The following is a 56,035-nucleotide window of genomic DNA, read 5'->3' as shown; positions in this document are numbered from 1 at the left end:
GGACAACGAGACGTCGCCCCACAGGAAACCCAGCAGGTGCAGCCTGGCCAGCAGCACCACCAGCGCGTCGATCAGCCGCATCACCGTGTCCTGCCGGACGCCCGAGCTGAACAGACTGCGGTAGGGCAGGCTGAACTGCAGGTGGCGGGTGATCAGCACCGGGTCGAGCGGTTCGCCATCGTCGCCGATCCGGCCGGTGACCACGCCCAGCGGCTCCACCGCCGGCGTGCTCAGCCGCATCAGGTCGTGCAGCATCCGGTATTCGTGGATCGCCAGGTGCTCGATCACCTCCTTGGCGGCATAGACCTGGTCGCCCACGGTGATGAAGCGCACCACATGCCGGGAGATTCCTCGGGGCAGGGCGACGAGCTGTTCCGTCGGCCAATTCGCCAGCGGCGTCCCCCAGGGCAGGGGGATCAACCGGGCGTCGGGTTTGGCGGACAGGAAGCGAGGCACCCCTTCATAGTGCCATCACTTCTGCGGTGCGGAAGAGGCGGCGGGGGCAGTTGCGACCGCAAAGCTGGTGAAGTGCGGAATTTGTCCGGCCTGATGCGGCCGCGGTCGTCACCCCAGGGCGCGATCCAGCCCGGCCCGCAGATCCGCCACCAGGTCCCCGGCGGCCTCGATCCCGACGCTGACCCGCAGCATCGCGTCGGTGATGCCGGCGGCCCGTTGCACCTCGGGTGGCATGGCGGCGTGCGTCATCGACGCCGGGTGGCAGACCAGGCTCTCCACCCCGCCCAGGCTCTCGGCCAGCAGGAAGAGCTGCAGCCCGTCCACCAGGCGCTCCACGGCGGGGCGGCCGCCGGTCAGCTCGAAGCTCAGGAGCGAGCCGAAACCACCGGGCTGCTGCCGCGCGGCCAGCTCGTGACCCGGGTGTGCCGGCAGCGACGGGTGGTGCACCCGGGCGACGGCGGGATGTTCCTGCAGGAGCCGCAGCACGGCCTGGGTATTCTCCTCGTGCACCCGCACCCGGGCATCCAGGGTGCGCAGGCCGCGCAGCACCAGATAGGAGTCGAAGGCCCCCGCGGTAAGCCCCAGACAGTTGGCCCAGCCCGCCATCAGCTCCCCGTGGGCGGCGTCCCGGGCAACAACCACGCCGCCCACCACGTCGGAATGGCCGTTGATGAACTTGGTGGTGGAGTGCAGCACCAGGTCGGCACCCAGCTCCAGCGGCTGCTGCAGCGCGGGTGAGCAGAACGTGTTGTCCACCGCCACCAGGGCGCCCGCGGCTTGCGCGGCCTGGCTGACCGTGGCGATGTCGGTCAGCCGCAGCAGCGGATTCGACGGGCTTTCCACCAGCACCAGGTCGGCCGGCTCCGCCAGACTGGCGGCCACCACCTTCGGATCGGTCAGGTCGACGAAGTCCACTCGCAGGGCGCCCTTGTCGGACAACCACTGCAACTGGCGCCAACTGCCGCCGTAGCAGTCGTGCGGAGCGACCACCCGTCCGCCGGCCGGGACGAAGGCATTGATGCACAGCGTGAGCGCGGCCATGCCGCTGTTGGTGACCACCGCGGCGGCCCCGTGCTCCAGCGTCACCAGGGCCTCCGCCAACAGGGCCCGGGTGGGATTGGCGGTGCGCGAGTAGTCGTACTCGCCCCGGCCCTCCAGCCCGCGGAAGGCGTAGTTGGTGGACAGGTGGATCGGCGGCACCACGGCCTGCCGGGCGGGATCGCTGTCCAGCCCGGTGCGCAACCCGCGGGTCAGCCGACTGATCTGGAATTCGGCAGCCTGGCTCTCGGGGCTGGGGGTCTTGTTGCTCTGGGTCACGACGGCCTCCTGGGTGGGATTGCACCGACACTAGGTGCTTTGCGCGGTGGGTGCCGACCGCGTCCAGATCTAGACAGCGGTCGGGCAAACCCAGATGTGTCGGCCCACTTGTGTCCGCTGGCGCTTCGGCTCCACACTGATCGCCATGACCGGCGAACCGATCCTCAGGCCCTGGCAGCTCTCCGACGCCCCGGCGCTGCTGCGTCATCGACGCGCCGCAGCCGACCTGTCGCGGGAACTGCCGGAGATGGCCGACGTGGCCGCCGCCCGGGCCGCGATCGAGTCGTGGAAGGCCGATCGGCGCTTCGCGATCGTGCACAACGGCGTCGCCATCGGCGGGGTGGGGATCACCCACATGGACCGGAAGAACTCGATCGGCTGGGTCAGCTACTGGATGTCACGCCAGGGGCGCGGCAAGGGCTGGACCAAGCGCGCGGTGTGCACCATCGCCGACCACGCCCTGTTCCTGTCGCCCAATCCGCTGTACCGGCTGGAACTGGGGCACAGGCTGAACAACCCGGCCTCAGCCCGGGTGGCCGAGGCCGCCGGTTTCATCCAGGAGGGGATCGAGCGGCAGAAACTCAGCTACGACGGCCAGCGCTTCGACACCCGCAGCATGGCCCGCCTGCGCACCGATCCGGTGCCGTCCTACGAACCGCTGGAACTGCAGGCCTGACCCCAGACGTTACAGGCGAAGGGCCCCCGCCGCGGCGGGGGCCCTTCGTTGCTTGCTGGGTGATCCGGTGTGGATCAGACGCGCCAGGTGTTGGTGCCGCCGGAGATGCGCAGCTGCGACTCATTGCTGAAGACGTGCACATCGTCGGGGGAGACCGCCAGGCGCACGGTCTCGCCGCGCTTGGGCTGCACGCGGCCGCTGACGCGAGCCACGATCTGCGGGGCGGTGAGCTTCTCGTCGTCGGGCAGGCCGGCCAGGGTGCCGTAGATGTAACCGTCGGCGCCCAGTTCCTCGACGACGGCGACGTCGACGCCGATGCCGTTGTTGTCGGGAGCAACCGAGAAGGTCTCCGGGCGGATGCCCAAGGTGACATTGGTCTCGCCGGGGGCCTTCGCGAGCACCTCGCGGGGCACGGGCACGACGTAGTCACCCACCTGCACGCCACCGTCGACGACCTTGCCGCCGATCAGGTTCATGGCGGGGGAGCCGATGAAGCCGGCCACGAAGAGGTTGGCGGGGGTGTCGTACAGTGCCAGCGGGGTGTCGACCTGCTGCAGCACGCCGTCCTTCATCACCGCGACGCGGTCGCCCATGGTCATGGCCTCAACCTGGTCGTGCGTGACGTAGACGGTGGTGACGCCCAGCCGGCTCTGCAGGGCCGCGATCTGGGTACGGGTCTGCACACGCAGCTTGGCGTCCAGGTTGGACAGCGGCTCGTCCATCAGGAAGACCTGCGGGTTGCGCACGATCGCGCGGCCCATGGCGACGCGCTGACGCTGACCACCGGAGAGCGCCTTCGGCTTGCGGGACAGGAAGTCCTCCAGGCCGAGCAGCTTGGCGGCCTCCAGGACGCGCTGCTGGCGCTCCTCCTTGGCCACATTCTGCATCTTCAGCGCGAAGCCCATGTTGTCCGCGACGGTCATGTGCGGGTACAGCGCGTAGTTCTGGAAGACCATGGCGATGTCACGGTCCTTGGGGGGAAGATCGGTGACGTCGCGGTCACCGATGTGGATGCTGCCGGCGTTGACCTCTTCCAGGCCAGCCAGCATGCGCAGGCTCGTGGACTTGCCACAACCGGACGGGCCAACGAGCACCATGAACTCGCCGTCCTCGATCTCGAGGTTGAGCTTGTTGACGGCGGGGCGGTCGGCTCCGGGGTAGACGCGAGAGGCGTCATTGAAACTGACGGTGGCCATGGCCACACTTCCTTTCCACGGGCAGGTACGTGCCCGACGATCCGTAGTGGAATCAGTGGACATGCTTTGTCCACTTCGCCCAGACTCTCACATCACACCTCTGACGTGAAGGGTGACCCCCGGATTTAACCCTATGGATTTCTGATGACAAGGGGCGACATCGGCCAATGTGACGAAAGGGTGAACGACTGGTCGAGATTCGGCGGGATGCAGCATGCTGGAAGGTGACGGCGCCGGTGACCATTCGGCGTCCCGACCCAAGGAAGAGAGAACCATGCTGATCGTCCACTGCAATGTGCACACCACCCCCGACGGCGTCGAGGCCTTCAAAGAGGCCTCGTTGACCAATGCCCAGGCCAGTCGGCTCGAGCCCGGCGTCGAACTCTTCGAGCTGATCCAGTCCGACGAGGATCCGACCATCTTCTGCCTGGTGGAGCACTACACCGCTCCCGAGGACCTGGACTTCCACAAGACCCAGGCGCACTACCTGACCTGGCGCGAGCAGGTGGCCGAGCTGATGGCCGAGCCCCGTCGCACGGTCAAGTACCACCGGGTCTGAGGCGAGCCCTCTGGGCCAGGCCCCCCGACAAGCTCGGGGATCGTGGTTGCGTGGGGCGACGAGCCCGGTCAGCACTCGACGATGTTGACCGCCAGGCCGCCGCGGGCCGTCTCCTTGTACTTGGTCTTCATGTCCGCACCGGTCTGCATCATCGTCCTGATCACCTGGTCCAGGCTCACGATCTGCTGACCGTCGCCCTGCAGCGCCAGCCGGGCGGCGGTGATCGCCTGCACGCTGGCCACCGCATTGCGCTCGATGCACGGGATCTGCACCAGGCCCCCGACGGGATCGCAGGTCAGCCCCAGATGGTGCTCCAGGCCGATCTCGGCGGCATTGCAGACCTGCTGCGGGCTGCCGCCCAGCACCTGGCACAGACCCGCCGAGGCCATCGAGCCGGCCACCCCCACCTCGCCCTGACAGCCCACCTCGGCGCCGGAGATGGAGGCGCTCTGCTGGTAGATCGAGCCGATCGCGCCGGCGGTCAGCAGGAAGTCGACCACCGTCTGGTCGCCCGCGCCCGGCATGTAGGTGTGGGCGTACTTCAGCACCGACGGAATGATCCCCGCCGCACCATTGGTGGGGGCGGTCACCACCCGGCCACCCGAGGCATTCTCCTCATTGACCGCCAGCGCCCACAGCGTCAGCCAGTCCATCGTCGCCAGCGGATCGACCGGGCCGGCCGGCTGGCGCTCCCGGGCGGTCAGGTCCAGGTGCAGCCGATGGGCCCGGCGTCGCACCTTCAACCCGCCGGGCAGCACTCCCGACGTCGCACAGCCCGCCGCGATGCAGTCGTCCATCACCCGCCAGATCCGCAGCAGGCCGTCGCGCACCTCCTGCTCGCTGTGACCCAGCGCCACCTCATTGGCCAACTGCACCTCGGGGATGCTCAGCCGATGATCCCGGCAGTGCTCCAGCAACTGGGCGCCGGTGCGGAAGTCGAACGGAACGGGTGTGGAATCGAGTCTCACCTGCGGATGCCCGCTCCCGTCGTCCTCCAGCACGAAGCCGCCACCGATCGAGTAGAAGGTGCGACGGACCAGGTGCTCATCCCCGGCGAAGGCGGTGAAGACCATGCCATTGGAATGGAAATCCAGCCGGCGGGTGCGGTGCAGCACCAGATCCCGATCCGGGTCGAAGCGGATCTCGGGCCCGTCCGGCGAGGCCAGCCGCAGCCGTCGGGAGGCCTCGATCTGTGCGGTGCGCTCCGGGGCGCGACGGGTGTCGACGCTCTCCGGCTGCTCGCCCTCCAGGCCGAGCAGCACGGCGGGCCGGGAGCCGTGACCGTGCCCGGTGGCCCCCAAGGAGCCGAAGAGCTCGGCTTTCACCCGGGTCACCCGCGGCAGGTCCGGCCCGGCCGCCAGATCCGCGGCAAAGCGCGCCGCGGCGCGCATCGGGCCCACGGTGTGCGAACTGGACGGCCCGATGCCGATCTTGAACATGTCGAAGGAGCTGATCGCCACGCAGTAAGTCTGCCCGCTCGGGCTTGTGTGGGGAAGGCCGGTCAAGGGCCAGGTTGCCTTGGAGGCGCGGCCCTGGCACGAGTATTTTCGGTGTCACAGTGGCGTGAGGAGAAATGATGAAGGCGCTGGTCAAGGTTGCCCCCGAGCCGGGGCTGCAGTTGCTGGACGTTCCCGAGCCGGTTCCCGGGCCCAATGAGGTGTTGATCAAGGTGCTGCGCACCGGGATCTGCGGCACGGACCTGCACATCGACAGCTGGGATCCATGGGCACAGCGGGTGGTGCCCACTCCGCTGACCATCGGCCACGAATTCTGTGGCGAGATCGTCGGGCTGGGGTCGGCCGTCGAGGATCTCACGATCGGGCAGTTCGTCAGCGGGGAGGGGCACTATGTGTGTGGCCGATGCCGCGCCTGCCTGGCTGGCAAGCGGCACCTGTGCCGCAACACCCAGGGGATCGGGTACATGGTCACCGGCTGCTTCAGCGAGTACTTCACCATGCCCGCCGGCAATGTCTGGGTGCATCACCGGCCGATCGATCCCGACGTCGCCGCCATCTTCGACCCCTTCGGCAATGCCGTCCACACCGCCCTGCAGTTCCCCAGCCTGGGTGAGGACGTGTTGGTCAGCGGTGCCGGCCCGATCGGCATCATGGCCGCCCTGGTGGCCCAGCACGCCGGCGCCCGGCACGTCGTCGTCAGTGACCTCTCCGACGAGCGGCTGGAGCTGGCCCGCACGCTGGGACTAAAGGACACGATCAATGTCGGCAGGGAGAGCCTCGACGTGGTCTTCGAGCGCGCCCAGATGAAGGAGGGCTTCGACATCGGCCTGGAGATGTCCGGCTCCGGGATCGCGCTGGCCAGCATGATCGACCACATGACCCACGGCGGGCGGATCGCGCTGCTGGGCACCCCCAGCAGGCCCACCGAGATCGACTTCAGCAAGATCATCTTCAACATGTTGACCTTGCAGGGGGTGACCGGCCGGCAGATCTTCGAGACCTGGTACGCCATGAGCGTGCTGCTGGAATCCGGCCTGGACATCTCCGGCGTGATCACCGACCGCTTCCCGTACACCGAATTCGATGAGGCCTTCGCGACCGCCGGCAATGGCCGGGGTGGCAAGGTCGTGATGGATTGGAGCTGACCATGTACACCACCCTCAAGGATGATCTTGCTGCCCAGCTGGAGCAGCTCAAGGCCGACGGACTGTACAAGGTGGAGGTGCCGCTCAGCTCCGCGCAGAGCGCCCACATCCAGGTGCAGGGACGCGAGGTGGTCAACCTGTGCGCCAACAACTACCTGGGCCTGGCCGACTCCCCGGTGCTGATCGACGCCGCCAAGGCCGCCCTGGACCGGTGGGGCTTCGGGATGGCGTCGGTGCGTTTCATCTGCGGCACCCAGGATCAGCACACCCAGCTGGAGGGCAGGATCACCAGCTTCCTGCATCCCCTCGTCCAGGACGAGGGGGGACGACCCCCCTTCGAACCCCCCGCGCTCGCAGGCTCGCAGGTCCAGGACGAGGAGGGTGAGTGGGACACCATCCTGTACAGCTCCTGCTTCGATGCCAATGGCGGCCTGTTCGAGGTGCTCTGCGGTGAGCAGGACGCGATCATCTCCGACGAGCTGAACCACGCGTCGATCATCGACGGGGTGCGATTGAGCAAGGCCAGGCGCTTGCGCTACAAGAACCGCGACATGGCCGATCTGGAGGCCCAGCTCATTGCCGCCAAGGACTGCCGCTACCGGCTGATCGCCACCGACGGCGTCTTCTCGATGGACGGCTACCTGGCGCCGCTGGACCAGATCTGCGACCTGGCGGAGAAGTACGACGCACTGGTGATGGTGGACGACTCGCACGCCGTCGGCTTCGTCGGCGAGCACGGCGCCGGTACCCCGGAGAAGTACGGTGTGCAGGATCGCGTCGACATCATCACCGGCACCCTGGGCAAGGCCCTGGGTGGCGCCTCGGGCGGCTACACCTGCGCCCGCTCCGAGATCGTCGAGATGCTGCGCCAGAAGAGCCGCCCCTACCTGTTCAGCAATTCGCTGGCGCCGGCGATCACCGCCGCGTCGATGGCCACCATCGAGGTGCTGGAGCGCTCCGGCGACCTGCGGGCCCGGCTGAACGAGAACACCGCCTGGTTCCGGGCAGAGATGGGCAAGCGGGGCTTCGAGATTCCCGAGAGTGACCACGCCATCGTGCCGGTCATGATCGGCGACGCGGTCAAGGCCGCGCAGATGGCCGACATCATCCTGGCCGAGGGAATCTACGTGCGCGCCTTCAGCTACCCGGTGGTGCCCAAGGGCAAGGCGCGAATCCGCACCCAGATGTCGGCCAACCTCACCCGGGAAGACCTTGAGGCGGCCGTTGCCGCCTTTGAGAAGGCCCGCGAGCAGGTGGGCTGACGCAGACCGCCAGCGGTGGCCGCGGTTCTCCGGCTGCCAGTCGGAGGGCTGGGCCACCGGCGGAGCGGGCTGGCGGGGGCGCTCCCGACGCCGGGTAGATTGGGCGCCATGAACCAGAGCCCCCAGGCGTCCACCGCCGTTGACGACGAGGCGGAGAAGCCGTGGTGGGATCAGCCCGGTATGCCGTGGAAGCACCAGCCCGGCAAGGCCGACAAGCAGTGCATGGGCTGGATCATGTTCATGGGGTTGTTCGGGTTGGCGATGCTGCCGCTGCGCGGCTGGCTGCTCGGCCTCAACCCGCCGTTGCTGGTGGGCCTGACAGGTTCCCGCTCCGGCACCGCCGCCATGGGTGCCCTGGCCAGTCAGGGGTTAGCCCCGAACTGGTGGTTCTACCTGATGGCCGGATCCTTGATGTCGATCAAGTTCGACTGGGTCTTCTGGTGGGCCGGCAAGCTCTGGGGCCGCGGGATGATCGAGGTCTGGGCCGGGCAGTCCAAGCGTGCCGCCAAGAACTACGCCCGAGCCGAGCGCTGGGCGCACAAGCTGGGGTGGCTGGGCATGTTCGTCGCCTATGTCCCGATCCCGTTGCCGCTGATGCAGGTGATCTTCGTCCTGGCCGGCTCGACGGGGATGAGCTGGAAGAAGTTCATGGCGCTGGACTTCCTGGCCAGCACCGTCTGGATGCTGGGCTACTTCTGGTTCGGCTGGCAGGTGGGCGAGCCCGCCGTCGTGCTGCTCAAGCAGTACGCCAGGATCGCCAACTACGTCGCGATCGGCCTGGTGGTCTTCATCGTCGGCTCCACCATGCTCAAGTCCGGCAAGAAGCAGGCGTGAGCCACGACGTCCGAGCCCTCGTCACGCTCCCAGCGCCTGCCGATAACCCGTCTCGGCGGCCTCGTTGAAGGCGACGAAGACCACCCGCTGCACCGATGTGGGGGTCTGCTGCACCGTCTGCACGGCAATCCTGGTGGCGTCGTCCATCGGCCAGCCGTAGACGCCGGCGGAGATGGTGGGGAAGGCCACCGCGGTGGCGCCCAGCTCGTCGGCCACCCGCAGGCACTCCCGGTAGCAGGAGGCCAGCGTGGCCGACTTGTCGATGGTCTTGGCCCAGACCGGCCCGACGGTGTGGATCACCCAGCGGGCATCCAGGTTCCCGGCGGTGGTGGCCACCGCCTGCCCGGCCGGCAGCCCGTCGGGCAGGCTGGTGCGGCGCAGTTCCCGGCACTCGGCCAGGATCTGTGGCCCGCCGCGACGGTGGATGGCGCCGTCCACTCCGCCGCCTCCCAGCAGGCCGGAGTTGGCGGCATTGACGACGGCGTCGACCGGCTCGGCCAGGGTGGTGATGTCGCCGCGGACGATCTCGATGGTGGGGCTCATGCCCCCAGCCTAGGCGGGCGGCTCAGGCGCGGGTGAAGACCGCCACCAGGAAGTCCGAGCCCTCCTGGAAGGGCTTCAGATCCCAGGTGGACAGGCCCAGCTGCAGCACCAGGCCGCTGGCCTCGGCATCGGCCAGGAAGTCGCCGAAGTCGTAGCCGCGGCCCGCGCCGAAGCCGATCACGGCTCGACCCTCCGGGTTCAGGTGCCGGGCCAGATTGGCCAGGATCCGACGACGGCTGGAGGGCGCGGGGAAGGCGATCACATTGCCGGCGCACAGGATCGCGTCGAAGCCCTCGTCGACGCCCTGACCGGGCAGGTCCAGCACGGCCAGGTCCTGCACGAAGTAGTCCGGGCCGGGCGCCTCACGTCGGGCGATCTCGATCAAGGTCGGGTCAAGATCAACACCGACCACCCGGTGGCCGCGCTCGGCCAGCCAGGTGGCATGCCGGCCCGGCCCACAGCCCGCGTCCAGGATGTGCGCATTGCGGGCGGCCATCGCGTCGATGAAGCGGGCCTCGCCCAGCAGGTCGGCGCCATTGGCTGCCATCGTGCGGAAGCGCTGGGCGTAGTTGTGCGGGTGCTCCGGGTTGGCCGCCACCATCTTCTCCCATGTGCCGGGTTCGATCGGGGCCATCTGTTTGTCGTTCACCGGGCCATCCTGTCATGACCCGGAGAAGGCCGGGAAAAAAGAGTGTGGATGGTTACCACCGTCGACGGTGGTAACCATCCACATTTTCTTTCTGGTCAGATGAACAGCGTGGTCTGGGAGTCGCTGGCCTCGTCCAGGAAGGTCGCCACGCCGCCGAACTCGACGCCCGGCAGCAGATCTTCCTTGGTGATCCCCAGCAGGTCCATCGTCATGGTGCAGGCGATCAGCCGGGCGCCGCCGTCCAGCGCGGACTGGATCATCTCGCTCACCGACGCCACGTGGTGCTGCTTCATGGTGTTCTTGATCATCGCCGTGCCGGCGCCGCCCATGTTCATCTGCGAGAGCGTCAGGGCCTCCGCGCTGGAGGGCATCATCGCCTTCATCATCTTGTCCATCGGCTTCATCTCCCGCTTGGGCGCCCTCGGGTCACGCAGCGAGTTCAGCCCCCAGAAGGTGAAGAACATGCTCACCTGATTGCCCATCGAGAGCGCACCGTTGGCGATGATGAAGGCCGCGATCACCTTGTCCAGGTCTGCGGAGAAGACCACGAAGGAGTTCTTGTTTTTCGACGCGACGGGTGCCTGCGCGGAGGCCTGGGCAGTCTCCCCGGTGTGCCGGAAGGTGGCCTTGAGCCCGGAGCCGTCGGGCTCCAGGCCCACCAGCTCATGGCCATTGCGCTTGGCCCAGGCCGGGCCGTCGCTGGCAAAGCCCATGTCCGAGACGTGTGCCACGATCTCGTCGCCCGGGCGCAGGCCCTTCATGGTCTCCGAGAGCTTCATGATCGGGCCAGGGCAGGCCAGGCCGGTGCAGTCCAGGTCAATGGTCTGCGCGCCCATCAGGGCGGTGGTGAAGGCAGTGGGCGCCTGTGGCTGGCTCGGCTGGCTGGCGGTGGGCTGGGTGAAGACGCTCAGATCCACCGGCGCGTCCTGCTCCCCGCGCTCCGGTGTGGACCACGCGCGGTAGGTGGTGCTGCCGCCGGACAGGAAGGCGACATCGGTGAAGCCGCGCTGCACCAGGATCCGGTGCGCCAGATAACTGCGGAAACCGACCGCGCACAGCAGCCGGACGGGCTGGTTGCGGTCCCAACCGTCCAGTTCCTCGCGGATCCGGCCGAGCGGAATGTTCTGGGAGCCGTCGAGGTGCCAGACGTCGAATTCGGTGGGTTCGCGGACGTCGACCACCCGGCACCCGGTCAGGTCCGCGTCCGGGTACCAGAGCTTGGCGTCGCCCCGGATCACATTGCTGGCCAGGAATCCGGCCATGTTCACCGGATCCTTCGCGGAGCCATAGGGCGGGGCATAGCTGAGTTCCAGCTTCTCCAGGTCGAAGACGGTGCCGCCGAAGCGCAGGGCGGTGGCGATCACGTCGATCCGCTTCTCGACGCCGTCGAAGCCGGCGCACTGCGCGCCCAGCAGCTTGCCGTCGGTGGGGGAGAAGAGCAGCTTGAGGTGCATCGGCGAGGTGCCGGGGTAGTAACCGGCGTGCCCGGTGGGGTGCGCATGCACCGTCCAGAAGGGGATCCCGGCCTGGGCGAGCTGGCGGCTGTTGGCACCGGTGGCCGCCACCGTCATGGCGAAGAGCTTGACCACCGAAGTGCCTTGGGTGGAGTCATAGCTGGTCTCGCGGCCGCAGATGTTCTCCGCCGCGACGCGACCCTGCCGATTGGCGGGCCCGGCCAGGGCGATCACGTGACTGTCGGGCAGCACGGTGTGCCGGCTCTCCACCACGTCACCCGCGGCCCAGACATGCTCGACGGTGGTGCGCTGGTGCTCGTCGACGACGATGCCACCCCGCGGGCCGATCTGGGCGCCGGCGGCGACAGCCAGCTCGGTCAGCGGCTTCACCCCGATGGCCAGCACCACCAGGTCCGCCTCCAGGGTGGAGCCGTCGCCCAGGCTGGCGACGATCCGCTGGCCCTGTTGCGCGAAGCCGGTGACGGCGGTGCCAAGGTGCAGCTTGATGCCGTGGGTGCGCAGGACCTGCTCTGCATTGGCGGCGATCTCGTGGTCCACCGGCGGCAGGATCTGCGGCGCCATCTCCACCACGTGCACCTCGGCGCCCCGCTCGCGCAGATTCTCCGCGGCCTCCAGACCGATGAAGCCGGCGCCCACCACCAGGGCGCGCAGGCCCGCGGGGTCACGATCCACCCGCTGCTTGATCCGGTCCATGTCGCCGAGGCTGCGCAGCACGTGGATGCCCGGCAGGTCGGCGCCGGGAACCGGCGGAATGACCGCCCGAGCGCCCATGCACAGCCCCAGCTCGTCGTAGTTCTCCTGGTACTCCCGGCCGGAATCCAGGTCCCGGACGGTCACGGTGCGGTTCGGGGCGTCGACGTCGACCACTTCCTGGCGAAGGCGAACGTCCAGGTTGAGGCTCTCCCGCAGGCTCTCGGGGGTCTGCAGCAGCAGCCGATCGCGATCGGTGATCACCTCGCCGATGTGGTAGGGCAGGCCGCAGTTGGCGAAGGACACATGGTGGGAGCGTTCGAGGACGACGATCTCGGCATGCTCGTCGAGCCTGCGGGCCCGGGCTGCCAGGGACATTCCGGCGGCGACGCCACCGACGACGACGAGTTTCATGGGCTTTCCTTCCACGTGGGAGTGCAGCTCCCACGATACCCAGTGGGGTATGTGAATGCCACTTGGCCCGACCGGCACAATGGAGGCATGGACGAAACCCTGCCGCAGACCACGCCCGACGAGCTGGCCGACGACGCCGTGATCCTGGACGTGCGTGCCCAGGCCCAGTGGGCCGAGGGGCACGCCCCCGGCGCGGTCCACATTCCGCTCGACCAGCTGGTGGCCCGGCTGATCGACCTGCCCGTCACCGAGGGGCCGTTGCCGGTCACCTGCGGTGGTGGCAGCAAGGCGAAGAAGGCCACGACCCTGCTGCGCGAGCATGGCATCGATGCCGTGGAACTGGCTGGTGGGATGCGTGGCTGGAAGGCGGCCGGGCGCCCGCTGGTGCAGGACTGACCCCGGTGATGGAGCCCCAGACAGGAGTCGAACCCGCGACATCCTCTTTACAAGAGAGGCGCTCTACCTACTGAGCTACTGGGGCGTGTCGCCCCAGGATCGTGCTGATGCTGGGCCGACCGGTCAATTGTGCCGGTGGGGCGCTGCTTGGACAAGCCGCGCCCAGCTTTGGGGGCGTCAGATGCCGGGGGCCGCCAGGAAGGCCGTCGCCTGGCCGCTGACCGTGGCGTGCTCGCCGGCCGGCAGGAAGGCGGCCTTGCCCTTGCCCAGCTCCATCCCGTTGGCGTCGCGCAAGCTGCCGTCGATCACCAGCAGGATGCGGCCGGTGTCGCTGGCGGGCAGCGAGACCTCGAGGTCGCCGGTCAACTCCAGCTGCCACAGGGCGAATTCCGGGGCAGGGGTGGGGTAGCGCAGCAGCCCGGGGGCCTCCTCGACGGCGCGCACCAACTCCACGGGGGCGGCGTCGAAGTCCACCACGGAGACCAGCGCGTCGACATCGATGTGCTTGGGGGTCAGTCCCCCGCGCAGCACATTGTCCGAATTGGCCATGATCTCGATGCCGGTGCCCTTGAGGTAGGCGTGCAGGTTGCCAGCGGGCAGGAAGACGCCTTCGCCGGGCTGCATGGTGAAGCGGTTCATCATCAGCGCGGCCAGGATCGAGGCGTCGCCCGGGTAGAACTCGTCGAGCATCACCGCGGTGCGGCAGAAATCGCCAAAGGGGCCCTCGTCGTCCACGTGCTGCACGCACTTGGCGGCCACCGCATTGACCAGGTCGCGACGCTCGTCGCTCTGGCCCAGGGCATCCAGGAAGACCTCGGCCAGGCCGGCCGAGCCGCCCCGCAGCCGCAGCGGTGCCACCATCTGGTCCACCTCGGGGATCTCCAGCGCCTCGAACAGGTCGGCGGTCTGCTGGGGGTCGCGGAAACCGCACAGCGCGTCGAAGGGGGTCAGCGCGAGCATCAGCTCCGGCTTGGGCCAGTCGTCCTTGTAGGTCCGGGTCGGGTCGTCGAGCGGGACGCCGTCGGCATTCTCCTGCGCGAAGCCCACCTCGGCCTGCTCGCGTGACGGGTGCACCTGCAGCGAGAGCGGGCGGTTGGCGGCCAGCACCTTGAGCAGGTAGGGCAGTCGGGGGCCGAACTGCCGCACGCTGGCCTCGCCCACGATCTGTGGCTGGCGCTCGATCAGCTCCGCCAGGTTGTCATCGCCCACCGTCGACGGTGCGCTGGCGTGCGCTCCCAGCCAGTACTCGGCCTGCGGCTCGCCGGTCTGGGGGAAGCCAAGGGTCTCCGGGATCGAGGTGGTCGATCCCCACGCATAGTTCTGGATGGCTCCCGACATCGGCTGCATTGTCTGGTTCCCCTTGGCTCGACGGTTGGAGTGCGCACCCCAGTCTGTCAGGTTTCGGGTCACTCGATCGACGCGCCTCCCCGATCGGTGGGGCGGCCGTACCTAGAATCGAGCGCATGTCTGAAGCCGTGCGTCACGATGACCTGCCCGCACTGGGGGAGAGCCAGGCCGCCATCCTGGACTTCGAACGCAGCTGGACGGGCAGCCGCAGCCTGCGCGAGCAGGAGATCCGGGCCCGCTTCGACCTCTCGATGCCGCGTTACTACCAGCTGTTGAACCAGATCATCGACGAGCCGGCGGCGCTGCAGCACGACCCGTTGCTGGTCAGGCGACTGCGTCGGTTGCGGGAGAATCGCCAGCAGGCGCGCTCCGCGGCTCGGCTGCCGCGCTGATCCGTCGTTCGCTGGGGGCGGAAGTGCTGGTCTGGGGTGCTGCGGGGGTCTAGCGTCGAGAGCACCATCCCGGGAGCTGCCGGGGTCCAAATCAAGGAGTGTGCCCATGGGAATCGCGGACAAGTTCGAGAACGCCAAGGACCAGGTCGTCGGCAAGGTCAAGGAGACCGCTGGCGACGCCACCGACAACGAGCAGCTCCAGACTGAGGGCGCAGCCCAGCAGTTCGACGGTGAGGTTGGCCAGAAGGTTGAGCAGGGCAAGGACAAGTTCAACGATGCGGTCAACGACCTGAAGAACTGATCAGGTCCCAGCTGTTCCGGACGCCCGTCGCCTCGCGCGGCGGGCGTTCTGCATGCTCGGGCGCAGTCGGGAGCGGGGTCATTCCCGATCGCGATAGCCGCCGTCCACCAGGTCGGCCTGGCATTCGAAGAAGTTGCCCGTCGCCAGATCCCGGTGTCGCACCAGGGACCAAGCGGCCATCACGCCATAGAGCGGCAGGAAGGGCAGCCCGGCGCACATCGTCCACTGCCAGGCGTGGCTCTCCTCGTGCTCCAGCAGCCCGGGGCGACGCGCGAAGAGCGCGTCGATGTCCTCATGGTGGGTGGCGATCACGTTGCCGATGGTGAAGGCGCCGCCATTGGGGTAGCTCGGGCGATAGCCGTCGGCAAACCACAGGCCGCGTGGGCCGCGGCGCACCCGCGCCCGGCCGGCCACCGCGACGGCCAGGCCCAGCGGGGTGCTCAGGTTCAACCAGTTCCCGGCATTGCGCACCAGAATCATGCGACGCGAGGCGGGCAGCCGCGCGGGGGAGGGCTTGGTCATGAGTTCATTGTGCCTCCGAGGGGTGCCGGGGCTTTGCACTCGCTTGTGTCGAGTGCTAAACATGGACTTGGCACTCGGCCTGATCGAGTGCCAAACAGTGAGGTTCAGGTGAGGCTCGAAGGAGCCGTCCGTCGCGGGCATCGAGAACCTCCACCCAGACACCTGACAGAACCGGGGCTCCAAGCCCCCGACGCGGGAGGACTCCCGAAAGACCATGGCAAAGCTGATCGAATTCAACATCGAGGCCCGCCGCGGGCTCGAGCGTGGCATGAACACGCTGGCGGACGCGGTCAAGGTCACCCTCGGCCCCAAGGGCCGCAATGTCGTCCTGGAGAAGAAGTGGGGCGCCCCCACCATCACCAATGACGGCGTGTCCATCGCCAAGGAGATCGAGCTCGAGGATCCCTTCGAGAAGATCGGTGCGGAGCTCGTCAAGGAGGTCGCCAAGAAGACCGACGACGTCGCGGGCGACGGCACCACCACCGCCACCGTGCTGGCCCAGGCAATGGTCCGTGAGGGCCTGCGCAATGTCACCGCCGGCGCCAACCCGATGAGCCTGAAGAAGGGCATCGAGGCCGCCGTCAAGGCCATCAGCGAAGAGCTGGGCACCATGGCGATCGACGTCGAGACCAAGGAGCAGATTGCCGCCACCGCGTCGATCTCCGCCGCTGACACCACCGTCGGCGAGATCATCGCCGAGGCGATGGACAAGGTCGGCAAGGAAGGCGTCATCACCGTCGAGGAGTCCAACACCTTCGGGCTCGACCTCGAGCTGACCGAGGGCATGCGCTTCGACAAGGGCTACATCAGCCCCTACTTCGTCACCGACACCGAGGCGATGGTGGCGGAGCTGGAGAACCCCTACGTCCTGCTGGTCGACGGCAAGGTCTCCTCGCTCAAGGAGCTGCTGCCGGTGCTGGAGAAGGTGATGCAGTCCAGCCGTCCGCTGCTGGTCATCGCCGAGGACACCGACGGCGAGGCCCTGGCCGGCCTGATCGTCAACAAGATCCGTGGCACCTTCAAGTCGGTTGCCGTCAAGGCCCCCGGCTTCGGTGACCGTCGCAAGGCCATGCTGGCCGACATCGCCATCCTCACCGGTGGCACCGTCATCAGCCAGGAGGTCGGCCTCTCGCTGGAGGCCGCCACCCTGGAGCTGCTGGGCCAGGCCCGCAGCGTCCGCATCACCAAGGACGAGACGATCATCGTCGACGGCGCCGGCGATGCCGACCAGATCGCCGGTCGGGTCTCGCAGATCCGCAAGGAGATCGAGAACTCGGACTCCGACTACGACCGCGAGAAGCTGCAGGAGCGCCTCGCCAAGCTGGCCGGCGGCGTTGCCGTGATCAAGGTCGGCGCGGCCACCGAGGTGGAGCTCAAGGAGCGCAAGCACCGCATCGAGGACGCCGTCCGCAATGCCAAGGCCGCGGTCGAGGAGGGCATCGTCCCAGGCGGTGGCGTGGCGCTGATCCAGGCCGCCAAGAACGTCAAGCTCGACGGCTTGGAAGGCGACGAGCTCACCGGCGCCCAGATCGTGCTGCAGGCCGCCCAGGCCCCGCTGCGCCAGATCGCGCTGAACGCCGGCCTCGAGGGTGGCGTCATCGCGGAGAAGGTGGCCAACCTGCCCGTCGGTGAGGGCCTGAACGCCGCCACCGGCGAGTACGTGAAGATGGTTGAGTCGGGCATCATCGACCCGGCCAAGGTGACCCGCTCTGCCCTGCAGAACGCGGCCTCCATCGCGGCCCTCTTCCTCACCACCGAGGCCGTCATCGCCGACAAGCCGGAGAAGGCTCCCGCCATGCCCGGCGGCGCCGACGGCGGCATGGGTGGCATGGACTTCTGATCCATCCACCACGACGAATCACCACGAGGGCGGTTCCCCACCGGGGAGCCGCCCTCGTGCGGCGTTGACACAGGGTAGGTTGTCGTGCCGGAGCCCCCGCCCACAACCCTCGGAGCCACCATGACGTCTGTCCCCCGGGACACCCGGGTCGCCTACCTGGATCTGCTGCGTTGCGCGGCGGCGGTGGCCGTCGTCCTGCTGCACGCGGCGGCGCTCTGCTGGGCCAAGGTGCCGCTGCGCGGCGCCTCCTGGGTGGGGTTGGCCCTGCTGGACTCGGCGGTGCGATGGAGTGTGCCCGTCTTCTTCATGATCACTGGCGCCCTCTTCCTCACCCGGTCCGCACCCGTGACCCCCAGAGCGATGCTGAGGGGGTCGTTGCCCCGGCTAGCCAGCGCCTTCATCTTCTGGGCCATGGTCTACCGGCTCTTCGCTGCGTTCGAGAAGGGGCGGGAGCCCACCGTGCTGACCGTCATCAGGGAAATGCCTCGTGGCTACTACCACCTGTGGTTCCTGCCCGTGATGATGGGCATCTACCTGCTGATGCCCGTGCTCTGGCACATCTTCCAGAACCGTGTGCTGGCCCGGTATCTGGTGGTGCTGTGGCTGGTGATGGTCCTGTTGAAGGCGACGGAGAAGTTCGATCCGACGCTGGTCCTCTCCGGGATGGCGGATCGGGTTCTCGGCCCGGAGCTGGCGGGTTACGCACCCTTCGTCCTGCTGGGGGCGCTGGTCGCCAGCTCGTCACGGCGCGTTCCCCGGTGGCTGCTGCCGATGGCTCTGGTCGGATCCATCAGCATCGTCTTCCTGCTCACCGTGCGCCTGTCCTGGGCAAGAGGAGTGCCCGACGGCTACTGGTTTGCCTACCTCACCCCGGCGGTGGTCATCAGCGGGGTCGCGGTCTTCGCCCTTGCCCGCAGCCAGGAGCAGCGCTTGCAGCGTCGACAACGCCTCCAGGCCGCATTGGCCTGGTTCGGGGCCCGCACCCTCGGGATCTACCTGGTGCATCCCCTGGTGCTCGGCCTGGCCACCAAGTACTCGATTATCCCGATCGAGCCCATGGTCCCCCGAGTGCTGGCGCTGTGGCTGATGGCGCTGGCGGTCTCGTTGCTGGCGACGATCCTGATCCGGCAGATTCCCTGGCTCGGCGCGCGGTTGGTCTAGGGTTCGCACATGTCCGAACGCAGAACCCAGTGGTATGTCAGGGCGACCTTCCTGACCGTCTGGTGCTACTGGCTCATCCTCTGGCGGGTTCCGGTCTGGTCGCAGGATGACCTGCACTTTGCCAACCGCTCCCGGCTGCCCTTGGGTGGCTTGGTCTGGCAGCGCCTTCCGGTGCAGGCCTGGCAGGACCTGGACCATCGAAATGGTCGGCTCGCGGACATGGGCGTCCAACTCGTGATGTCGCTGCGGGACTGGATCGGTCCGACGGTTTCCCTGGTCTGCCTGGCGCAGGTGCTGGCCCTGTACTTCCTGCTGCGGCCGCTGTCCGATGTGCTCCAGCAACGGGTCGCCAACCCCTGGCCACGGGTAGTGGTTGCCGTGCTGGCGACGCTGCTGCCGTTCGCGACCTTTGCGCAGGATCCGACGATTGCAGGCTCGACGGTGATGTTCCTGTCCGCCTGCGTCGGCTATGTCGGTGGCAGCGCGCTGCTCTTCGTCTGCCTACGGCAGCTGTGGGAGACCTCCCGGCGACCCTCACCTCGGTTGGCGGGGGTGACCGTCCTGCTCTGCTGGTGGGCCTGCCTGCACCACGAACTCCTGGCCCTGGCCCTGGTGGGCGCCTGCGTGGCCCTGCTGCTGGTGTCCAAGCGGTCCGCCACCCTGTGGGCGACCGCCATTCCGGTCTGTCTGGTGGGGCTGGGGCGTTTTGCCGCCCGTGGGCTGTGGGCCCGACGCGCCTACCGTCGCAGCCCTTTTCCGCAGGACGGCTATCCGGGCTGGCAACAGTCGCTGGGCAACGCCGTGCACTCCAGCACCCAGCTGGTGGTGCACCATCCGCTGATCCTGGGCTGTGGCCTGGTTGGCGTGCTTGCCCTGCTGGTGGCCGCCAGCCGCACCGAGGGGCTAGCAACCCGTCGGTTCGCCGTGGCATTGGCCGCTGACGGTGCGGTGCTGACGTTGTTGGCCCACCGGGTGAATTCCCGGGCCTGGCGCGACGGGCTCTTCCAGCCTCGGATGCAGACCTACCAGTCAATCTCGGCGGCCGCGGTGCTCCTGGCGCTGGCCGTGCTGGTTGCGCTGCTGGTGCTGGCTGCCTGGCAGCTGCGTTCCGTCCCGGGCGGGGCCGTGGTCGGCATGCTGCTGGGAGCCGCGCTGGGAGCCGTGGCCATGCCCACCGCGATGGGCGCCCCGGGCGGTCGGATGATGTACTTCGGCCTCACCCTGGTGCTGGTCGTGGCCGCGGCCAGCTCCCTGGCGGCGGTCGCGCTGACGTGGGGATGCGGGGTCGAGACCTCGGCGCTGGCAACTGCCGCCCTGGTGGTCATCTGCGGCAGCGGCGTGCAGAGCGCAACCTCCCTGGCCCCTGCCGTCGAGCGGAACATCCAGGCCTGGCGACCCACCCTGGTGGAAATCCAGCGGGTGAAGGAGGGCAAGGCGAGTCGCGTGCATGTGCTGCGAGACCTGCCCTATCCGCAGTATTCGGAGAACTACATCGTGCTGCACCCCAAGACCTTGCAGCCCCGACTGATGTTCTACTACGGCCTGGACGAGGCCACGCCGGTGATCGTGCGGTGAGCTGCCCGGCCGGGTCCATCGGGCGGGCTACCATTCCGAGGTGACCACCACCCTGTCCATTGTCGTCCCGTGCTACCGGGAGGCTGACAACCTCGCGCGCCTGCACGAGGAGCTGAGTGCCCTGGATGGGCGACTGGATGCCGAACTGGAGATCATCATCGTCGACGACGGCAGCCCCGACGACACCTTCGACGTCGCCCGCGAGATGGCCAGTCGCGACCCCCGGATTCGGGTGCTCTCCTTCTCCCGGAACTTCGGCAAGGAGGCAGCGATGCTTGCCGGGCTGCGGGCGGCCACCGGGGATGTCGTGGTGGTGATGGATGCGGACCTGCAGCATCCACCGGAACTGCTGGTCCAGATGTGGGAACGAATCCGGTCCGGTGACGTTGGTCAGGTGGTGGCACGGCGCACCCGCGACGGAGATCCGGCCGTGCGCACCTTCTTCAGCCGGCTCTACTACCGGACGGTGAACTCGCTGATCGACGTGGAGCTGACCGACGGGGTGGGCGACTTCCGGATGCTCTCCCGGCCAGCCGTCGACGCCCTGCTGCTGCTCAGCGAGCGCAATCGCTTCAGCAAGGGCCTGTTCGCCTGGATTGGTTTTCCGGTGGAGACCATCGACTACCGCAATGTGGGGCGGGCGGCCGGTGAGTCCTCCTGGACCTTTCGACAGCTGGTGAACTACGGGCTGGACGGGGTGATCAGCTTCAACGACCGCCCATTGCGCAAACTGACCGGCCTGGGGGTGCTGGCCACAGCCGTGGGGCTGCTCTACCTGGTCTACCTGCTCTTCGATTGGGCGGTGGACGGGGTGGACGCCCCGGGCTACATCACCACCATCGCCGTGGTGACCGTCCTCGGCGGAATCCAGCTGCTGGGGCTGGCGCTGGTGGGGGAGTACATCGGGCGGATCTATGCCGAGGTGAAGGCCCGGCCGCACTACATCGTCGCCCACGACAGCGCCCGGCAGGATTCCGGCCCGGACGGGCCCCAATGCCGTTGACATGGCACGATGTGTCCATGCCCGGCCTGCTTGAGATCATCTGTCTGCACGACGCCGATGCCCGGCGCGCCGAGGAGGGTGGTGCCGACCGGATCGAGCTGCTCGGCAGCCTCGATGACGGCGGCATGTCGCCGGAACCCGCGCTGGTGGAGAAGGTGCGTGCCGCCACCGGCCTTCAGCTGCGGGTGATGGTGCGGCTGCGGGCCGGCTTTGGTACCGACGGCGGTGAGTTCGTCCGGCTGCAGGGCCTGGTCAACGCCTATCGCGACGCCGGAGCCGACGGCGTCGTCTTCGGCTTCCTGAACGGCTACGACGAGGTGGACACCGAGGTCTGCGCCGCCCTGGCCACCACAGCTGACTGCCCCTGGACCTTTCACCGGGCGATTGACCAGGTGCTGGACCTGGACAAGGCGTGGCGGGTGCTGCCGCGGCTGCCGAAGCTGGACCAGGTGCTCACCGCCGGATCCGCGCGCGGCGTCGAGCACGGGCTGGACGACCTGCTGGCCCGGTGCAAGGCCAAACCGGAGGTGGCGGCGCTGGTGATGGCCGGTGGTGGTCTGCAGCCCGAGCACGTCCCGTGGCTGGCCCGCGCCGGGGTTCGCGCCTTCCACATCGGCCGCGCCGCCCGGCCGCTGGGCCAGTACAAGGCCTATGTGGATGCGCCGCTGGTCCGCAGTTGGCGGGAACTCATCGACGAGGAAGTGGCCAACGTCACGGCTCGGCCCAGCTGATCGGCACGCTGTCGTCGATGCCGTAGAGCACTCGGAATCGGGGCAGGGCGGCCTCCCTGACACCGGGCCAGTCACTGGTGTAGTCCCGCCGGGGCATTCGACGGGGGAGCACCACCTCGTCGAGCTGGCCGTCGCTGGCCAGCAGCAGGTCCTGCTGGGCCCGCGACCAGACGTCGTGGTTTTCCCGCAGCCCGCCCCAGGCCCGCTGCCAGGTGACGGCGCCGGGGCAGAGCAGGACGCCCGCCACCAGCACCGCGCCGGCGCCGGCCGCCTGCGATCCCAGGGCGCCTGTCCCGCTGCCCAGCACCCAGACGGCGACTCCCAGCACGGAGATCAGGACCATGGCATACAGGAAGAACAGCGAACGGTCGTAGTAGGCGCGCAGGGAGAAGGGGATCGGTGCGGCCAGGAAGATCCCGGTGAAGGGGACCAGCAGCAGGGCGCCGGCATCGTCCAGCAGCGCGCGCGGCGTCCGGCAGGCGCCCAGCACCGTCAGCACCCCGCCCAGCCAGAGCGTGGCGGCGAACAGGACCAGCGGCCAGCCGGTGGGCATCACGAACCAGCCGTGCCAGTCGCGCTGGTCCAGGGCCACCAGGGTGCGGTCGCCCAGCCAGCACCAGCCGATGCTGGACAGTGCGACGGCCGTCATCGCCGCCGGGGTGGCGATCCGGCCGGCCGTCCCGCGGGCGAGCCCCGCGAAGCCGACCAGCAGCAGCGAGACGGTGAGCGTGAGCAGGTAGGGCCAGTGGCGCTCCTGGAAATGGGCCAGCGCGCTGACCGACTTCTCCAGGTAGAGCGGCTCGAAGCGTCGCCCGCGTGCCATCAGCAACTGGCGGGCTCGCAACCCGGGCGTGGTGAGCCGCAACAACCCGACGGCGACGAAGGCCCCCAGGGTCAGCCCCGCCGACACGGGCCAGCGGCGGGCGGGCCAGCAGGCCAGCAGGGTCACCCCGAATCCGGCGATCAGCAGGCCGAGGATCTCGTGGTGGTAACAGGTGACCACCATCAGCGGCAGACTTGCCCAGCGGTACCAGCGGCTGGTCCGGCGGCCCTTCAATTCCCGCAGCCAGGGCAGGGTGGCGGCCAGGAAGAGGACCAGGCCGCCCACATAGCCCACGGTGGCCGACATGAAGTAGAGCGTGGTGGCATCCAGCCGTCGGTCCCAGAAGGAGGTGGCGGTGGGTAGCAACAGCGCCCCGGTCATCGCGACCGCGTCGGCCAGCCGCCCCCGCCGGGTCTTGCGCACCCGATCCGGGATGAACTCACGGACCCACAACCAGACCATCAAGGACAGGCCCCAACACAGGCCCGCCATCACCAACCGGGTGACCAGCGGGCCGCGGTCGAAGACCAACTGCGCCAACACGTCGGCCGTCCGGCCATTGCGGTGCAACAGATCGGTCCACAGGTTCTGCCACCACAGGGACGCGGTCAGTTGGCCAGGTGGGACGTTGTTGCGCACCATGAAGTAGAGGTCGTCATTGGCCATGGTGGGGTAGACCCACAAGCGTTCCCAGAGGATCGCCGCCACCAGCCACACCAGACAACGCCCGGGGACCCGACGGATCCTCCCCCAAGGGTCGGTCACGAATGTGGGAATCCTCATGGAAGGCCTTGCAGATCGGGGGCAGGGACGGATGGGCGTCCCACAGGGTAGCGCACCGGCCCGGCTAGGCTGAGGTCATGCCTTCTGCCCACCGCTTCGGCGCGCCCGCCGCGCTGCGGCGACTGGTGCGTTTTGGTCTGGTGGGCGTGGCCAATACCGCCGTCTACTACCTGTGTTATCGCCTGTTGCTGCTCTTGCTGCCCTATCTGGTGGCGCACCTTGTCGCGTGGGCACTGTCCGTGATCTTCAGTTTCTTCATGAACTGCTGGTTCACCTACCGGGTGCGGCCCACCTGGCGACGCTTCCTGGGCTTCCCGCTCTCCACCGTGGTCAATCTGGCCTTCACCACCTTCGGTTCAGTGATCCTGGTGGAGGTTCTGGACTTTGACCGGCGCTACGCCACCCTGCTGATGGGGATCCTCGCGATCCCCTTCACCTTCGCGGTGACCACCGTGGTGTTGACCAAGGGTGTCAACGATCCGCGACGGGAGCAGGGCGGCGCAGCCTGAGCATCAGGCGAGCAGTCGGTAACCGCTGATGGTGGTTCCCGAGGATCGCGGCGTCATGAAGGTGCCGCCGGCTCGGACCGGGTAGGTCTGCAGGCTGCGGCCCACCTGGTAGATCACGTCACCGGTGCCATTGCCGTCCAGGTCGCCGGGGCCGCTGAGCAGCGCCGTGCCGCGGGTCGACCAGCCACGGCCCACCTGGGCCCCATCCCCCAGTGCGGTGCCCTGGGAGGTGTAGCGGAAGAGCCGGCCGTCCTCGCGCAGGGCGAGCACGTCGGCCCGGCCGTCGCCATTGGTGGAGGTGGGCATCAGCCGCACCATCCGCCACCAGCTGGAGCCGAAGTCATTCTTGGCGACGGCACCGCCGGAGCGGGGCAGCGCATAGCGCGCCAGTCGCCCGGTGCTGGTGCGGGCCAGCAGATCGGGCGTGCCATTGCCGTCGATGTCCCCGACGGCGGTCAGCAGCGACACGCCATTCCAGTTCTTGCCGATCTGACGGCCGTCGCCCAGCCCGGAGCCGGTGCTGGGGTAGAGCCACAGCGTCCCGTCCGTGCGGCGCGCCACCAGATCCGAACGGCCGTCACCGGTGACGTCCCCGGGCACACCGATCCAGGTCATCCGATCCCAGCCGTTGCGGCCGATCCGGGCGGGGGTCGCCAGCCGGCCGGAGCCCAGACCGCGCAGCAGGTAGAGGGAAGGGCCGTTGATCGCCACGGCATCCGCCTTCCGGTCCCCCGTGAGATCGCCGCGGACGGGACGGCTGGTCGGCTTGTCGACCACCCCATCGCCGCGGTGTGCGTACATGATCCGGGAGGCGCCGGCGATGGTGGCCTTCTGGGTCTCCAGGCTGCCCGACGCGGAGTGGGTGAGCACGGCGGCGCTGTAGGCGGGGGAATGGTGGTTGTAGCCCACCGAGTTCACGTGCCAGCCGTCGGTGCGGGGCAGCCAGCCGTTCTTGACCGCGATGTCGGTGCCCGGGCCCTGGTTCACGCCCCAGGAGGAGGCACCGCGCATCAGGGAGAGGCCATAGTCACGCATTCCGTCGCTCAGGACCGGGTTCTTGCGGGCGAAGTGGTCCACCAGCACCACCTGGTCGGGGGCGGTGGTGACCGTCAGGCCCCAGTAGCCGCCGGGGCCGAGCGTGGTCTCGCGCAGACCCATCCGGTTGACCACCGACTGCACCGCGTCGCGGCCGCCGACGTGCTGGTAGAGATTGGTGGCCGCCGCATTGTCGGAAACCCGGATCATCGGCACCAGCTGGGACTTCTCCCAGGAGGTGAGCCCACGCCCCTTCTGCTGGGCCTGGTACATCACCGTCGCCATGATCTGCATCTTCACGATGCTGGCCGTCACATTGGACTTGCGGCCCTTGTAGTAGCTGTAGATGGTGCTGGTGCCCGCCTTGCGGAAGGCCACCCCGACATTGCCCGACCGGCCGGCGAGGTAGTTGGCCAGCTGGCTCTGGTAGGGGAAGGCGGTGACATTGCCGTAGCCGGCCGGATCGGACTGGGCGGCGCCCTGGACGCGGCTGCCCTTGGCCCGCTGCGCGGCGATGCTGCGATCGGCGCTGGCCAGCACCGTCTCGGTGTCGACGGCGACGTGCAGCACGGGCTCCCCGGAGCTCTTCAGATGACCGGCGGAGTTGGTGGTGACGGCCCGGCAGGGCAGGCCGGTGGCCGCCACGGACAGCGGGGCGTCGCCGACGATCTTCCAGCTGCCGCCGGCCTTGTCCACCTGTACCTGACCGATGTCATCGCAGAGCACGGTGCGGGGGGTGTTGGGATCCGGGGCGGCATGGGAGTTGAGGGGAAGGGCGGTGGCGGTGCCTGCGACTGCCAGCAGCGTTGCCAGGCCGACGCGAGCGACGGGGGTGCCGTTCTTGGGCATCTGAAGACCTCCAGGTCAGGTGGTTCGGGGAATTGCCGACACTGTCACTACGACCCTGCCACGGAATTGGTTGCACCTGAACCCGGTATTTCCTGACGACTGGCGCAGTCACGTGCGCTTTGCCGGTGTCTCAGCCCAGTTGGGGCGGCAGCGGCGCGGCATGCAGCACCACCAGGGAGGTGACCGCTCGGGTCAGACAGACGTACAGCCGGCGCAGACCGGTGACCTCGTCGGCCTCACCGGCCACCAGCGCGGCGGGTTCCAGCAGCAGCACATGGTCGAACTCCAGACCCTTGGCCAGGCTGGCGGGCACCAGGTCGAGCCGGCTGCCGTCCTGCTCGCCGACGGCCGACCAGGTGATCCCGGCGGCGTCCAGCGCCTCGGCGGCCCGGGCCAGCTGGACGTCGGCGACGATCAGTCCGACGGTACCCGGACGCCCCAGCAGGCGTCGGGCCTGGGCCGGGGCGGCCTCGATCGCGTCCGCCACCCGATCAACCAGCAAGTCTCCGCGGTTGTGCCGGATCGAGCTGGGGCGGCTCAGCTGCGGGGCGATGCTGGGCAGCAGCCGGGCGGCGTAGTCGATCACCTCACCGGGCACCCGGAAACCCTCGGTCAGTTCGCTGATGGTGGCCTCCGGCTGCCCCAGATGGGCCAATGACTCGCGCCACGACCGGCTGGCCCACGGCGTGGTGGCCTGGGCCAGATCGCCCAGCAGCGTGACCGATCCGGTGCTGGCCCGGCGCCCCGCGGCCCGCAACTGCATCGCGGAGAGGTCTTGGGCCTCGTCGATGATCACATGCCCCAGGCTGGGGGTACGGGTCAGCAGGTCTGCGACCTCGTCGGCCAGCACGATCTCCGCGGCGCTCCACCGGTGCGATCCGGGCGCCTTGGTGCGCCTGGGCGCCAGCACCAGGGCCTGTTCCCCGGCGGTCAGGATGCCGTCGGCGCAGGAGGCCAGGAAGTCGGCGTCGGTCAGCAGCCGGTGGGTGAGTTTGGCGACGGTCAGTGCCGGCCAAACCTGGTTGACCATCTCCTTGACCGACTTCATCCTGGCCACCCGGTTCTGCACCCGGTCATCGGTGGTGGCACCGGAGACCTCCATCCGCAACAGCACCTGGTGGGCCAGTCGCTGCGGCAGCATCTCCCGCCCCGCCAGGTAGCGCACGCCGCGGCTGCGCAGGCTGGCCACCGCATCGGTGAGGTAGTAGGGGGCGATCCGCCACACCCGGGTGCCCATCGGCACCTCCAGGGTCGTCTCCGGTTCCCGGACATGGCCCCAGACGGCACGGTGGGCCACCTCCGCCAGCCGTGCATCGCCCAGCAGCGTGGCCCGGGGCGGGCCGTCGACGGCCTTGACCGCCAGCCCGGTGGCCTGCGAGGTCAGGCTGTCGATGGTCTCCTGCCGGGCATCGATCTCGCCCAGGGCCGGCAGCACGTCGCCGATGTAGCGCAGGAAGTTGGCATTGGGGCCGACCACCAGCACGCCCTGGCGGCTCAGCGTCTCCCGGTAGGCGTAGAGCAGGTAGGCGGCGCGGTGCAGCCCGACGGCGGTCTTGCCCGTGCCCGGCGCCCCCTGAATGGCCAGCGACGTGGCCAGATCGGTGCGCACCAGCACGTCCTGGTCGGGCTGGATGGTGGCGACGATGTCCCGCATCGGGCCGGTGCGGGGGCGTTCGATCTCGGCCTCCAGCAGCGCCGAGACCCCGGCGCTGTCCGTGGCCGGTTGGGTGAGCTGTTCGTCCTCGAAAGCGGTCAGCTCACCGTGGCTGAAGCCGAACCGGCGTCGCAGCGAGCACCCCATCGGCTCGCCCGGGCGCGCCCGGTAGAAGGGCAGGCTCATCGGGGCCCGCCAGTCGATCACCAGCGGGTCGCCGCCCACCTCACCGGTGACGTGCCGCCGGCCGATGTGGGCGACCTCGTCCAGTTCCGCTCCGAGCTGGCGGGAGTAGTCCAGCCGACCGAAGAACAGGGGAGTCTCGGGATCATTCTCCAGGCTCTCCATTCGGCGGTAGAGCATCTGCTTCAGGTAGGCGGTACTGACCGCGTCGCCACCGATCGCGGTGGTCCAGTCCGCTGCCTGGGCCCGCATCCGACGCAGCGCGGCGTGCGAGGCCATCAGGTGGGCCCGTTCCTGGGCAATGACGTCGAGCGTTTCGGGCATGGCTGGTCTCCTGGGGCAGGCCTTCCAGACTACCCCAGCGGGTTCAGCGCGGACGCACCTGGATCTCCACCCGGCGGTTGCGCGCCCGGCCCTGTTCCGATTCATTTGGAACGAGCGGTTGCTCCTCGCCCCTGCCCAGCACCGTGACCCGATGCTTGCCCAGACCCGGCTTCAGTGCCTCGCTGACCCGCTGGGCGCGACGCCGGGAGAGGTCCAGCCCATGCTCGGCACTTCCCAGGTCATCGGTGTGGCCGGTGATGGTCACCGCCGACGGACGGCTGGTACGCAGTTCCCCGGCAATCTGCTCCAGCCGGGCGATCGCCTGGGGGCGCAGCACGTCGGAATCCCTGCCGAACAACACATTGGCATCCAGCCGCAGATCCAGCCGGCCAGTCTGCTCACGCCGCTCGACGGTGCCCGCCAGATCCGAACTCACCGCCACGATCCGGCTGCTGGGGTAGGCATCCGGCCGCGGCAAGGGTTCGGGGAAGAAGGTCCGGCCCGCGGTGGGACTGTCGTCGGCCGGTGGTGGCTCGTCGGTATTGGCGACGCTGACACTGGCGCCCCCGCCCAGCCAGCACAGCGCCGACAGCAGCATCACGAGCAGCGCCAGCAGACGCCACCCGGGCCGACCCCACCGTTGCGCTCGTGACGTCATCGGACCGGCACCCGGTCAAAGCTGCCGAAGGTTGCCGCCCGCACCGTGATCTGGCTGGTGGCCTGGTGCGGTGCCCCGAAGATGCAGCTCACCCAGTAGACGTCGCCCTTCTGCCAACCGCCGTGGAAGGTGGGCTCGCACAACTCGGCGCCGTCGGCGGTCGCCGGTCTGAGCAGCACCTTGCGCGGAGCGTCCACCAGGCTGAAGCCATTGGTCCGGCCCTGGATGCCGTCGACGAAGCCGCCGCCGGACAGCACGTCGTCGGCATTGACCAGCTCGTCGGCGGGACGTTCGAGCACCCGCAAGCGGGCGGTCAGCAGCGCGCTCTCCCCAGCTCGCCGAAGGGGATACAGATCGAGCGCCAGCCGGAAGCCGTTCTTGGAGACCTCCCGGGTGGCGACCGGTGGATCGGTGGTCGGTGGCGTGCCGCTGGCGGAAGCGGCCGGGCTGGCGGCTGTCTCCTGCGGGGTGGCCGGGCCTGACGTCGTCGTCGCTGGGCTCTCGGCCGGTGTCGGGGCGACGCAACCCGCGCACACCAGGGCCAGGAACAGGGCACTGATTCTTCGCATGACGTCAGCCAAGCCCACGGGAACAGTCCGGGCGAGCGTCCAGTGGCCCTCAGGTGTTGTCCGGTTGTTGTCCGTGTGTTGTCCGGAGCCAGGCAATAGGTTTGGGGCATGAGCACTCCACATCCAGGTGACCGTCGTCGAAAGTCCCGTCGGGGTGCCCGGGTTCTGGTGCGCGACGGCGACGCGGTGCTGCTGATGAGCGATTCCGACCACGGGGTGCCGGGCTCAGGTTGGTGGGTCCTGCCCGGGGGCGGACTGGACGGCGACGAGGACACCCGGCTCGCCGCGGCCCGGGAACTGGCCGAGGAGACGGGCCATGCGGTTGATCCGGCCATGCTGCGCGGGCCGATCGCGCGTCGCGTGGTGACCCACGGCTATTCCGACCGGATCCTGGTGCAGTCGGAGGAGATCTTCCTGCTGGAAACCGCGCGCTTTGACGTCGACACCTCCGCCTTCACCGCCGCCGAGCAGAGCCGGATGGGGCGCTGGGGCTGGTTCACGCCCGACCAGATGGCGACGATGACCATTTGGCCGGCCGAGACCCCCGACCTGGCGCGCTGGAACGGTGGCCCCTGCCGTGACCTGGGTGAGGTGGAGGAGTCCACCGTCCCGGTCTGAGCCCGTCCGGGGCATGGCAAGGGCCCGCCTTCCCCGCTCGAAGCAGGGCAGACGGGCCCTCGATGTTATTGAGGATCAGGCCTCGACGCGGCCCTCGGACTGCTCGTGGTGGGAGACACCCTCGTCGGTGAGCGTCTTGTACAGCGCGCCGGCGATCACGGCACCGATGATCGGGGCAACCCAGAACAGCCAGACCTGGCCCAGTGCCCAGCCGCCCTGGAAGACGGCGGTGGCCAGCGAGCGGGCCGGGTTCACCGAGGTGTTGGTGACGGGGATGGAGATCAGGTGGATCAGGGTCAGGCCCAGGCCGATGGCGATCGGGGCGAAGCCCTTGGGGGCGCGGTCGTCGGTGGAGCCCAGGATGATGAACAGGAACATCGCGGTCAGCACCACCTCGGCCAGCAGGCAGGCCATCAGCGAGTAGCCGGCGGGGGAGTGGGCGCCGTAGCCGTTGGAGGCGAAGCCGGAGGCCTTGGCGTCGAATCCATCCTTGCCGGAAGCGATCACGAACAGCAGGCCGGCACCGACGATGCCGCCGATCACCTGGGTGATGATGTAGGGCAGCACGGCCTTGGCCTCGATCCGCTTGGCAGCGAACAGGCCCAGGGTGACGGCCGGGTTGAAGTGGCCACCGGACAGGTGGCCGAAGGCATAGGCGGCACTCATCACGGTCAGGCCGAAGGCCAGAGCGACGCCGACGAAACCGATGCCCATGTTGACGGGGGTGGGATCGGTGGACAGGACCTTGGCGGCCAGCACGGCGGAACCGGCGCCGCCGAAAACCAGCCAGAGGGTGCCGAGGAATTCGGCGACCAGACGGGACTTCATGGAAATGCGCATTGCAACTACTCCTTGTACGACCCACGGGGAGGTGGGCCAGCAAACTGCCCGCGGAGCTTCATCGACCCGCAAAATTCCTTGAGGTCAAGAAATCAGGCAGTTGACACACTAGTCGCAATTCCCGCGCCCGACGCATCCTCGCCGGGTGCTTGGCAAACATTCAGCCAGACTTCGAATGGCGGGGGCCGGCGGTTCACCTCGAGCCGATGTCCGCCGCGTCGATGATCCGGTAGGCATAGCCCTGCTCCGCCAGGAATCGCTGCCGGTGCTGGGCGAATTCGGCATCCGAGGTGTCCCGGCTGACCACCGCGTAGAAGCGTGCGGTGCGGCCATCCTTGGGGCGCAGCAGCCGACCCAGCCGCTGGGCCTCCTCCTGGCGGGAGCCGAAGGCGCCGGAAACCTGGATCGCCGCCTCCGCGCTGGGCAGGTCGATCGAGAAGTTGGCCACCTTGCTGACCACGATCAGGTCGATCTCGCCCGTGCGGAAGCGCCGGTAGATGTCCTCGCGCTGCTTGTTGGTGGTGGCGCCGGTGATCAGCTCCGCGTCCAGCTTCTGGGCCAGCTCCTCCAACTGGTCGACGTACTGGCCGATCACCAGGGTGGGTTGCCCCCGATGCAGGTCCACCAGGTCCAGCACCACCGGGGTCTTGCTCTCGGCGGTGGCGGCCAGCCGGTAACGGACGTCGGGTTCCGCGGTGGCAACGGCCATCCGCTCGGAGTCGTCCAGCGTCACCCGCACCTCGACGCAGTCCGCCGGGGCAATGTAGCCCTGCGCCTCGATCTCCTTCCACGGGGCGTCGAAGCGCTTCGGGCCGATCAGGCTGAACACGTCGCCCTCCCGGCCGTCCTCCCGCACCAGGGTGGCGGTCAGGCCCAACCGGCGCCGGGCCTGCAGGTCGGCGGTCATCCGGAAGACCGGGGCGGGCAACAGGTGTACCTCGTCATAGATCACCAGGCCCCAGTCGCGGGCGTCGAAGAGTTCCAGGTGCGGGTGGATGCCCTTCCGCTTGGAGGTAATCACCTGGTAGGTGGCGATGGTGACCGGGCGCACCTCCTTCTTGCTGCCGGAGTACTCGCCGATCTCGTCCTCGGTGAGGCTGGTGCGGCGCAGCAGCTCGTCGCGCCACTGCCGGGCGCTGACGGTATTGGTCACCAGGATCAACGTGGTGGCCTTGGCCAGCGCCATTGCGTCGGCCCCGACGATGGTCTTGCCGGCGCCGCAGGGCAGCACCACGACGCCGGATCCGCCGTGCCAGAAGGACTCGGCGGCCTGGTGCTGGTACGGACGGAGCTGCCAGCCGTCGGTGACCAGCTCGATCTCGTGGTGCTCGCCGTTGACATAGCCCGCCAGGTCCTCCGCCGGCCAGCCCAGTTTCAGCAGCTGCTGCTTCAGGTTGCCGCGCTCCGACGGATGCACGATCACCGTGTCGTCGTCGATCCGGGCACCGACCAGGCCCTTGATCTTCGCGGAGCGCAGCACCTCGGTGAGCACGGCCTGATCGGTGCTGACCAGAACCAGCCCGTGGGTGGGGTGTTTCTCGATCCGCAGCCGCCCGTAGCGGCCCATCGTCTCGGAGATGTCCACCAGCAGCGAGCTCGCGACGGGATAGCGGGAAAAGCGCAGCAACACGTCCACCACCTGCTCCGCATCATGCCCGGCGGCGCGGGCATTCCACAGCCCCAGCGGGGTCAGCCGGTAGGTGTGCACGTGCTCCGGGGCGCGCTCCAGCTCCGCGAAGGGCGCGATCTGGATCCGGCACTCCGCAGCGTCGGGGTGGTCCACCTCCAGCAGCAGGGTGCGGTCGGACTGGACGATCAGGGGGCCTGGGGTGTTCATCGCCTGCCAGTATGCCCCCGGATGCCAATGCTGGGTGAACCCCCTCGGGAGTAGCTTCGCCATCTTGGAAAACCCCGTGTGGGGTCAGGGAATCTGGTGACACTCCAGCAACCCCACGGCACCGGGCCCGCCGGCTTTGGAAGTGACGGGCCCGGTGCTCTATCCTTGCTGGGTTGCCTGGCGAGGGAACCGGAATGCTCCGGGGTCCGTTATCGACGTGGTGTGAGCGCAAGCTCGTCTCCTCCCTCGTGGGCGTGTACGTGATCTGGATGCCCCAGAGACGAAGGTTGAGGAGACCACAATGGCCACCAATGAGTTGAAGATTATCGCCGAGAAGCGCACCGAATTCGGCAAGGGCGCTGCCCGCCGCATCCGTCGCGCCGACAAGGTGCCCGCCGTGCTCTACGGCCATGGCATGGAGCCGGTGCACGTGACCCTGCCCGGCCACGAGATCCTGCTGGCGCTGCGCACCGCCAACGTGCTGCTGAGCCTCGAGATCGCGGGCGAGGGCGAGCAGCTCTGCCTGCCCAAGCAGGTGCAGCGTGACCCGATCAAGGGCTTCGTCGAGCACGTCGACCTGCTGCTGGTGAAGCGTGGCGAGAAGGTCACCGTCGAGGTCCCCGTGCTGCTGGTGGGCGAGGCCGCCGCCGACACCACGGTCAACCAGGACATCACCGTGCTGCCGCTGGAGGTCTCCGCCATGGCGATCCCGACCGAGATCGAGGTGTCGATCGAGGGTCTGGAGGCCGGTGCGCAGGTCACCGTCGCCGACATCACCCTGCCCGAGGGCGCCACCTTCCACGGTGAGGCCGCCGAGACGCTGATCGTCGGCATCAACCAGGCCGAGGAGCTGCAGGTCGAGTCCGAGGACGCCGAGGGCGAGACCGACGAGGCCGCTGAGGGCGAGACCGACGAGGCCGCTGAGGGCGAGTCCGAGGGCGAGTGACCACCTGGCTGGTGGTGGGGCTGGGAAATCCCGGCCCCACCTACTCCAACACCCGGCACAATGTCGGGTTCATGGTCGTCGACGAGCTGGCCCGCCGCGCGCGGGCCAGCTGGTCGGCCCCCCGCGGGATGCGCGCCGACGTCGTCGAGACCCGGATCAGCACCGCGGGGATCGGTGCACCCGGCATCGACGCCCACAAGGTGGTGCTGGTCAAGCCGCGCACCTTCATGAACGAGTCCGGCCAGGCGGTCGGCAAACTGGCCACCTTCCACAAGGTGGCCCCCGGCCAGGTGATCGCCGTCCACGACGAGCTGGATCTTGACCTGGGCCAGCTGCGGCTCAAGCTGGGCGGCGGTGACAATGGCCACAACGGGTTGAAGAGCATGCGCCGCCACCTGACCACTGGTGACTTCCACCGGATCCGCTTCGGCATCGGTCGTCCCCCCGGCCGGCAGCAGCCAGCCGACTATGTGCTGGCCCCCATTCCGGCCGCGCTGCGCACCGACTTCGAGCTGGAGACCCGCCGCGCCGCCGAAGCGGTGGAGAAGCTGGTCCTGGACGGCCTGGAGGCCGCCCAGAACCGCTTCAACAATTGATCACATCCAGGAGTTCGGGCCCGACGATCCGGCCCGATACTCGTCCATTGGCACCCTGTTCTCCGCCCAGGCCTGCAGCACCGGGCTGATGATCCGCCAGCACTCCTCGGCGATGTCACCGCGGACGCTCAGCAGCGGGTCACCGTCCAGGATGCCCTCCAGGATTTCGCCATAGGGCCGCACCGCGCTGCTGCCGAGCTCGGTGAACAGCACCGAATCCTCCAGGTCCAGCACGTCGCCCTCCGCATTGGTGGTGATCCCGACGGCGATGTTCTCCGGCTTCATCCCGATGCTGATCACATTCGGCACCGGCTCGTTCTTGAAGCCCTCGGGCAGGTGCCCGACCGGCTTGAGCATCACGGTGATGCCATTGCGGGCATCGCCCAGCGCCTTGCCGGAACGCAGTGTGATCGGCACTCCCGCCCAGCGGGAGGTCTTCACCTGCACCTTCAGCTCGGCCAGCGTCTCGGTGTTGTTCTCCGGCTTGACGCCCTCCTCGTCGACATAGTTGGGCACCTCCCGGTCACCGATCTTGCCGGCGGTGTACCGAGCGCGTCGGGAATCCGCGGCGGGATCGCCGGTGAGCAGTTCCGTGGCGCGCAGCACGTGCGCCATCAGGTCGCGCAGTTCCAGTTCGTCGATCCGCGCCGGTTCCTCCATCGCGAACATCGCCATCACCAGCAGCAGGTGGCTCTGGATCATGTCCTTCATCGCGCCGGCGCCGTCGTAGTAGCCGGCCCGCCCCTCGAGGGCGAGGGTCTCGTCGGTGGCGATCACCACATGATCGATGTTCTGCGCATTCCAGACGGGTTCGAAGAGCCGGTTGGCGAAGCGCAGGCCGAGCAGGTTGAGCACCGTGGACTTGCCCAGGAAGTGGTCGACGCGGAAGATCTGCCGCTCGGGGACGATCCGGGTCAGCAGGCTGTTGAGCTGGCGGGCGCTCTCGGCGTCGTGGCCGAAGGGCTTCTCCAGCCCCAGCCGCATCGTGGGCGGTACCTCCAGGGTGCTGAGCGCCTCGCAGGCCTTCATCGTGATGGCGGGCGGCAGCGCGAAGTAGAGCACCGGGTCGCTGGGGCAGGAGTCCAGCAGCGCCTTCAGCTCCTCGGGGTTGGTGACGTCGATCTTGACGTAGCGGGTGCTGGCCAGCAGCTGGTCGATCCGGCCCTGCGGGCAACCGCTCTCGGCCAGTGCCGTCTGCACCACCTCCGTCCACTGCTCGTCGGCCATCTCATCGAAGGCCGCCCCGATCAGCGTCAGGTCCGGTCGGGAGTGCTGCTTCAGCAGGGTGCCCAGCCCGGGCAGCAGCAGGCGGTGGGTCAGGTCGCCGGAGGCGCCCAGGATGACAAGGGTTGCGGGATTGCTCACGGCGACGACTCTAGGCGAGTGGTCGGAATGCTGTCAGCGCCTGACTGGCCATGCCGCTCTCGGCTGAATTCATCGAAGGGTCACGGTCTTGGATCGGACGGGTAGATTTGTCGGGTGACTTTGACCGGCCTGACCCGCCTGCTCGCCTCCGATCCCGTCCTGTCCCGGGTGGCCGGGCAGGCCTCGGCCACCTCGACGCTGGACCTGACCGCTCCGGGCGCGGCCCGGGCCGCGCTGGCCGACAACCTAAATGGGGCCGTCGGGTGGCCGATCCTACGCTGGTCACCTCCACCTATCGCGAGGCCGAGCAGCTCACCGCCGAGCTGACCAGCTGGGTGGGGGAGCAGGCCGTCGCCTACTACCCGGCCTGGGAGACCCTGCCGCACGAGCGGCTCAGCCCGCGCTCGGACACCGTCGGGCGACGGCTGGCCGTGCTGCGTCGTCTGGCCGGCAATGACCCCGCCGGGCCGCCGCGGATCGTCGTCGCCCCGGTGCGCTCCGTGCTGCAACCCCAGGTCAAGGGGCTGGCCGAGCTGAAGCCGGTGCGGATCGTCGCCGGTGAGGACTTCGACGTCGACGAGCTGGCCACCGCCCTGGTGGATGCCGCCTACCACCGGGTGGATCTGGTGGAGCGACGCGGCGAGTTCGCCGTCCGCGGCGGCATCGTCGACATCTTCCCGCCCACCGAGGAACATCCGGTGCGGATCGACTTCTTCGGCGACGAGGTGGAGGAGATCCGGCACTTCACCGTCGCCGACCAGCGCTCCATGCCCAGCACCCTGGGCGAGATCATCGCCTCCCCCTGCCGGGAACTCCTGCTGGATGCCACCGTGCGCGGCCGCGCCAGGGCGTTGATCCCGGACCACCCGGAACTGGTGGAGATGCTGGACAAGATCGCGGAGGGCCACGCCGTCGAGGGGATGGAGGCGCTCACCCCTGCCCTGGTCGACGGCCTGGAACTGCTGTTGGATGTGCTGCCGGCACAGACGATCGTGCTGGTCAGCGATCCGGAACTGGTGCGCAGCCGCGCGCATGACCTGGTGGCGACCAGCCAGGAATTCCTGCACGCCTCCTGGGCGGCCGCGGCGGCGGGTGGGAAGGCCCCGATCGACCTGGGCGCCACCGCCTACTGGCAGCTGGCCGATGTGCGGGCCCACGCACTGCAGCGCGGCCAGTCCTGGTGGAGCCTGTCCAGCTTCACCGCCGCCCCGGCCGAGGCCGGCCCCACCTACGCCGAGGACGGCGAGTTGGTGGATCTCTCCCACCTGTCGGTCGACGGTGTCGAGTCCCGCAGTCTGGCCTGGCGGGCCGCCGAGACCTGGAAGGGTGACACGGAGGGTGCGGTCGGCGAGATCGGCGACGCGGTCCGGGCCGGCGACGCCGTCGTGCTCAGCGTCGAGGGCAAGGGCCTGGCCAGCCGAATGGCGGAGGTGCTGACCGACCACGAGATCGGCTCGCACGTCGTCGACGCCATCATCGACGCGCCGGAGAGGGGCACCGTCACCATCGTCCCGGCCGGCCAGCGGCACGGCTTCCGCGCGCCCGGGCTGGGCTTCAGCCTGTTCACCACCGGTGACCTGGCGGGCAACAAGCCCGCCGACAAGTCCGAACGCAAGATGCCCAGCCGGCGCAAGAACCAGATCAGTCCGCTGGAGCTCAAGGCCGGTGACCCGGTGGTGCACGAGCAGCACGGCGTCGGCCGCTATGTGGAGATGGTGCAGCGCACCGTCGCCGGCTCCACCCGCGAATACCTGGTGATTGAATATGCCGCCAGCAAGAAGGGCCAGCCCGGGGACCGGCTCTTCGTGCCGATGGACCAGCTGGACCAGGTGACCCGCTATGTGGGTGGCGAGGCCCCCTCGCTGGACAAGATGGGCGGCGCCGACTGGAACAAGCGCAAGTCCCGCGCCCGCAAGGCCGTCAAGCAGATCGCCGCGGAGCTGATCAAGCTCTATGCCGCCCGGCAGGCCACCCGCGGGCACGCCTTCAGCCCGGACACCGCCTGGCAGCGGGAGTTGGAGGACGCCTTCAACTACGTCGAGACGCCCGACCAGCTTGCCTGCATCCAGGAGGTCAAGCAGGACATGGAGCAGGTGGTCCCGATGGACCGGCTGATCTGCGGCGACGTGGGCTATGGCAAGACCGAGATCGCCGTCCGCGCCGCCTTCAAGGCCGTACAGGACGGCAAGCAGGTGGCGATCCTGGTGCCCACCACGCTGCTGGTCACCCAGCACCACGCCACCTTCGCCGAACGCTATGCCGGTTTCCCGGTGCACGTCGCCCAGCTCTCCCGCTTCCAGACCGATGCCGAGGCGAAGGCGGTCAAGGAGGGGATCGCGTCGGGCAAGGTGGACGTCGTGGTCGGCACCCACCGGCTGTTCAGCGGCGAGGTGCAGTTCAAGGACCTCGGCCTGGTGATCATCGACGAGGAGCAGCGCTTCGGCGTGGAGCACAAGGAGTCGCTGAAGAAGCTGCGGCTCAATGTGGACGTGCTGGCGATGTCCGCCACCCCGATTCCGCGCACCCTGGAGATGGCGATCACCGGCATCCGGGAGATGAGCGTGATTGCCACCCCGCCGGAGGAGCGCCACCCGGTGCTGACCTTTGCCGGGCCCTATGACGAGGCCCAGGTGGTGGCCGCGGTGCGCCGCGAACTGGCCCGCGAAGGCCAGGTCTTCTACGTGCACAACCGGGTGCAGTCGATCGAGAAGACCGCCGCGCGGCTGCGGGAACTGGTGCCGGAGGCGCGGGTGGTCACCGCCCACGGCCAGATGAACGAGCACCAGCTGGAAGAGGTGATGCAGGACTTCTGGGAGCGCCGCGCCGACGTGCTGGTCTCCACCACCATCGTCGAGGCCGGCCTGGACATCTCCACCGCCAACACCCTGCTGATCGAACGGGCCGACCTGATGGGTCTCAGCCAGCTGCACCAGCTGCGCGGCCGGGTGGGCCGTGGCCGGGAACGCGGCTATGCCTACTTCCTGTACCCGCCGGAGAAGCCGCTCACCGAGACCGCGCATGACCGACTGGCGACGATGGCCGCGCACACCGATCTGGGTGCCGGCATGCAGATCGCGATGAAGGACCTGGAGATCCGCGGCGCCGGCAACCTGCTGGGCGGCGAACAGTCCGGGCACATCGCCGACGTCGGTTTCGACCTCTACATCCGGCTGGTGGGGGAGGCCGTCGCCGACTTCCGCGGTGATCCCGACGCCGAACCGGAGCCGGAGATGCGGATCGAGCTGCCGGTGGATGCCAACCTGCCCAATGACTACGTGGAATCGGAGCGGCTGCGGCTGGAGATGTACAAGCGGCTGGCCGAGGTGCGCAGCGAGGACGACATTGCGGAGGTGCGGGCGGAGCTCGAGGACCGCTACGGCCCGCTGCCCGGCCCCACCGAGGTACTGCTGGCCGTCGCCCGCTTCCGGCTGCTGTGCCGCAGCGTCGGCCTGACCGAGGTGGTGGGACAGGGCAACAACATTCGCTTTGCCCCGGCCAACCTGCCCGAATCCCGCGAGCTTCGGCTGGGCAGGCTGCACCCCGGCAGCGTGATCAAGCGACAGGCCGGTTTCGCGCTGATCCCACGCCCCACGACCGCACCGGTGCTGGGCAAGCCGGTGATCGGCGTCGACCTGCTGGAGTGGGCCACCCAGGTGGTGGTCGACATCTTCGACGGCAAGCCGCCGACGCCCGCGCCCGCGTCCTGAGCGGACGGCTACAATCACCCTCGACAGCCCGTGGTCTCCAAGCACCGGGGCATCCCGGAAGGACAACAGATGAAGTCAGCTCGTGTGGCAGTTCCCCTGATGGCTCTGGCGCTGTTCGCCGGATGCAGCACCCCGACCGGCGGTACCGCCTTCGAGGTGAACGGTCAGGCCACCAGGATGAGCCAGGTGACCGACTCCGCCAAGGGCTGCGCCGGGATCATCCAGCAGGATGCCGCCATGATCAAGACCGAGGTGGCCAAGATGCTGTTGATGGGTGACCTGGCCACCGAGATCTCCAAGGCGACCAAGGTGGAGCTGACCCCCGCCATGCGCGGCGCTGCGCTCACCAAGCTGCAGGGCGACGCGCTGACGGCTGATCCGCAGTGCGCCACGGCGGTGCGCGGCTTCGCCGACTATGCCGCGCTGGCGGAGAAGCTGGGCCAGGACAAGCTGGCTGCGGCGATGAGCGGCCTGGACGTCAAGGTGAACCCGGTCTTCGGCACCTGGGACGCCAAGAAGGGTACCTTCACCAGCGACTCCGGCTCCCTGTCCACCGAGGACCTGGGCCAGGGCAAGGTCTTCGGCGGGCAGTGAGCTCCCCGTCGGCGCCCGACTGCGGGCAGGTGGCCCGGCTGGCCCAGGTGATGCACCAGCTGCGCACCGGCTGCCCGTGGGATGCCGAACAGACTCATCGCAGCCTGGCCACCTACCTGGTGGAGGAGACCGGCGAGGTGCTGGATGCGATCGAGTCCGGTGACGACGCCGACCTGCGCGAGGAACTGGGTGACCTGCTGCTGCAGGTGGTCTTCCACTGTGAGATCGCCGCTCGGGAGGGGCGTTACGATCTGGACGACGTCGCGCATGACATTGCCGACAAGCTGGTGCGCCGGCACCCCTATGTCTTCACCGACGCCGACATGCCCGAGGACCTGATGGGATCGTGGGAGCAGCGCAAGGGCGCCGAGAAGGGCCGCACCTCATCCCTGGAGGGGATCGCCGAGCGGCTGTCGGCGCTGGCCCGGGCCACCAAGGTCACCTCCCGGGCCCGCAACCACGGCGTCGCGGTGCCCACCGCGGACCAGCCGATCACCGCCGAGGAGGTCGGCCGCCAGGTGCTGGAGCTGGTGCAGCGCGCCCAGGCCAGTGGCGTCGACGCCGACCAGGCCACCCGGGACGCGTTGCGCGCCTTCGAGGCCCAGGTGCGGGCCGTCGAGCACGCGGGCTGAGCCCCTCGCGGTCGCGGCTGGGCCCCGCGGATTGCGCTGGCGGATGAATGCCGCGTGACCTGCAGGCGAACCCCGCGGATGATTCTGGCACCTCCACGTCCGGCCCCGGGATCGGGCCGCTAGGCTGGCGATGGAACATTTTCCATCTTGCGAAAGGCAGATCAGATGGCAACCATCGAATTCATTGACGCCCGGGAAATCCTGGACTCCCGCGGTAACCCCACGGTCGAGGTCCAGGTCATCCTGGACGACGGCGCCGAAGGCCGCGCCGCGGTTCCCTCGGGTGCCTCCACCGGCGCCTTCGAGGCCGTCGAGCTGCGTGACGGTGACAAGGAGCGCTACGACGGCAAGGGCGTGCTGAAGGCCGTCGAGAATGTCGTCGAGACCATCGGCGAAGAGGTGCTGGGCTTTGAGGCCTCCGAGCAGCGTCTGCTCGACCAGGCCATGCTGGAGCTGGACGGCACCGACAACAAGGCCAAGCTGGGCGCCAACGCCATCCTGGGCGTCTCCCTGGCCGTCGCGCACGCCGCCGCCGAGTCGGCCGGCCTGCCGCTGTACCGCTACCTGGGCGGCCCCACCGCCAACATGCTGCCCGTGCCCATGATGAACATCCTCAACGGTGGTTCGCATGCCGACAGCAATGTCGACATCCAGGAGTTCATGATCGCCCCGATCGGCGCCGAGAGCTTCAAGGAGGCCCTGCAGCAGGGCGCGCAGGTCTACCACGCCCTGAAGTCCGTGCTGAAGGAGAAGGGCCTGGCCACCGGTCTGGGTGACGAGGGCGGCTTCGCCCCCAACCTGGAGAGCAACCGCGCCGCGCTGGAGCTGATCGTCGAGGCCATCAAGAAGGCCGGCTTCGAGCCCGGCAAGGAGATCGCCCTGGCCCTGGACGTCGCCGCCAGCGAGTTCTACAACGAGGACGGCAGCTACAACTTCGAAGGTGGCAAGAAGTCGGCCGACGAGATGGTCGAGTACTACGCCAAGCTGGTCGAGGACTTCCCGCTGGTCTCCATCGAGGATCCGCTGAACGAGGATGACTGGGACGGCTGGAAGAAGATGACCGAGCAGATGGGCGACAAGGTGCAGCTGGTCGGCGACGACCTGTTCGTCACCAATGTCGAGCGTCTGCAGAAGGGCATCGACGAGGGTGCCGCCAACGCGCTGCTGGTGAAGGTGAACCAGATCGGCTCGCTGACCGAGACCATCGATGCCGTCACCATGGCCCACCGCGCCGGCTTCCGCTCGATGATGTCGCACCGTTCCGGTGAGACGGAGGACGTCACCATCGCCGACCTCGCCGTGGCCCTGGGCTGCGGCCAGATCAAGTCGGGCGCCCCGGCTCGCTCGGAGCGCGTTGCCAAGTACAACCAGCTGCTGCGCATCGAGGAGGACCTCGACGACGCCGCGGTGTACGCCGGCGCTGCCGCCTTCCCGCGTTTCAAGGCCTGAGCACTGCTCGGAACCTGTAACACTGGGTAGATGGTCAACAAGCCCACACACAACGGTCCGGGTCGCGGTACGCCGCGTACCCGGGCCGTTGCGTCTGCCCGGAACCGCACCCGCACCCCGCGCCAGACCCAACGGGTGGAGGCACCGGACGGTGTCTCGCCACTGGCTGCCGCCGGTGCGCTGCCGCGCCGGATCCGCGGGGTGGGCTTCACCCGTCGGGCCATCGCCCTGCTGGTGGTCTGCGCCGTGCTGCTGCTCAGCGTCGCCTCCAGCCTGCGGGTCTACCTGCGCCAGGAGCGGGAACTGGCCACCGCACAGCAGCAGATCGCCGAACGAACCCAGGCCAATGCCCAGCTGGCCGACGAGATCGAACGCTGGCAGAATCCCGACTTCGTCAAGGCGCAGGCCCGCGAACGACTCGGCTGGGTGGTGCCCGGCGAGGTCGGCTACCGAGTCATCGACGCCAACGGTCAGCCGGTGGGCGGGGGAGTGAGCATCGGTTCGGTCCGCAGTCTGCCCGAGGGTGAGCATGCCACCGCCTGGTGGGATCGGATGGCGGGCTCCCTCGCGGCCGCCGACGAACCGCTGGTGGCCCCGGGCAGTTCCGAGCCCGTCGTGACCGCCTCCCCCGAGCCGAGCAGCACCCTCACCCCGACGAAGAAGCGATAGATGGCACACCTGGAACCGATGAGCCCCGCCGACGAGCAGGCCATCCACGAACAACTCGGCCGGATGCCCCGCGGCGTTGCTGGCGTCGCCTGGCGCTGCCCCTGCGGCAAGCCCGGTGTGGTCGCCACCGAGCCGAGGCTGCCCGACGGCACCCCCTTCCCGACCACCTACTACCTCACCTGCCCGCGCGCCACCTCGGCCTGCTCCACCCTGGAGGCCTCCGGCCTGATGGCCGAGATGACCCAGCGCCTGCAGGACGACGAGGAACTGGCCGCCTCCTACCGCGCCGCGCACGAGGCATACCTGGCCGATCGCGCCGCACTGGGCGAGGTTCCCGAGATCGAGGGGATCAGCGCCGGCGGCATGCCCACCCGGGTGAAGTGCCTGCACGTGCTGGTCGGCCATGCGCTGGCCGCCGGCCCCGGCGTGAACCCGCTGGGGGACGAGGCCGTCGCCAGGCTGGGGGACTTCTGGGCCCGCCCCTGCCTGCAGGAAGCCGAGTGAGCCCGGTTGCCGCGATCGACTGCGGCACCAATTCCATCCGTCTGCTGATCGCCGAAGCCGGACCCGACGGCCAGATGGTGGAGCTCGACCGTCGGCTCGAACTGGTCAGACTGGGGCAGGGCGTCGACGCCACCGGCGAATTCCACCCCGAGGCGCTGGTCCGCACTTTCGCCGCCATCGATGACTATGCCGAGGTGATCCGCCGTTTCGACTGCCAGCGGGTCCGTTTCGTCGCCACCTCCGCGGCGCGGGACGCCCACAACCGGGAGACCTTCTTCGCCGGGGTACGGGATCGGCTTGGCGTCGAGGTGGAGATCATCCCCGGAGACGAGGAGGCCGCCCTCAGCTTCGCCGGCGCCCTGGCCGGGGTCCGTCCCCAGAGCGAACCGGTGCTGGTGATCGACATCGGCGGCGGCTCCACCGAACTGATCCAAGGCGGCTGCGATGCCACCATCAGCCACGCGATCAGCCTGGACATGGGTTCGGTCAGGCTCCGGGAACGCTTCCTGCACAGTGATCCGCCCACCGACGACGAGGTTGGTACCGCCCGGGGATTCGTCGACGCTCTGCTGGAGCGCAGCGGGATCGAATTCGCCTCGGTCAAGAGCTTCATCGGCGTGGCCGGCACCACCACCAGCATGTCGGCCATCCACCAGGGGCTGATGAACTACCAGCGCGAGCTGGTGCACGGTTCGTCGCTCACTCCCGACGAGATCTACCGGCTCGCGGAACGGCTGATGGCCACGCCCGTCGACGAGCTGACCCGGAGCACCTGCCTGCCCGCGAAGCGCGCCGAGGTGATCTGCGCCGGTGCCCTGATCCTCAGCCGGATCGCCCAGCGGGTCTCGGAACCGATGGTGGTCAGCGAGTCCGACATCCTGGACGCCCTGGCGATGGGGTTGCTTGCATAGACTGCGATGTCGGGCCCCCGTAGCCCAACGGCAGAGGCAGGCGGCTTAAACCCGCCACAGTGTGGGTTCGAATCCCATCGGGGGCACCACGGTCCGCGAGGCTGTCGAGGGGCGGTCAGGGGCTTCTCAGGGTCGGGCGCGGAATTCCGGGAGCGGGCGGGGCGTTGCATACACTGAAGGCACCTCCCTGACCAGAAGGAACCAGCCACCATGGCAAACCCGATTCTTTCCCGCCCCGACGCGTTCACCGCGCGCTCCCCGCAGACCTACGCCCAGCAGCCCTATGGCCAGCAGGGTTACGGCCAGCCCGGCTACGCACCGCAGGGCTACGGCCAGCAGGGCTATGACCCGAACTTCGGCCAGATGCCGCAGCAGTTCCAGGCGCCGCAGGGCACCGTCGAGCCGCCGATGACTCTGGACGACGTGGTCAACAAGACCGGCGTCACGATGCTGACGCTGATGGCCTCCGCCGTCGTCGCCTTCCTCTTCCTGCCGCCGGCCCTGCTGATGCCCGCCCTGGTGCTCAGCGGCCTGGTGGGCTTCGTCACCGTCCTGCTGGTGGCCGCCCGCAAGAAGATCAACCCGGGCCTGGTGCTGGCCTACTCGGTGATCGAAGGCATCTTCATCGGCGCCTTCAGCTTCATGTTCGAGTCGATGTACCCGGGCATCGTCACCCAGGCGGTGCTGGGCACCTTCGCCGCCGCCGGTGCCACCCTGGCCGCGTACAAGTTCTTCAACATCCGGGTCAGCAGCAAGGTCCGGCGGATGGTCTTCATCGGTACCGCCGCCTTCGCCGGCGTGATGCTGATCAACTTCGTGCTGTCGCTGTTCGGCATCGACATGGGGATGCGCTCCGGCGTGATCGGCCTCGTCGCCGCCCTGCTGGGCGCCGGCCTGGCGGTCTTCAACCTGGTGATCGACTTCGACGACATCGAGCGCGGCATCGCCGCCAACGCCCCGCGGTCCGAGGCCTGGCGCGCCGCCTTCGGCATCACGGTCACGATGGTCTGGCTCTACACCGAGATCCTGCGGCTGCTCAGCTACTTCCGTCGCTGACCGCCACCTGATCCGACCCGATCGGCCCGCATCCTCATCGAGGGTGCGGGCCGATTCGCATCACCAGGTGGGGACGCCGTCCAGGTGCTTGTCCAGCAGGGAGCGGGCACCCGACGTCCAGGGCAACGACCGCCAGCTGCGCAGTGGGATCCACGCGGCCTGGGCGGTGGTTCCGTCGATGTCGATCACGCTGGGCGTGGTGGGCTCCAGACAGGTCGCGGTGTAGATGATCCGCAGGGCGTGGAAGTCCTCCAGCACCCCATTGGGTGCGCGGCCCACCCAGTGATCGCTCTGCAGGTCGATCAGGCGGTTGATCCGCACCTCCTGGCCCGTCTCCTCGGCCACCTCACGGATGAGTGCTTCCGACGGCGACTCCCCGGGGTTGAGGCCGCCGCCGGGCAATTGCCACAGGCCCGGCACCGCCGTCTTGTCGCTGCACTCGGTGCCCAGCACGCCGCGGCTGGAGCGCACCACCGCGTAGGCGGCGATCCGCTGGTTGTCGATCGGTACCTCGTCGGGACGCAGGTGCAGGTCGGGGTCGATGCCGCGGTGCTTGATCCGGGGCGGTCGCGACGCCGAGTGCCGCGGCTGCACCCGGACGGTCAGCACCACCTCGTCGTCCTCCAGCCGGGCACTGAGCAGGTCGGTCATCACCAGACCGCGTCGCCACAACTGCTGGTGCGGGTGGGCACCATGGTCGATCCGAAAGCGCACCAGTTCCCCGGTTCCGGGTGAACCGACTCCAACGATGCGCATTGATCAATCATGTCACCTTCCGGGCGGGCCCCCGACCTGCCATGCCGGGCTTCGCCGTCAGCGAGAGTGCTCGTGCCAGACGCACCCCATGGGTCCGGTTGGGTACTCTGGGTGTGCATGACGGTCCCGGGCCGTCGGGTCGGCCAAGGAAGGGCAACGATGCAGTTCAATGAGAATGCGACGCTGGACGCCTCGCAAGTGCAGTCCGCCGGCGGCGGTGGCGGCGGCGGGGCCGCGATCGGTGGCGGTCTTGGTCTGATCATCATGATCCTTGGCCTGATCTTCGGCTTCAACCCCGGCGATCTGCTGGGCTCCGCGACGCAGGACTCGGCCACCCAGAATGGTCCGGCCGCCAACCAGTACGCCGAGTGCAAGACCGGCGCCGACGTGAACAGCAACCGGGAATGCCGCTGGGTTGCCTACGTGAACTCCATCCAGGGTTACTGGGAGACGCAGTTCCAGCAGGGCCAGTACGTCAAGGCCCCGACGGTGGCCTTCAGCGGCCGGGTGAACACCGCCTGCGGCGCCGCCACTTCCCAGGTGGGTCCCTTCTACTGCCCCGGTGACAAGAAGGTCTACATCGACACCGAATTCGCCGACCAGCTGCTGCAGCAGCTCGGCGCCAAGGGTGGCGACGGGGCCGAGGCGTACATCTTGGCCCACGAATACGGCCACCACATCTCCAACATCACCGGTCAGCTCGCCAAGTCCCAGTCAGGCGGGTCCGGTCCGGACTCGATGGCCGTGCGCGCCGAGCTGCAGGCTGACTGCTACGCCGGCGCCTGGTTCAAGAATGCCGCCAGCTCCGACCAGAGCGGCATCATCTCCGGCGTGGACCAGGAGGACCTCAACGCGATCGTCGATGCCGCCGCGGCGGTCGGCGACGACCGGATCCAGGCCAGCACCACCGGGCAGGTGAACCCGGAGAGCTGGACCCACGGTTCGGCCAAGATGCGCCAGAACTGGGTCGGCAAGGGCTTCACCTCCGGCGACCCGCAGGTCTGCTCCACGGCCTTCACCGCCAAGAACCTCGAGGCCTGAACCAAGGTTCCCTGAGCCTGTCGAAGGGCCGCTCGCCACACCGGCGAGCGGCCCTTCGTCGCGTTCTCGGCAGGTCAGCCGCCGGCGACGTCGGTGATGTCGGTGCCGCCCAGGGTGGTGATCACCTGCTCACCGCCCACGTCGAAGGTGATCACCGGCAGTGCCATCTGGTAGCGGCGCGAGATCTCGAAGCTGACCGCCTCGCCGGGGTGCCCGGTACTGTCCGGCAGCGTGCGGACCAGCCGGGTCAGCACCTCCGGATCCACCGCCGTTGGTGGGAAGGTCGGCCCGGTGGAGCTTGCCTTGCGCGAGGATTCCCAGGCCGGCACCTTGGCCTGTCGGGTGCGCCGGTCCACCACCCCCGGCTCCTTGCTGGCCGTGTCCGCCCAGAATCCGCCGGACTGGTCCCATCCCATGGCCAGTACCCGTTTGTCCGTGCCGACGGCATCTCGGATGGCCTCCGCGAAGCCCTGCTGGGTGGCGAAGTCGAGCCGGTTGATCGGTGAGCCGTCACGTCGGAAGAAGACCGGCATGGATTCCGGCCGGGTGGTGACGGTCATCAGCACCTCGCCGTGGTCGTACTCGACGATCTGCAGTTCCTGGTTCGCGCTGGAGCCGGAGATCTTGGCGGCCTGGGCGAACAGCGCCCCCAGATCGTCCACGTTGTAATCGGCCGGGGTGAAGGCGGCCTGCTTGATGTACTCGATGTCGCTCTCGACCGGGGTGACCTCGCCATCCGCCCAGCCCCAGGCCACCACCTTGCCGTCCTTGAGGGCACTCAGGGTGGCGCTCTGACTGGTCACGTCCACCTTGATCACCGGCAGCCCACCAGCGGCCTCGACCAGCTGGTCCACGGCCTTGCGGGCCGTCTTGGGGCGGGTCAGGTCCACCCTCGGCGTGGCGCTCGCGCTGGGGGAGGCGGACGGGCTGGGCGAGCCGCTGCCCGGATTGCAGGCCGTCGGGGCGAGGGCGAGCGTCAGGGCGGCGATGCCGGCCCCGAGCCGCTGTCGTCCCCGCTCTCCAAGCACCGGGCAAGACTACCCGCCGGCCGTGTCGCCAGCCGGGCCCTACACGCCCGCGGCGCGAACCGGCTTGCGCAGCCACCGCCCCCAACCGGTGGGGGCCGCTGCCGCGTCGCAGAGCCCTCGGTGAGCGCCTGTTCCCGAAGCCCGCGGGCACCCCGTTTTGCCTTGTGAAGTGGTGATCAAGCCGTGCCGGTGACATTGATCACTCGGCTTGCCGGATTCCTTCCGAAGCACCGCCGGGAGGGCTAGGCTCTCGTTACACCGGTTCCCAAACCGGGGCCGGTGGATTCTCGACGTTGCTATGACAGCAAGAAAGAGGTCCCGACATGTCCGAACAGATTCCTGGCGAGGCGCCCGGCGCGACCAAGGACACCGCCGTTCGCGTGAGCCGGCAGGTGTCCCACCCGATCAAGGACGTTTGGAAAGTGCTGCTGACCGATGAGGGCACCGAAGCCCTGCTCGGAGCCGGCGGCAAACTCGGTGACAAGGGCCATACCTGGCAGGCCGACGACGGCACCCATGGCGTCACCCGGAGTTTCCACGCGATGGAACAGATCCGATTCAGCTGGCACCGGGACGAGGATGCCCCGGCCACGATCGTCGATCTGGAACTGCGCGAACTGGATGACGAGCACACCGAGCTGGAGATCGTGCACGACAAGCTGCCCGACGACGCCGATCACGAATGGCTGACCGAACACTGGACCAAGGCACTCGAGCGGATCGCCGCCGACGCCCTGTGAGACAGCTCGACAGAGCATTGGGAGGGTCGCCCACCGCACGATGGTGGGCGGCCCTTCGTCGTCCGGGTGGCTGACGCTCTGGGCGAAACCAGCCGTGCTCGGCGGCCGCAGGGCCCACAAGGGCGGTGGACGCCGTTACGCTTCAGACATGAAGTTTCTCAAATGGCTGTTCCTCCTCCTGGGCCTCGCTGGCCTGATCGCTGGCGGCATCCTGCTCGCCAATGTGTGGATCGACCTCGGACGGCTGTGGGCCGCCGTGCGCGGCTACAACACCGGCGTTGGCGACCCGACCAAGAAGATCATGATGACCGTGGGTCTGGGCACGCTCGGTGGCCTGCTGCTGGGCATCGGTCTTGGCCTGCCCGGCCGCACCAGCCGGTCGGTGCGCAACCAGTACAAGAATGACCTCGAGGCGCGTGGCGTCGTGGTCGACACCGAGAAGCAGAACTGAGGTAGCTGATGGGTATCTTCGACATCCTTCGTGGCCAGAAGCACGACGTCAGCGTCACCCGCAGCGCCCTGGACCAGGCCAATGACCCCGGCGGTGATGACAATGCGATCACCAAGCTGATCGAGAACATCCTGCAGATCGGCATCGATGGGCGCCGTCCCTTCGACTCGGCCACCATGGTGGCCGATGACGCCCTGGAGTCGGCGGGTGGTGACGTGGAGAAGGCCGTCAACAAGGTGGTTCGCAGCCATGTCACCTCCGGTGCCGCCGGCGGCCTGCTGACCAGCCTGGGCGGCTTCGTCACCATGCCGGTGGCCATCCCCGCCAACCTGCTGGAGTTCTACGTTCAGGCCACTCGGATGACCGCGGCCGTCGCCAAGCTGCGCGGCTATGACATCCACCAGCCCAACATCCGCACCGCGATCCTGCTCACCTTGGTGGGCTCGAATGCGGAGGACGTGATGGCCAAGGCGGGCGTCGTCACCGGTACGGGCCGACTGACCACCATGGCGCTGCGCAACCTGCCGCGCCCGGCGATGATGATGGTCAACAAGGCCGTCGGATTCCGGCTGCTGCGCAGCGTGGGGGAGAGCACCTTGGCCAAGCTGGGCAAGGGCGTGCCGGTCCTCGGTGGTGCCGTGGGCGGCGTCGTCGACGGCTACATGATGAACAAGATCGCCGAGCAGGCGCTCAAGGAGTTCCCCACCTACGCGGCCGCTGCCGCCAATGAGGGTCCCTCGCAGACCGTCTGACCCGACGGGTCCACGGCCGCCGTCCCAGTCCTGGGGCGGCGGCCGTCGCCATTGACGATGGTTCTGCGGCGCACCGCTCAGCCGGCCGGGGTGGCCCAGTCGAAGCCGGGGACGGCGGCCGCATAGCTCGCCAGGAAGCTCTGGCTGGCCTCCATGGCGCTGGTCCGGCCGGTGCGCACGTCCTTCTCCAGCCGGGCGCGCAGCTCCCGCAGGTCGGCGGTGGCGCGCATCGAGTCCAGCAGGGTGGATTCGGTCTGCGAGCGCATCCACACCACCTGCTGCTCGGCCCGGTGCTGCGCCAGACCGCGATTCTCGTCCAGCCAGGCGCGGTGGTCCAGCACCGCCTGCCAGACCTCGTCGAGGCTGATCCGCTGCAGCGCGGAGCAGGTCATCACCGGCACCCGACGGTCGCCGGACTGCTGCACCAGCTTCATCGCGATGCTCAGTTCGCGCGCGGTCACCCGGGCCTCGCCGGCATTGTCGCCGTCGGCCTTGTTCACCGCGATCACATCGGTGATCTCCAGGATGCCGCGCTTGATGCCCTGCAACTGGTCACCGGAACGGGCCAGGGCCAGCATCAGGAAGGTGTCCACCATGCCGGCCACCGCCACCTCGGACTGGCCGACGCCGACGGTCTCGACGATGATCACGTCGTAGCCGGCGGCCTCCACCACCAGCATCGCCTCGCGGGTGGCACGGGCGACGCCGCCCAGATGGTTGCCGCTGGGGGAGGGGCGGACGAAGGCATTGGGGCTCTGGGTCAGCTCGCCCATTCGGGTGCGGTCACCCAGCACGGAGCCGCCGGTGCGGGTGCTGGAGGGGTCGACGGCCAGCACCGCCACCTTGTGCCCCTGCTCGATCAGCCGCTGGCCCATGGAGTTGATGAAGGTCGACTTTCCGGCGCCGGGCACGCCGGAGATGCCCACCCGGACGGCATTGCTCGGGGTGGCGGTCAGCTCCGTCAACAGCTGGCGGGCCAGCGGACGGTGGGCGGGCAGCTTGGACTCGACGAGGGTGATGGCCTGGGCCACGGCGGCGCGATCGGATTCGCGCACTCCCCGGGCCAGCGTCGGGACGTCGAACTTGCGGGGCATCGTTGCTTCCTTCGATCTGTTTGTCTACTGGATGCTATTGGTTTCGGGTGGAAAGCGCCTCGGGCGGTCCGAGCGAGCTCGAACCGCCCGAGGCGATCAATCATGTGCCTGGTCAGGCATCCATGGCCTGACGCATCTTGTCGATCAGGCTGACCACACACGACGGGATGTTGGTGCCCGGCGGGTAGATGTCAACCGCACCGGCCTTGCGCAGATCCTCGAAGTCCTGCTCGGGGATCACGCCGCCGACGACGATCAGGATGTCCTGACGGCCGAGCTTGTCCAGCTCGGCGCGCAGCGCGGGCACCAGCGTGAGGTGACCGGCTGCCAGCGAGGAGACACCGACGACGTGCACGTCGGCCTCGACGGCCTGCGCCGCCGCCTCCTCGGGGGTCTGGAAGAGCGGGCCCACGTCGACGTCGAAACCGAGATCGGCGAAGGCCGTGGCGATCACCTTCTGGCCTCGGTCGTGACCGTCCTGGCCCATCTTGGCGATCATGATGCGCGGGCGACGGCCCTCGGCCTCCTCGAAGGCCTCAACCGCCTTGCGAGCCTCTTCCATGGCAGACGATCCTTCCGCTTCCTTGGAGTACACGCCGCTGATCGTGCGGATCTGCGCGGTGTAACGGCCGAAGACCTCCTCGAGCGCGTCCGACAGCTCGCCGAGGCTGGCCTGGGCGCGCATGGCGTCGATGGCCACCTTGAGCAGGTTGCGCTCCGGATCGGTCGGGTCGGGATTGGCGGCGGCCCAGGTGACCTTCTCCAGGGCGGCCTTGCAGGCAGCCTCGTCCCGCTCGGCGCGCAGCTTCTCCAGCTTGGCGATCTGCTCGGCGCGCACCTTGGCGTTGTCCACCTTGAGAACCTCGAGCGGCTCCGGGTTGTCCAACAGGTATTTGTTGACGCCGATCACCGGCTGGCGACCGGAGTCGATCCGCGCCTGGGTCCGGGCCGCGGCCTCCTCGATGCGCATCTTCGGGATGCCCTGCTCGATGGCCTTGGCCATGCCGCCGGCCTCCTCGACCTCCTGGATGAGGCTCCAGGCCTTCTCCGCGAGGTCGTGGGTGAGCTGCTCGACGTAGGTGGAACCGGCCCACGGATCGATGACGCGGCAGTTGCCCGACTCCTGCTGGATGAACAGCTGGGTGTTGCGGGCGATCCGGGCGCTGAAGTCCGTCGGCAGGGCGATGGCCTCGTCGAGTGCATTGGTGTGCAGCGACTGGGTCTGGCCCTGGGTGGAGGCCATGGCCTCGATGCAGGTACGCACCACGTTGTTGTAGACGTCCTGGGCGGTCAGCGACCAGCCGGAGGTCTGCGAGTGGGTGCGCAGGCTCATCGACTTCGGGTTCTTCGGGTCGAACTGCTTCACCAGACGTGCCCAGAGCATGCGCGCCGCACGCATCTTGGCAACCTCCATGAAGAAGTTGGTGCCGATGGCCCAGAAGAAGCTCAACCGCGGGGCGAAGGCGTCGACGTTCAGGCCCACGGACTCGCCGGCGCGGATGTACTCCACGCCGTCGGCCAAGGTGTAGGCCATCTCGATGTCGGCCGTCGCGCCGGCTTCCTGCATGTGGTAGCCGGAGATGGAGATCGAGTTGAACTTGGGCATGTTCGCGCTGGTGAAGGCGAAGATGTCCGCGATGATCCGCATCGACGGCAGCGGCGGGTAGATGTAGGTGTTACGAACCATGAACTCCTTGAGGATGTCGTTCTGGATCGTGCCGGCCAGCTGCTCCGGCTTCACCCCCTGCTCCTCGGCCGCCACGATGTAGAGGGCGAGGACGGGCAGAACGGCACCATTCATGGTCATCGACACGCTCATCCGGTCCAGCGGGATGCCGTCGAAGAGCTGGCGCATGTCCAGGATGGAGTCGACGGCCACGCCGGCCATGCCCACGTCACCGGTCACCCGCGGGTGGTCGGAGTCGTAGCCGCGGTGGGTGGCGAGGTCGAAGGCGATCGACAGACCCTTCTGGCCCGCCGCCAGGTTGCGACGGTAGAAGGCATTCGACTCGGCAGCCGTCGAGAAGCCGGCGTACTGACGAATCGTCCACGGCTGGTTGGTGTACATGGTGGCGTACGGGCCGCGGAGGAAGGGCGGGAGACCGGGCATGGTCTCCAGGAAGTCCAGGTTCTCGTAGACGTCCTTGCCGTAGATGTGCTCGACCGGGATCTGCTCGGGGGTCACCCACTGCTCGACAGCGGGGGCCTGGGCGAGCAGCTGCTCGAACTGGGCCTGGGCGTCGGCCGGGACGGCCTGGTCACCCAGCGGGATGGAATCGAAACGTACCTCGGTGCTCACTTGGAGACTCCCAACGTGTCGAGGGTGGTGCCGAGGAGTTCGACGACATTGGCGCCCATGGCGACGGTGCCGTCAATCACTCCCTCGGCCTCGGATGCGCCCTCGCCCAGCTCCTTCAGGTTGCCGGCCAGGTACACGACCTTGGCGCCGGCCTCCTTCAGGGCCTTGGCGACGGGCAGTGCCTGCTCGGCATAGACCTTGGCATTCGAGCACAGGCAGGCAACCGGGGTGGCAGCCTGCTTGAAGGCCTCGACGATCTCCTCGGTCGAGCCGCCCTCGGCCTTCGGCGTGGGCAGGCCCGCGACGTGGAAGAGGTTGCCGGCGAAGCCCTCGCGGGCGCCGAAGTCGCGGCGCTCGCCCAGGCAGGCCAGGAAGACCGTGGCATTGGGCTGGGCCTTGACGGCGTCGCGCATGGCCTCGAAGACCTCGGAGTCGCGGTGCCATTCCAGACCCGCGAACTTCGGGGCCTCGGGACGCGGCCGGGCGGTGGTGACGTCCAGCTCCTCGGGGTTCGGGAACTCCGAGACACCGGTGATCGGCTTCTTGCGGGTGGCCAGACGCTTGGCGCGCTCGGCGATCACGGGCTCCAGCTCGGCCTTGGGCAGGCCATCGGCCAGCGCCTTGACCATGCCGCCGGCGGCCTCGATCTTGCCGAAGACGCCCCAGGCGGCCTCGGCGAGCTTCTTGGTCAGCGCCTCGACGTACCAGGAGCCACCAGCCGGATCGTTCACCCGGACGATGTTGGACTCCTCCGCCAGGATCACCTGCGTGTTGCGGGCGATGCGACGGCTGAAGTCACCGGGCAGGCCCCAAGCGGTGTCGAAGGGCAGGACGGTGATCGCCTCGGCCCCACCGATACCGGCACCGAAGGTGCTGATGGTGGCGCGCAGCATGTTGACATAGGCGTCGTCGCGGGTGATCTCGCGCCAGGAGGTGACGGCGTGCTGACGAGCACCCCGCTTGGCCTCGGTGACGCCGAAGACCTCGCCAACCTTGGACCAGGCGGTGCGCAGCGCGCGCAGCTTGGCGATGGTGGCGAACTGGTCGACGGTGGCGGTGACCCGGAAGTCGATGGTGTCGAAGGCTTGATCGGGGGTGAGCCCCTGCTCGACGAGGGCCCGGACATACTCCGCACCGGTGGCCAGCGCAAAGGCCAGCTCGTGCACGTCGCCGGCGCCGGCATTGTGCCAGATGGTGGCATCCACCACGATGGCGCGGGAGGCCCGCATGCCGTCCAGCTTCTTGACCCATTCGGCCAGGGATCCGAGTTCCGGGGAGCTGCCGTTCAGGGCGGCCAGACCGATCGGGTCCAGGCCCAGCACCGCGGACTTGTGGTTGCGCGGCTTGTCGCTGGCATCCATCACGGACAGCAGCGCCTCGGCAGCGGCCTCCTGATCGGTGCGGCTCGACACCTCGACGGTGATCAGTTCGAGCAGCACACCCTCAAGGTTGCGGGCCAGATCCTCGGCCTTGACGGCGTCGGGATCGATCCGGAACCACAGGCTGCTGGCACCGCGCTCCAGGTCGGTGAGCACCGCCTGGCTGGTGAAGGCGGCATCGGGATCCTCGTGCAGGGCACGCACATCCCAGGCATCCGCCTCACCGTTGTGCACCGTGGTGCCACGAGTGAAGGGGGCGACGCCGGGAACACCGAGGTTCTCCGGGGCGTCTTCCAGGGTGTAGATCGGCGCGATCTCGATGCCGTCCACGGTGGTCGTGACCAGTCGGGCAACCGCCTGGTCGCCGGTCAGTAGCTTGTCTTCGGGACGTCCGCGGTTCAGGACTTTGGCCGCTGCTTCGCGCCACTTGTCCATCCCCGGCTTCGCGAAGTCGCTGGCGAGCGTGAACTCTCCAGCACCCCCGCGGGCGTCCGGCTCGGTCGTTGTCATGGGACTCCTGCTCCGATGAGGTTGTCGTCGGCCCCCGGTAAGAGCGGCCGACCTGACGTGTGGGCTCCTCGGTTCCGTTCTGGTGGCGACGTTGTGTACCCGGGAACACCCTGCAGGACTGATCCCGGCCGCACGCCGCCCACGCGCACACCTGGCTGGCGTGGCGCCGCTGGCAGGTATTCGGACTCGTGGGCACTTCGCCGTCAGGCGTCTTCCTCGACCACCGCTTCCCAGGCCCAGACCCAGTGCTTTCATCCGGTGGGGCAGTCGCCTGCTCCACGTATGGCGTGCGATCCCTCGCATGCCGGATGGGTGGTGTTGTTCCCATTCACCGCTGCGGGACAGTTCCGGAGTCACACCGGATTCCCTCTTGCGCCGGCCCGTGTGCACAGGCCGAACCAGCACTTCAACCCTAGCGGGGAGGCACCCGCCGTGGGGCAGGCGGGGTGAGAAATTGGGATGTGTGGTCTGACCGTATGAAGTGGCCGCTCACTTGGGCGGCGAGTCGTAGCGTCGCCCATAGTCAGGGAGTGGACGGTGGTGCGGGTGATGGGTCTCTGCCACGTGAGTGGACGGCGGCCTCGCAAGTGGCTATAGTTCTTTCTCGCGCCTCATGGCCCGGAGCGATCCGGGGCATGGTGACGCCAGATCGGCTGGAGACAGTGGATTTGCAACGGAAAGTTCGATGAACTAAAGTTGAACGAGTTGCCGCAAGGCAGCACAGCAGTGAGCCAGGCATCGTTTCGGCGGTGTGAAACTCACAGCTCGAAGAACTCAGAGTTGACACTCCAGGGTGAAGCGAGTAAGCTTGATCGAGTTGCCCCAAGCGGAAGACCGGATGGTTGGATGTGCGGGTTGTGCCCGAAACTTGAGAACTCAACAGCGTGTCTAAAGTCAATGCCAAGTTTTACCCGTGGCTATTGCAGTGGATCC

The 56,035-nt window shown here is 68.5% G+C and carries 50 protein-coding genes, 2 tRNA genes, 1 pseudogene and 1 riboswitch (1 of these 54 cut by a window edge); of the genes and pseudogenes, 30 read left to right on the top strand and 23 right to left on the bottom strand.

The window, feature by feature from the left end:
* Together AAEX57_RS10770 and metB are read right to left on the bottom strand one after the other, a co-directional pair.
* A protein-coding gene (locus tag AAEX57_RS10770; RefSeq protein WP_342092182.1) for a DUF4032 domain-containing protein crosses the window boundary here: on the bottom strand, nt 1-456 show its 5' end (the start). The gene continues 933 nt to the left of window position 1, outside the view; only the first 456 of its 1,389 coding nucleotides appear in the window; its start codon is at nt 454-456; its stop codon lies beyond the left edge, outside the window.
* A gap of 108 nt (nt 457-564) precedes the next feature.
* Nucleotides 565-1,773 carry a cystathionine gamma-synthase gene (metB, locus tag AAEX57_RS10765; RefSeq protein WP_342092183.1) on the bottom strand — a complete coding sequence of 403 codons (1,209 nt, stop codon included), beginning with the start codon at nt 1,771-1,773 and terminating at the stop codon, nt 565-567.
* A 145-nt stretch (nt 1,774-1,918) separates the two neighbouring features.
* On the opposite strand from metB, the gene AAEX57_RS10760 reads away from it, so the two are divergent.
* Nucleotides 1,919-2,449, top strand: a complete 531-nt coding sequence (locus tag AAEX57_RS10760) for a GNAT family N-acetyltransferase (RefSeq protein WP_342092184.1) — start codon at nt 1,919-1,921, stop codon at nt 2,447-2,449.
* A 74-nt stretch (nt 2,450-2,523) separates the two neighbouring features.
* Here AAEX57_RS10760 and AAEX57_RS10755 read toward each other — a convergent pair whose 3' ends face one another.
* Entirely contained in the window at nt 2,524-3,645 is a 1,122-nt protein-coding gene (locus AAEX57_RS10755) for an ABC transporter ATP-binding protein (RefSeq protein WP_342092185.1), read from the bottom strand.
* 274 nt (nt 3,646-3,919) lie between these two features.
* Here AAEX57_RS10755 and AAEX57_RS10750 point away from each other — a divergent pair, with 274 nt between their 5' ends.
* A complete protein-coding gene (locus AAEX57_RS10750; protein ID WP_342097782.1) occupies nt 3,920-4,204 on the top strand; it encodes a putative quinol monooxygenase in 285 nt (94 codons plus the stop codon).
* Nucleotides 4,205-4,272: 68 nt separating this feature from the next.
* Here the strand turns inward: AAEX57_RS10750 and AAEX57_RS10745 are convergent, their stop codons facing one another.
* The gene (locus tag AAEX57_RS10745) at nt 4,273-5,664 is read right to left on the bottom strand and encodes an L-serine ammonia-lyase (RefSeq protein WP_342092187.1); all 1,392 of its coding nucleotides are present in this window, start codon (nt 5,662-5,664) and stop codon (nt 4,273-4,275) included.
* Nucleotides 5,665-5,780: 116 nt separating this feature from the next.
* Here AAEX57_RS10745 and tdh point away from each other — a divergent pair, with 116 nt between their 5' ends.
* The 3 genes from tdh to AAEX57_RS10730 are packed head-to-tail and all read left to right on the top strand — an operon-like array spanning nt 5,781 to nt 8,902.
* Complete coding sequence (gene tdh, locus AAEX57_RS10740) at nt 5,781-6,806, top strand: L-threonine 3-dehydrogenase (RefSeq protein ID WP_342092188.1); 1,026 nt, start codon at nt 5,781-5,783, stop codon at nt 6,804-6,806.
* A 2-nt stretch (nt 6,807-6,808) separates the two neighbouring features.
* Nucleotides 6,809-8,068, top strand: a complete 1,260-nt coding sequence (locus AAEX57_RS10735) for a glycine C-acetyltransferase (protein ID WP_342092189.1) — start codon at nt 6,809-6,811, stop codon at nt 8,066-8,068.
* Between the two features lie 48 nt (nt 8,069-8,116).
* Complete coding sequence (locus AAEX57_RS10730; protein WP_342092219.1) at nt 8,117-8,902, top strand: DedA family protein; 786 nt, start codon at nt 8,117-8,119, stop codon at nt 8,900-8,902.
* A gap of 21 nt (nt 8,903-8,923) precedes the next feature.
* Here AAEX57_RS10730 and AAEX57_RS10725 read toward each other — a convergent pair whose 3' ends face one another.
* From AAEX57_RS10725 to AAEX57_RS10715, 3 genes are all read right to left on the bottom strand, one after another.
* Nucleotides 8,924-9,445 (bottom strand): O-acetyl-ADP-ribose deacetylase, encoded by a 522-nt coding sequence (locus tag AAEX57_RS10725; RefSeq protein ID WP_342092190.1) that lies wholly within the window; start codon nt 9,443-9,445, stop codon nt 8,924-8,926.
* Between the two features lie 22 nt (nt 9,446-9,467).
* Nucleotides 9,468-10,094, bottom strand: coding sequence for a class I SAM-dependent methyltransferase (locus AAEX57_RS10720; protein ID WP_342092191.1), 627 nt, complete (start codon nt 10,092-10,094; stop codon nt 9,468-9,470).
* A 95-nt stretch (nt 10,095-10,189) separates the two neighbouring features.
* Entirely contained in the window at nt 10,190-12,673 is a 2,484-nt protein-coding gene (locus AAEX57_RS10715) for an FAD-dependent oxidoreductase (RefSeq protein ID WP_342092192.1), read from the bottom strand.
* An 87-nt stretch (nt 12,674-12,760) separates the two neighbouring features.
* Here AAEX57_RS10715 and AAEX57_RS10710 point away from each other — a divergent pair, with 87 nt between their 5' ends.
* Entirely contained in the window at nt 12,761-13,069 is a 309-nt protein-coding gene (locus tag AAEX57_RS10710) for a rhodanese-like domain-containing protein (protein ID WP_342092193.1), read from the top strand.
* Between the two features lie 9 nt (nt 13,070-13,078).
* Here the strand turns inward: AAEX57_RS10710 and AAEX57_RS10705 are convergent.
* Nucleotides 13,079-13,154 (bottom strand) — tRNA-Thr (locus AAEX57_RS10705).
* Between the two features lie 92 nt (nt 13,155-13,246).
* On the bottom strand, nt 13,247-14,407 hold the full coding sequence (gene manA / locus AAEX57_RS10700; RefSeq protein WP_342092194.1) for a mannose-6-phosphate isomerase, class I: 1,161 nt from the start codon (nt 14,405-14,407) through the stop codon (nt 13,247-13,249).
* A 125-nt stretch (nt 14,408-14,532) separates the two neighbouring features.
* Between manA and AAEX57_RS10695 the strand changes: the two genes are divergently transcribed.
* Both AAEX57_RS10695 and AAEX57_RS10690 read left to right on the top strand, forming a co-directional pair.
* Nucleotides 14,533-14,808 (top strand): DUF3263 domain-containing protein, encoded by a 276-nt coding sequence (locus tag AAEX57_RS10695; protein ID WP_342092195.1) that lies wholly within the window; start codon nt 14,533-14,535, stop codon nt 14,806-14,808.
* 106 nt (nt 14,809-14,914) lie between these two features.
* A complete protein-coding gene (locus tag AAEX57_RS10690; protein ID WP_342092196.1) occupies nt 14,915-15,109 on the top strand; it encodes a CsbD family protein in 195 nt (64 codons plus the stop codon).
* A 78-nt stretch (nt 15,110-15,187) separates the two neighbouring features.
* Here the strand turns inward: AAEX57_RS10690 and AAEX57_RS10685 are convergent, their stop codons facing one another.
* Complete coding sequence (locus AAEX57_RS10685) at nt 15,188-15,631, bottom strand: hypothetical protein (protein ID WP_342092197.1); 444 nt, start codon at nt 15,629-15,631, stop codon at nt 15,188-15,190.
* A gap of 214 nt (nt 15,632-15,845) precedes the next feature.
* Here AAEX57_RS10685 and groL point away from each other — a divergent pair, with 214 nt between their 5' ends.
* The 5 genes from groL (at nt 15,846) to AAEX57_RS10660 (ending at nt 21,941) form a co-directional block, all read left to right on the top strand.
* Nucleotides 15,846-17,471 carry a chaperonin GroEL gene (gene groL, locus AAEX57_RS10680; protein WP_342092198.1) on the top strand — a complete coding sequence of 542 codons (1,626 nt, stop codon included), beginning with the start codon at nt 15,846-15,848 and terminating at the stop codon, nt 17,469-17,471.
* A 120-nt stretch (nt 17,472-17,591) separates the two neighbouring features.
* Nucleotides 17,592-18,632, top strand: coding sequence for an acyltransferase (locus AAEX57_RS10675; protein WP_342092199.1), 1,041 nt, complete (start codon nt 17,592-17,594; stop codon nt 18,630-18,632).
* Nucleotides 18,633-18,641: 9 nt separating this feature from the next.
* Nucleotides 18,642-20,207, top strand: coding sequence for a hypothetical protein (locus AAEX57_RS10670; RefSeq protein ID WP_342092200.1), 1,566 nt, complete (start codon nt 18,642-18,644; stop codon nt 20,205-20,207).
* Between the two features lie 40 nt (nt 20,208-20,247).
* Complete coding sequence (locus AAEX57_RS10665; protein ID WP_342092201.1) at nt 20,248-21,210, top strand: glycosyltransferase family 2 protein; 963 nt, start codon at nt 20,248-20,250, stop codon at nt 21,208-21,210.
* Nucleotides 21,211-21,227: 17 nt separating this feature from the next.
* Entirely contained in the window at nt 21,228-21,941 is a 714-nt protein-coding gene (locus AAEX57_RS10660; RefSeq protein WP_342092202.1) for a copper homeostasis protein CutC, read from the top strand.
* Here the strand turns inward: AAEX57_RS10660 and AAEX57_RS10655 are convergent.
* Entirely contained in the window at nt 21,922-23,547 is a 1,626-nt protein-coding gene (locus AAEX57_RS10655) for a hypothetical protein (RefSeq protein WP_342092203.1), read from the bottom strand. The genes AAEX57_RS10660 and AAEX57_RS10655 overlap by 20 nt on opposite strands.
* A gap of 77 nt (nt 23,548-23,624) precedes the next feature.
* Between AAEX57_RS10655 and AAEX57_RS10650 the strand changes: the two genes are divergently transcribed.
* Complete coding sequence (locus AAEX57_RS10650) at nt 23,625-24,056, top strand: GtrA family protein (RefSeq protein ID WP_342092204.1); 432 nt, start codon at nt 23,625-23,627, stop codon at nt 24,054-24,056.
* A 3-nt stretch (nt 24,057-24,059) separates the two neighbouring features.
* Here the strand turns inward: AAEX57_RS10650 and AAEX57_RS10645 are convergent, their stop codons facing one another.
* The 4 genes from AAEX57_RS10645 to AAEX57_RS10630 form a co-directional block, all read right to left on the bottom strand.
* Nucleotides 24,060-25,940, bottom strand: coding sequence for an FG-GAP-like repeat-containing protein (locus AAEX57_RS10645; RefSeq protein ID WP_342092205.1), 1,881 nt, complete (start codon nt 25,938-25,940; stop codon nt 24,060-24,062).
* 130 nt (nt 25,941-26,070) lie between these two features.
* Nucleotides 26,071-28,101 carry a HelD family protein gene (locus AAEX57_RS10640; RefSeq protein ID WP_342092206.1) on the bottom strand — a complete coding sequence of 677 codons (2,031 nt, stop codon included), beginning with the start codon at nt 28,099-28,101 and terminating at the stop codon, nt 26,071-26,073.
* A gap of 43 nt (nt 28,102-28,144) precedes the next feature.
* Entirely contained in the window at nt 28,145-28,699 is a 555-nt protein-coding gene (locus AAEX57_RS10635) for an OmpA family protein (protein ID WP_342092220.1), read from the bottom strand.
* Nucleotides 28,700-28,755: 56 nt separating this feature from the next.
* Nucleotides 28,756-29,328, bottom strand: a complete 573-nt coding sequence (locus AAEX57_RS10630; RefSeq protein ID WP_342092207.1) for a hypothetical protein — start codon at nt 29,326-29,328, stop codon at nt 28,756-28,758.
* Nucleotides 29,329-29,436: 108 nt separating this feature from the next.
* Here AAEX57_RS10630 and AAEX57_RS10625 point away from each other — a divergent pair, with 108 nt between their 5' ends.
* Nucleotides 29,437-29,946 carry an NUDIX hydrolase gene (locus tag AAEX57_RS10625; RefSeq protein WP_342092208.1) on the top strand — a complete coding sequence of 170 codons (510 nt, stop codon included), beginning with the start codon at nt 29,437-29,439 and terminating at the stop codon, nt 29,944-29,946.
* 75 nt (nt 29,947-30,021) lie between these two features.
* Here the strand turns inward: AAEX57_RS10625 and aqpZ are convergent, their stop codons facing one another.
* Nucleotides 30,022-30,786, bottom strand: a complete 765-nt coding sequence (gene aqpZ, locus AAEX57_RS10620; protein ID WP_342092209.1) for an aquaporin Z — start codon at nt 30,784-30,786, stop codon at nt 30,022-30,024.
* A 193-nt stretch (nt 30,787-30,979) separates the two neighbouring features.
* Complete coding sequence (locus AAEX57_RS10615) at nt 30,980-32,623, bottom strand: DNA repair helicase XPB (RefSeq protein WP_342092210.1); 1,644 nt, start codon at nt 32,621-32,623, stop codon at nt 30,980-30,982.
* A gap of 301 nt (nt 32,624-32,924) precedes the next feature.
* Between AAEX57_RS10615 and AAEX57_RS10610 the strand changes: the two genes are divergently transcribed.
* The gene (locus AAEX57_RS10610; RefSeq protein WP_342092211.1) at nt 32,925-33,569 is read left to right on the top strand and encodes a 50S ribosomal protein L25/general stress protein Ctc; all 645 of its coding nucleotides are present in this window, start codon (nt 32,925-32,927) and stop codon (nt 33,567-33,569) included.
* Entirely contained in the window at nt 33,566-34,165 is a 600-nt protein-coding gene (gene pth, locus AAEX57_RS10605; RefSeq protein WP_342092212.1) for an aminoacyl-tRNA hydrolase, read from the top strand. The genes AAEX57_RS10610 and pth overlap by 4 nt, the downstream gene beginning before the upstream one ends.
* Here pth and AAEX57_RS10600 read toward each other — a convergent pair whose 3' ends face one another.
* Nucleotides 34,166-35,530, bottom strand: a complete 1,365-nt coding sequence (locus AAEX57_RS10600) for a glucose-6-phosphate dehydrogenase (protein ID WP_342092213.1) — start codon at nt 35,528-35,530, stop codon at nt 34,166-34,168.
* A gap of 114 nt (nt 35,531-35,644) precedes the next feature.
* On the opposite strand from AAEX57_RS10600, the pseudogene mfd reads away from it, so the two are divergent.
* The 9 genes and pseudogenes from mfd (at nt 35,645) to AAEX57_RS10555 (ending at nt 45,052) form a co-directional block, all read left to right on the top strand.
* Nucleotides 35,645-39,237 (top strand): annotated as a pseudogene (gene mfd / locus AAEX57_RS10595) (transcription-repair coupling factor).
* Between the two features lie 69 nt (nt 39,238-39,306).
* Nucleotides 39,307-39,831: a hypothetical protein gene (locus tag AAEX57_RS10590; protein WP_342092222.1), complete on the top strand. Its 525-nt coding sequence runs from the start codon at nt 39,307-39,309 to the stop codon at nt 39,829-39,831.
* Nucleotides 39,828-40,463, top strand: a complete 636-nt coding sequence (locus tag AAEX57_RS10585; protein WP_446721139.1) for a MazG family protein — start codon at nt 39,828-39,830, stop codon at nt 40,461-40,463. Before AAEX57_RS10590 ends, AAEX57_RS10585 begins: the two co-directional genes overlap by 4 nt.
* Before the next feature lie 165 nt (nt 40,464-40,628).
* Complete coding sequence (eno, locus tag AAEX57_RS10580; protein WP_342092223.1) at nt 40,629-41,912, top strand: phosphopyruvate hydratase; 1,284 nt, start codon at nt 40,629-40,631, stop codon at nt 41,910-41,912.
* Nucleotides 41,913-41,942: 30 nt separating this feature from the next.
* Nucleotides 41,943-42,581 carry an FtsB family cell division protein gene (locus AAEX57_RS10575; protein ID WP_342092224.1) on the top strand — a complete coding sequence of 213 codons (639 nt, stop codon included), beginning with the start codon at nt 41,943-41,945 and terminating at the stop codon, nt 42,579-42,581.
* The gene (locus tag AAEX57_RS10570; protein WP_342092225.1) at nt 42,582-43,085 is read left to right on the top strand and encodes a DUF501 domain-containing protein; all 504 of its coding nucleotides are present in this window, start codon (nt 42,582-42,584) and stop codon (nt 43,083-43,085) included.
* Nucleotides 43,082-43,996, top strand: coding sequence for a Ppx/GppA phosphatase family protein (locus tag AAEX57_RS10565; RefSeq protein ID WP_342092226.1), 915 nt, complete (start codon nt 43,082-43,084; stop codon nt 43,994-43,996). Before AAEX57_RS10570 ends, AAEX57_RS10565 begins: the two co-directional genes overlap by 4 nt.
* Nucleotides 43,997-44,009: 13 nt before the next feature.
* Nucleotides 44,010-44,085, top strand: a tRNA-Leu gene (locus AAEX57_RS10560).
* Nucleotides 44,086-44,206: 121 nt separating this feature from the next.
* Entirely contained in the window at nt 44,207-45,052 is an 846-nt protein-coding gene (locus tag AAEX57_RS10555) for a Bax inhibitor-1/YccA family protein (protein WP_342092227.1), read from the top strand.
* 60 nt (nt 45,053-45,112) lie between these two features.
* Here the strand turns inward: AAEX57_RS10555 and AAEX57_RS10550 are convergent, their stop codons facing one another.
* Entirely contained in the window at nt 45,113-45,808 is a 696-nt protein-coding gene (locus tag AAEX57_RS10550; protein ID WP_342092228.1) for an NUDIX hydrolase, read from the bottom strand.
* Nucleotides 45,809-45,967: 159 nt separating this feature from the next.
* On the opposite strand from AAEX57_RS10550, the gene ypfJ reads away from it, so the two are divergent.
* Nucleotides 45,968-46,849, top strand: coding sequence for a KPN_02809 family neutral zinc metallopeptidase (gene ypfJ / locus AAEX57_RS10545; protein WP_342092229.1), 882 nt, complete (start codon nt 45,968-45,970; stop codon nt 46,847-46,849).
* Between the two features lie 74 nt (nt 46,850-46,923).
* On the opposite strand, the gene AAEX57_RS10540 is transcribed toward ypfJ, so the two are convergent.
* On the bottom strand, nt 46,924-47,877 hold the full coding sequence (locus tag AAEX57_RS10540) for a hypothetical protein (protein WP_342092230.1): 954 nt from the start codon (nt 47,875-47,877) through the stop codon (nt 46,924-46,926).
* A 323-nt stretch (nt 47,878-48,200) separates the two neighbouring features.
* Between AAEX57_RS10540 and AAEX57_RS10535 the strand changes: the two genes are divergently transcribed.
* The 3 genes from AAEX57_RS10535 (at nt 48,201) to AAEX57_RS10525 (ending at nt 49,820) form a co-directional block, all read left to right on the top strand.
* Complete coding sequence (locus AAEX57_RS10535; RefSeq protein ID WP_342092231.1) at nt 48,201-48,617, top strand: SRPBCC family protein; 417 nt, start codon at nt 48,201-48,203, stop codon at nt 48,615-48,617.
* Nucleotides 48,618-48,765: 148 nt separating this feature from the next.
* The gene (locus AAEX57_RS10530) at nt 48,766-49,068 is read left to right on the top strand and encodes a hypothetical protein (RefSeq protein WP_342092232.1); all 303 of its coding nucleotides are present in this window, start codon (nt 48,766-48,768) and stop codon (nt 49,066-49,068) included.
* Between the two features lie 8 nt (nt 49,069-49,076).
* Nucleotides 49,077-49,820, top strand: a complete 744-nt coding sequence (locus AAEX57_RS10525; RefSeq protein WP_342092233.1) for an EcsC family protein — start codon at nt 49,077-49,079, stop codon at nt 49,818-49,820.
* Nucleotides 49,821-49,897: 77 nt separating this feature from the next.
* Here the strand turns inward: AAEX57_RS10525 and meaB are convergent, their stop codons facing one another.
* The 3 genes from meaB to mutA form a co-directional block, all read right to left on the bottom strand.
* Nucleotides 49,898-50,914, bottom strand: a complete 1,017-nt coding sequence (meaB, locus tag AAEX57_RS10520; protein ID WP_342092234.1) for a methylmalonyl Co-A mutase-associated GTPase MeaB — start codon at nt 50,912-50,914, stop codon at nt 49,898-49,900.
* A 112-nt stretch (nt 50,915-51,026) separates the two neighbouring features.
* Complete coding sequence (gene scpA / locus AAEX57_RS10515) at nt 51,027-53,213, bottom strand: methylmalonyl-CoA mutase (protein ID WP_342092235.1); 2,187 nt, start codon at nt 53,211-53,213, stop codon at nt 51,027-51,029.
* A complete protein-coding gene (mutA, locus tag AAEX57_RS10510) occupies nt 53,210-55,102 on the bottom strand; it encodes a methylmalonyl-CoA mutase small subunit (protein ID WP_342092236.1) in 1,893 nt (630 codons plus the stop codon). The genes scpA and mutA overlap by 4 nt, the downstream gene beginning before the upstream one ends.
* Before the next feature lie 154 nt (nt 55,103-55,256).
* A riboswitch (cobalamin riboswitch) is annotated at nt 55,257-55,520 on the bottom strand.
* Nucleotides 55,521-56,035 lie beyond the last annotated feature (515 nt).

The organism is Luteococcus sp. H91, from assembly GCF_038433135.1.
Taxonomy (GTDB): domain Bacteria; phylum Actinomycetota; class Actinomycetes; order Propionibacteriales; family Propionibacteriaceae; genus Luteococcus.
Note: the sequence above shows the minus strand (reverse complement) of the source record. Positions and strands in the feature narration are given on the sequence as shown.

What these genes read in the sequence shown, in the direction of transcription:
- AAEX57_RS10710 (WP_342092193.1), top strand. Translation starts at nt 12,761, where the DNA reads ATGGACGAAACCCTGCCGCAGACCACGCCCGACGAGCTGGCCGACGAC.
- AAEX57_RS10635 (WP_342092220.1), bottom strand. Translation starts at nt 28,699, where the DNA reads ATGCTGCTGTCGGCGCTGTGCTGGCTGGGCGGGGGCGCCAGTGTCAGC.
- AAEX57_RS10610 (WP_342092211.1), top strand. Translation starts at nt 32,925, where the DNA reads ATGGCCACCAATGAGTTGAAGATTATCGCCGAGAAGCGCACCGAATTC.
- AAEX57_RS10695 (WP_342092195.1), top strand. Translation starts at nt 14,533, where the DNA reads ATGTCTGAAGCCGTGCGTCACGATGACCTGCCCGCACTGGGGGAGAGC.
- AAEX57_RS10535 (WP_342092231.1), top strand. Translation starts at nt 48,201, where the DNA reads ATGTCCGAACAGATTCCTGGCGAGGCGCCCGGCGCGACCAAGGACACC.
- AAEX57_RS10645 (WP_342092205.1), bottom strand. Translation starts at nt 25,940, where the DNA reads ATGCCCAAGAACGGCACCCCCGTCGCTCGCGTCGGCCTGGCAACGCTG.
- tdh (WP_342092188.1), top strand. Translation starts at nt 5,781, where the DNA reads ATGAAGGCGCTGGTCAAGGTTGCCCCCGAGCCGGGGCTGCAGTTGCTG.
- AAEX57_RS10660 (WP_342092202.1), top strand. Translation starts at nt 21,228, where the DNA reads ATGCCCGGCCTGCTTGAGATCATCTGTCTGCACGACGCCGATGCCCGG.
- AAEX57_RS10570 (WP_342092225.1), top strand. Translation starts at nt 42,582, where the DNA reads ATGGCACACCTGGAACCGATGAGCCCCGCCGACGAGCAGGCCATCCAC.
- AAEX57_RS10675 (WP_342092199.1), top strand. Translation starts at nt 17,592, where the DNA reads ATGACGTCTGTCCCCCGGGACACCCGGGTCGCCTACCTGGATCTGCTG.
- AAEX57_RS10725 (WP_342092190.1), bottom strand. Translation starts at nt 9,445, where the DNA reads ATGAGCCCCACCATCGAGATCGTCCGCGGCGACATCACCACCCTGGCC.
- AAEX57_RS10715 (WP_342092192.1), bottom strand. Translation starts at nt 12,673, where the DNA reads ATGAAACTCGTCGTCGTCGGTGGCGTCGCCGCCGGAATGTCCCTGGCA.
- AAEX57_RS10655 (WP_342092203.1), bottom strand. Translation starts at nt 23,547, where the DNA reads ATGAGGATTCCCACATTCGTGACCGACCCTTGGGGGAGGATCCGTCGG.
- manA (WP_342092194.1), bottom strand. Translation starts at nt 14,407, where the DNA reads ATGTCGGGAGCCATCCAGAACTATGCGTGGGGATCGACCACCTCGATC.
- meaB (WP_342092234.1), bottom strand. Translation starts at nt 50,914, where the DNA reads ATGCCCCGCAAGTTCGACGTCCCGACGCTGGCCCGGGGAGTGCGCGAA.
- AAEX57_RS10625 (WP_342092208.1), top strand. Translation starts at nt 29,437, where the DNA reads ATGAGCACTCCACATCCAGGTGACCGTCGTCGAAAGTCCCGTCGGGGT.
- groL (WP_342092198.1), top strand. Translation starts at nt 15,846, where the DNA reads ATGGCAAAGCTGATCGAATTCAACATCGAGGCCCGCCGCGGGCTCGAG.
- AAEX57_RS10530 (WP_342092232.1), top strand. Translation starts at nt 48,766, where the DNA reads ATGAAGTTTCTCAAATGGCTGTTCCTCCTCCTGGGCCTCGCTGGCCTG.
- AAEX57_RS10575 (WP_342092224.1), top strand. Translation starts at nt 41,943, where the DNA reads ATGGTCAACAAGCCCACACACAACGGTCCGGGTCGCGGTACGCCGCGT.
- AAEX57_RS10525 (WP_342092233.1), top strand. Translation starts at nt 49,077, where the DNA reads ATGGGTATCTTCGACATCCTTCGTGGCCAGAAGCACGACGTCAGCGTC.
- mutA (WP_342092236.1), bottom strand. Translation starts at nt 55,102, where the DNA reads ATGACAACGACCGAGCCGGACGCCCGCGGGGGTGCTGGAGAGTTCACG.
- aqpZ (WP_342092209.1), bottom strand. Translation starts at nt 30,786, where the DNA reads ATGCGCATTTCCATGAAGTCCCGTCTGGTCGCCGAATTCCTCGGCACC.
- AAEX57_RS10735 (WP_342092189.1), top strand. Translation starts at nt 6,809, where the DNA reads ATGTACACCACCCTCAAGGATGATCTTGCTGCCCAGCTGGAGCAGCTC.
- AAEX57_RS10555 (WP_342092227.1), top strand. Translation starts at nt 44,207, where the DNA reads ATGGCAAACCCGATTCTTTCCCGCCCCGACGCGTTCACCGCGCGCTCC.
- AAEX57_RS10755 (WP_342092185.1), bottom strand. Translation starts at nt 3,645, where the DNA reads ATGGCCACCGTCAGTTTCAATGACGCCTCTCGCGTCTACCCCGGAGCC.
- ypfJ (WP_342092229.1), top strand. Translation starts at nt 45,968, where the DNA reads ATGCAGTTCAATGAGAATGCGACGCTGGACGCCTCGCAAGTGCAGTCC.
- AAEX57_RS10750 (WP_342097782.1), top strand. Translation starts at nt 3,920, where the DNA reads ATGCTGATCGTCCACTGCAATGTGCACACCACCCCCGACGGCGTCGAG.
- AAEX57_RS10550 (WP_342092228.1), bottom strand. Translation starts at nt 45,808, where the DNA reads ATGCGCATCGTTGGAGTCGGTTCACCCGGAACCGGGGAACTGGTGCGC.
- AAEX57_RS10760 (WP_342092184.1), top strand. Translation starts at nt 1,919, where the DNA reads ATGACCGGCGAACCGATCCTCAGGCCCTGGCAGCTCTCCGACGCCCCG.
- AAEX57_RS10615 (WP_342092210.1), bottom strand. Translation starts at nt 32,623, where the DNA reads ATGAACACCCCAGGCCCCCTGATCGTCCAGTCCGACCGCACCCTGCTG.
- AAEX57_RS10630 (WP_342092207.1), bottom strand. Translation starts at nt 29,328, where the DNA reads ATGCGAAGAATCAGTGCCCTGTTCCTGGCCCTGGTGTGCGCGGGTTGC.
- AAEX57_RS10670 (WP_342092200.1), top strand. Translation starts at nt 18,642, where the DNA reads ATGTCCGAACGCAGAACCCAGTGGTATGTCAGGGCGACCTTCCTGACC.
- AAEX57_RS10640 (WP_342092206.1), bottom strand. Translation starts at nt 28,101, where the DNA reads ATGCCCGAAACGCTCGACGTCATTGCCCAGGAACGGGCCCACCTGATG.
- AAEX57_RS10650 (WP_342092204.1), top strand. Translation starts at nt 23,625, where the DNA reads ATGCCTTCTGCCCACCGCTTCGGCGCGCCCGCCGCGCTGCGGCGACTG.
- AAEX57_RS10685 (WP_342092197.1), bottom strand. Translation starts at nt 15,631, where the DNA reads ATGACCAAGCCCTCCCCCGCGCGGCTGCCCGCCTCGCGTCGCATGATT.
- AAEX57_RS10590 (WP_342092222.1), top strand. Translation starts at nt 39,307, where the DNA reads ATGAAGTCAGCTCGTGTGGCAGTTCCCCTGATGGCTCTGGCGCTGTTC.
- eno (WP_342092223.1), top strand. Translation starts at nt 40,629, where the DNA reads ATGGCAACCATCGAATTCATTGACGCCCGGGAAATCCTGGACTCCCGC.
- AAEX57_RS10690 (WP_342092196.1), top strand. Translation starts at nt 14,915, where the DNA reads ATGGGAATCGCGGACAAGTTCGAGAACGCCAAGGACCAGGTCGTCGGC.